At 69.6% G+C, this 55548-nt stretch carries 40 protein-coding genes and 1 pseudogene; 13 read left to right on the top strand and 28 right to left on the bottom strand.

The features are described from left to right. Nucleotides 1-789 precede the first annotated feature (789 nt). The 3 genes from ACFY9V_RS35220 (at nt 790) to ACFY9V_RS35210 (ending at nt 2565) form a co-directional block, all read left to right on the top strand. Nucleotides 790-1284 (top strand): DUF1524 domain-containing protein, encoded by a 495-nt coding sequence (locus ACFY9V_RS35220; RefSeq protein ID WP_391164382.1) that lies wholly within the window; start codon nt 790-792, stop codon nt 1282-1284. A gap of 173 nt (nt 1285-1457) precedes the next feature. Then, nucleotides 1458-1736 carry a hypothetical protein gene (locus ACFY9V_RS35215; RefSeq protein ID WP_391164381.1) on the top strand — a complete coding sequence of 93 codons (279 nt, stop codon included), beginning with the start codon at nt 1458-1460 and terminating at the stop codon, nt 1734-1736. A 142-nt stretch (nt 1737-1878) separates the two neighbouring features. Further along, nucleotides 1879-2565 carry a hypothetical protein gene (locus ACFY9V_RS35210; RefSeq protein ID WP_391052940.1) on the top strand — a complete coding sequence of 229 codons (687 nt, stop codon included), beginning with the start codon at nt 1879-1881 and terminating at the stop codon, nt 2563-2565. Nucleotides 2566-2702: 137 nt separating this feature from the next. Here the strand turns inward: ACFY9V_RS35210 and ACFY9V_RS35205 are convergent, their stop codons facing one another. Next, nucleotides 2703-3662, bottom strand: a complete 960-nt coding sequence (locus ACFY9V_RS35205) for a hypothetical protein (protein ID WP_391052937.1) — start codon at nt 3660-3662, stop codon at nt 2703-2705. Between the two features lie 133 nt (nt 3663-3795). Between ACFY9V_RS35205 and ACFY9V_RS35200 the strand changes: the two genes are divergently transcribed. Continuing rightward, nucleotides 3796-4350, top strand: coding sequence for a hypothetical protein (locus ACFY9V_RS35200; RefSeq protein ID WP_391052934.1), 555 nt, complete (start codon nt 3796-3798; stop codon nt 4348-4350). Nucleotides 4351-4555: 205 nt separating this feature from the next. Here ACFY9V_RS35200 and ACFY9V_RS35195 read toward each other — a convergent pair whose 3' ends face one another. After that, nucleotides 4556-5080, bottom strand: a complete 525-nt coding sequence (locus ACFY9V_RS35195; RefSeq protein ID WP_391052932.1) for a hypothetical protein — start codon at nt 5078-5080, stop codon at nt 4556-4558. Between the two features lie 291 nt (nt 5081-5371). Here ACFY9V_RS35195 and ACFY9V_RS35190 point away from each other — a divergent pair, with 291 nt between their 5' ends. Beyond that, entirely contained in the window at nt 5372-5842 is a 471-nt protein-coding gene (locus tag ACFY9V_RS35190) for a hypothetical protein (protein ID WP_391052929.1), read from the top strand. Nucleotides 5843-5935: 93 nt separating this feature from the next. On the opposite strand, the gene ACFY9V_RS35185 is transcribed toward ACFY9V_RS35190, so the two are convergent. Both ACFY9V_RS35185 and ACFY9V_RS35180 read right to left on the bottom strand, forming a co-directional pair. Next, nucleotides 5936-6361, bottom strand: coding sequence for a hypothetical protein (locus tag ACFY9V_RS35185; protein ID WP_391164380.1), 426 nt, complete (start codon nt 6359-6361; stop codon nt 5936-5938). Between the two features lie 260 nt (nt 6362-6621). Continuing rightward, nucleotides 6622-6801 (bottom strand): hypothetical protein, encoded by a 180-nt coding sequence (locus tag ACFY9V_RS35180; protein ID WP_391164379.1) that lies wholly within the window; start codon nt 6799-6801, stop codon nt 6622-6624. Between the two features lie 356 nt (nt 6802-7157). Between ACFY9V_RS35180 and ACFY9V_RS35175 the strand changes: the two genes are divergently transcribed. From ACFY9V_RS35175 to ACFY9V_RS35165, 3 genes are all read left to right on the top strand, one after another. Then, a complete protein-coding gene (locus ACFY9V_RS35175; RefSeq protein ID WP_391052924.1) occupies nt 7158-7346 on the top strand; it encodes a hypothetical protein in 189 nt (62 codons plus the stop codon). A 466-nt stretch (nt 7347-7812) separates the two neighbouring features. Next, complete coding sequence (locus ACFY9V_RS35170; protein ID WP_391164378.1) at nt 7813-9234, top strand: replication-relaxation family protein; 1422 nt, start codon at nt 7813-7815, stop codon at nt 9232-9234. Between the two features lie 399 nt (nt 9235-9633). Beyond that, the gene (locus ACFY9V_RS35165) at nt 9634-10671 is read left to right on the top strand and encodes a replication-relaxation family protein (protein ID WP_391164377.1); all 1038 of its coding nucleotides are present in this window, start codon (nt 9634-9636) and stop codon (nt 10669-10671) included. A gap of 185 nt (nt 10672-10856) precedes the next feature. Here ACFY9V_RS35165 and ACFY9V_RS35160 read toward each other — a convergent pair whose 3' ends face one another. From ACFY9V_RS35160 to ACFY9V_RS35130, 7 genes are all read right to left on the bottom strand, one after another. Beyond that, nucleotides 10857-11660: a hypothetical protein gene (locus ACFY9V_RS35160; protein WP_391164376.1), complete on the bottom strand. Its 804-nt coding sequence runs from the start codon at nt 11658-11660 to the stop codon at nt 10857-10859. Next, the gene (locus ACFY9V_RS35155; protein ID WP_391164375.1) at nt 11657-12262 is read right to left on the bottom strand and encodes a Helicase associated domain protein; all 606 of its coding nucleotides are present in this window, start codon (nt 12260-12262) and stop codon (nt 11657-11659) included. Before ACFY9V_RS35155 ends, ACFY9V_RS35160 begins: the two co-directional genes overlap by 4 nt. A 463-nt stretch (nt 12263-12725) precedes the next feature. Then, complete coding sequence (locus ACFY9V_RS35150; protein ID WP_391164374.1) at nt 12726-13970, bottom strand: nucleotidyl transferase AbiEii/AbiGii toxin family protein; 1245 nt, start codon at nt 13968-13970, stop codon at nt 12726-12728. A 321-nt stretch (nt 13971-14291) separates the two neighbouring features. Further along, complete coding sequence (locus ACFY9V_RS35145; RefSeq protein ID WP_391164373.1) at nt 14292-15161, bottom strand: nucleotidyltransferase; 870 nt, start codon at nt 15159-15161, stop codon at nt 14292-14294. Between the two features lie 11 nt (nt 15162-15172). Further along, a complete protein-coding gene (locus ACFY9V_RS35140; protein WP_391164372.1) occupies nt 15173-15718 on the bottom strand; it encodes an SLATT domain-containing protein in 546 nt (181 codons plus the stop codon). A 176-nt stretch (nt 15719-15894) separates the two neighbouring features. Further along, nucleotides 15895-17166, bottom strand: a complete 1272-nt coding sequence (locus tag ACFY9V_RS35135) for a hypothetical protein (protein ID WP_391164371.1) — start codon at nt 17164-17166, stop codon at nt 15895-15897. A 102-nt stretch (nt 17167-17268) separates the two neighbouring features. After that, nucleotides 17269-19344, bottom strand: coding sequence for a hypothetical protein (locus tag ACFY9V_RS35130; protein WP_391164370.1), 2076 nt, complete (start codon nt 19342-19344; stop codon nt 17269-17271). Nucleotides 19345-19972: 628 nt separating this feature from the next. Between ACFY9V_RS35130 and ACFY9V_RS35125 the strand changes: the two genes are divergently transcribed. Continuing rightward, complete coding sequence (locus ACFY9V_RS35125; protein ID WP_391164369.1) at nt 19973-20464, top strand: hypothetical protein; 492 nt, start codon at nt 19973-19975, stop codon at nt 20462-20464. Nucleotides 20465-21530: 1066 nt separating this feature from the next. Here ACFY9V_RS35125 and ACFY9V_RS35120 read toward each other — a convergent pair. Then, nucleotides 21531-22673 (bottom strand): hypothetical protein, encoded by a 1143-nt coding sequence (locus ACFY9V_RS35120; protein ID WP_391164368.1) that lies wholly within the window; start codon nt 22671-22673, stop codon nt 21531-21533. A gap of 237 nt (nt 22674-22910) precedes the next feature. On the opposite strand from ACFY9V_RS35120, the gene ACFY9V_RS35115 reads away from it, so the two are divergent. Beyond that, a complete protein-coding gene (locus ACFY9V_RS35115) occupies nt 22911-25316 on the top strand; it encodes a Helicase associated domain protein (RefSeq protein ID WP_391164366.1) in 2406 nt (801 codons plus the stop codon). A gap of 63 nt (nt 25317-25379) precedes the next feature. On the opposite strand, the gene ACFY9V_RS35110 is transcribed toward ACFY9V_RS35115, so the two are convergent. The 12 genes and pseudogenes from ACFY9V_RS35110 to ACFY9V_RS35055 form a co-directional block, all read right to left on the bottom strand. Continuing rightward, the gene (locus tag ACFY9V_RS35110; protein WP_391164365.1) at nt 25380-26426 is read right to left on the bottom strand and encodes an AAA family ATPase; all 1047 of its coding nucleotides are present in this window, start codon (nt 26424-26426) and stop codon (nt 25380-25382) included. 70 nt (nt 26427-26496) lie between these two features. Continuing rightward, nucleotides 26497-28923: an integrase gene (locus ACFY9V_RS35105; RefSeq protein WP_391164364.1), complete on the bottom strand. Its 2427-nt coding sequence runs from the start codon at nt 28921-28923 to the stop codon at nt 26497-26499. Further along, on the bottom strand, nt 28920-29678 hold the full coding sequence (locus ACFY9V_RS35100) for a TnsA-like heteromeric transposase endonuclease subunit (RefSeq protein WP_391164363.1): 759 nt from the start codon (nt 29676-29678) through the stop codon (nt 28920-28922). The genes ACFY9V_RS35105 and ACFY9V_RS35100 overlap by 4 nt, the downstream gene beginning before the upstream one ends. Next, a pseudogene (locus tag ACFY9V_RS35095) lies at nt 29591-30142 on the bottom strand (hypothetical protein); the annotation flags it as partial. The pseudogene ACFY9V_RS35095 and the gene ACFY9V_RS35100, both read right to left, overlap by 88 nt. Before the next feature lie 480 nt (nt 30143-30622). Further along, nucleotides 30623-31864, bottom strand: a complete 1242-nt coding sequence (locus tag ACFY9V_RS35090; RefSeq protein WP_391164362.1) for a TIGR02679 domain-containing protein — start codon at nt 31862-31864, stop codon at nt 30623-30625. Then, nucleotides 31864-36783 carry an SbcC/MukB-like Walker B domain-containing protein gene (locus tag ACFY9V_RS35085; protein WP_391164361.1) on the bottom strand — a complete coding sequence of 1640 codons (4920 nt, stop codon included), beginning with the start codon at nt 36781-36783 and terminating at the stop codon, nt 31864-31866. Before ACFY9V_RS35085 ends, ACFY9V_RS35090 begins: the two co-directional genes overlap by 1 nt. A gap of 89 nt (nt 36784-36872) precedes the next feature. Beyond that, nucleotides 36873-38177 (bottom strand): DUF2398 family protein, encoded by a 1305-nt coding sequence (locus ACFY9V_RS35080; RefSeq protein WP_391164360.1) that lies wholly within the window; start codon nt 38175-38177, stop codon nt 36873-36875. After that, nucleotides 38174-39709, bottom strand: coding sequence for a DUF2397 family protein (locus tag ACFY9V_RS35075; protein WP_391164359.1), 1536 nt, complete (start codon nt 39707-39709; stop codon nt 38174-38176). The genes ACFY9V_RS35080 and ACFY9V_RS35075 overlap by 4 nt, the downstream gene beginning before the upstream one ends. Nucleotides 39710-39882: 173 nt before the next feature. Further along, nucleotides 39883-41229 (bottom strand): AAA domain-containing protein, encoded by a 1347-nt coding sequence (locus ACFY9V_RS35070; RefSeq protein WP_391164358.1) that lies wholly within the window; start codon nt 41227-41229, stop codon nt 39883-39885. Further along, entirely contained in the window at nt 41219-42718 is a 1500-nt protein-coding gene (locus ACFY9V_RS35065; RefSeq protein WP_391164357.1) for a hypothetical protein, read from the bottom strand. Before ACFY9V_RS35065 ends, ACFY9V_RS35070 begins: the two co-directional genes overlap by 11 nt. Then, complete coding sequence (locus tag ACFY9V_RS35060) at nt 42715-43854, bottom strand: hypothetical protein (protein ID WP_391164356.1); 1140 nt, start codon at nt 43852-43854, stop codon at nt 42715-42717. The genes ACFY9V_RS35065 and ACFY9V_RS35060 overlap by 4 nt, the downstream gene beginning before the upstream one ends. A gap of 45 nt (nt 43855-43899) precedes the next feature. Continuing rightward, the gene (locus ACFY9V_RS35055) at nt 43900-44724 is read right to left on the bottom strand and encodes a hypothetical protein (protein WP_391164355.1); all 825 of its coding nucleotides are present in this window, start codon (nt 44722-44724) and stop codon (nt 43900-43902) included. 124 nt (nt 44725-44848) lie between these two features. Between ACFY9V_RS35055 and ACFY9V_RS35050 the strand changes: the two genes are divergently transcribed. Beyond that, nucleotides 44849-46171 carry an exonuclease subunit SbcD gene (locus ACFY9V_RS35050; RefSeq protein WP_391164354.1) on the top strand — a complete coding sequence of 441 codons (1323 nt, stop codon included), beginning with the start codon at nt 44849-44851 and terminating at the stop codon, nt 46169-46171. Continuing rightward, nucleotides 46168-49332 (top strand): AAA family ATPase, encoded by a 3165-nt coding sequence (locus ACFY9V_RS35045; protein ID WP_391164353.1) that lies wholly within the window; start codon nt 46168-46170, stop codon nt 49330-49332. Before ACFY9V_RS35050 ends, ACFY9V_RS35045 begins: the two co-directional genes overlap by 4 nt. 53 nt (nt 49333-49385) lie before the next feature. Here ACFY9V_RS35045 and ACFY9V_RS35040 read toward each other — a convergent pair whose 3' ends face one another. Continuing rightward, nucleotides 49386-50210 carry a Helicase associated domain protein gene (locus ACFY9V_RS35040; RefSeq protein ID WP_391164352.1) on the bottom strand — a complete coding sequence of 275 codons (825 nt, stop codon included), beginning with the start codon at nt 50208-50210 and terminating at the stop codon, nt 49386-49388. A gap of 15 nt (nt 50211-50225) precedes the next feature. Between ACFY9V_RS35040 and ACFY9V_RS35035 the strand changes: the two genes are divergently transcribed. Then, nucleotides 50226-50609, top strand: coding sequence for a hypothetical protein (locus tag ACFY9V_RS35035; RefSeq protein ID WP_391164351.1), 384 nt, complete (start codon nt 50226-50228; stop codon nt 50607-50609). Here ACFY9V_RS35035 and ACFY9V_RS35030 read toward each other — a convergent pair. The 3 genes from ACFY9V_RS35030 to ACFY9V_RS35020 all read right to left on the bottom strand — a co-directional run. Continuing rightward, a complete protein-coding gene (locus ACFY9V_RS35030; RefSeq protein WP_391164350.1) occupies nt 50594-52432 on the bottom strand; it encodes an SIR2 family protein in 1839 nt (612 codons plus the stop codon). The two genes, ACFY9V_RS35035 and ACFY9V_RS35030, sit on opposite strands and share 16 nt — an antisense overlap. A gap of 98 nt (nt 52433-52530) precedes the next feature. Then, nucleotides 52531-54960 carry a Helicase associated domain protein gene (locus ACFY9V_RS35025; RefSeq protein ID WP_391164349.1) on the bottom strand — a complete coding sequence of 810 codons (2430 nt, stop codon included), beginning with the start codon at nt 54958-54960 and terminating at the stop codon, nt 52531-52533. Nucleotides 54961-55357: 397 nt separating this feature from the next. Beyond that, nucleotides 55358-55548: hypothetical protein (locus ACFY9V_RS35020; protein WP_391164348.1), on the bottom strand; the 191-nt coding region annotated here is incomplete at its 5' end.

Genomic DNA, 55548 nt, shown 5'->3' with positions numbered 1-55548 from the left:
TCCCACGCCCCGCCCGCGGCATACGTCCCCGCGAAGAACTTCGCCGTGACCTGCCCGCCCGACGAGCTCGACACCTTCGCCGTCAGCACCGGCTTCATACTGTCCACCAGCGCCACCGCCTGCGTCGGAACATCCGGGGCCGCCGCCACTGCCGGCGCCCCCGACGCGATGACCACCCCCGTGGTCACCACACCAACAACCGCTCCCCAGCGGCCGAACACACATCTACGCACCCGCAGCCCACCCCCATCAGAATCAGCGCTCCGCCGTCCGGCGGCACGCCTGAGACATCCTGAGGCAGGCCACGTACGGAACGTTGCCGTCCGGCAACTGATTGCGGAGCGTGACGTCGGTGGCGTTCGGTCATCTCGGGAACATTCCGGCGGTCTGCCAGTAATCCACGGGGCAACAGGGATCCTGCCGGTGGAGTCCCGGACATCGGGACTCATTGACCCAGGATTGAGCCGAGCAACGAGGAGGAGTGACCTTCCTCATGACATGACCCGCGTCATCCGGGGAAAGAAGCGCAGCCATCGGGGCGCCCCCACGGGCATCGAGTCCTCACCGCAGCCGGGCCGACATCGCGGGGCGGCCGAAAGATCCGTGTTATGGCCGGTACCGTCCTGCCGGCCACGGGCCAGTGGCCGGGCCACAGGTGCGGCTGCGGGTCAGCGCCACGGCGTGGGCGGGCCTGGACCGCGGGCACGGGATCCTGCGCGGGCACCGGGCCCGGCTGCCGCGGCTTCCGTCCCCACGTCCGGCACCGCAGGGGAGACGGTTTCCCTTCCGGTGAGCCAGGCGCTCGCGGCGCTTCCGGTCCGGCCGGAGGACCGGACCGGGTACGAGCGGAGCAAGTTCCGGCACTGGACCGATGCCGACGGCGACGGGTGCTCGACCCGGCAGGAGGTGCTGAAGCGGGACGCGCTCACCGCGCCGGACCAGGGGCCGCGCTGCACGCTGACCGGCGGCGCCTGGTTCAGCCCGTACGACGACACCTACATCGACGACGCCCGCAGCCTCGACATCGACCACCTGGTGCCGCTCGCCGAAGCCTGGGACAGCGGCGCTTCGGCCTGGACGGCCAGGGAAGGCCAGGACTACGCCAACGACCTCGGCGACCCACGGGACCTGGTCGCGGCCTCCGCGAAATCCAACCGGTCCACGGCCGACAGGGACCCGTCGCAGTGGCGGCCGCCGGTTACCGCTGCACCTACGTCACCGACTGGATCGCCGACAAGACCCGGTGGGGCCTGGACATCGACACCGCCGAACAGACCGCCCTGACCAGTACCCTCGCCGACTGCCCCGACACCGTCATCACCGTGACCACCGCCCGGTGACCGCCGGTCTCTGGCCGCTGCCCTGCTTGAGGATTCGGCGGCGGGTCCTCCGGGCGGCGTAGCAGGCCGTGCCCTCCCGGTTCGGCGGTCGTTGGCCCGGCCATGAAAAAGATGATCATGCGCGGGGCGCTGACGGCCGCGGCGGTGGCTTTGGCCGCCACGGCCGGTGCCACTCCCGCCTTCGCGGACAACGACAGCAACTTCGGCAGCGGCGTGAACGCCGCGAACAACTGGAGCTTCACCGCGGCCGCGGTGTGCCTCCAGGAAGTCGCGGTCGTACCGGTGCTGGGCGACCACGTCAGCGACCACGCCGACAACTGCTCGAACGGCAACGTCATCGACCACACCGCGCGAGCCGTGGAAGAAGAGGTGACCAACGACCTGACCGGCCACTGACCGCGTCACCCCGGGACCGGCCGCGACGCCGCCCTGCGCAGCGGCCGGCCGGGCCGGCACATCTGGCAGGGCGCCGCATTGTCGCGCTCGAGGGCAGCGCGGGCCTGCTAGGTGGTGGCGGACCGGGTGAGGCGTGCACCGCGTGGCAGTCACCGCGGTGCAACCGCCGGGACCCGGCCAGAGCAGGAGCGAACGCGACCATCTGCACCGCCTGCTCGAACGGGAACTGTGGATCTTCGGCGAGGCCTACCACCTGATGAGTAGCGAGCGGGGCCTGACCGAGCTGCTGCGCAACCACCTCCGGCTTGAGGGCTTGCCGACCGCCGGGGTAGAGCCGGTCAAACGCTGGGACAGCCGGTCTGGCCGTACTGACCTCCACCTGGCTGTGAAGATGCGGGAGTTCGAACGCATCCGTCATCTCGTGGTCGAGCTCAAGGCGCCGAACGTCACCCTCGGGCGCCCGGAACTCGATCAGCTGGAGGACTACGCGAACGTCGTGCTGAAGAACCCTGCTTTCGCCTCAGAGAGGGCCGAATGGGACTTCCTCCTGGTCGGTACGGACTGGGACGACGTCGTTGAGAACCGGATCAGCGAGGACGCTCGCTCTCTTGGGCGCGTCTTCAATCCGGCTCGGAAGCAGGGGCGGCCCCAGGTACGTGCCTACGTACGTCGCTGGCGCGACGTCATAGACGAAAACCGTGCCCGTCTCGCATTCGTCACGCGCAACCTGGAACACGATCCAACCCTCGAAGAGGGCTTGGGCCACATCCGTGCGCAATACGCGGAACTGCTGCCGTCCGGGCTCCGCGAAGATCCGACCCAGACATGATCGCTGCCACGCCGCGGCGGAAGGCGAACCACCGCACGGTTTCGGGGGAGACCACACACCTCTATCCTTGCTCCGCTCCTACGGCCTGAGCAGGCCGGCGCCGGTGAGGACCGCACCCGGTTACGGTGGTGGGCGGATCAGCCGCCGGTCAGGGCTTGTACGTCGGCTTCCATCTGCTTGCGCCACCTGTGCTGCCGGTTGACGACCGCCACGGTGCGTCGTTGGACGGTGCGGACCGCGTCGCGGGTCTTGGGGTGGCTGTAGTAGCTGCCGAGAGTCTCGGTGGTGTCTCCGAATGCGCCGAGGACTGCGATGGTGGCGGCGGTGATGATGTCGGGGTCGGCGTGCATGGACAGCTGGCCCTCGGGGCTGAGCTCCACGGCCTGCTGCAGCATCCACGAGATGCTGTGGCTGGCGGCGGAGGAGATGCGGTACCAGGCCGGCGGATGAGCGGCGCGCTTGCGGACCGCGTCCACGAGGTTGAGTTCAAGGTTGCAGGTGACGCCGTTCAGCAGCACCCGGTTCGGCCGGCCCTTGTTGTCCAGCCCCAGCGTCGCGCCGGCGCCCGTGACGGTCCGCTCCGCTTGACGCCAGGCCGCTTCTGCCTTCGGCAGCGTGACGTCCGGCTGGAACTCCCTGGATGCGGTCAGGTGCTGCTGGATGCTGCCCAGCCACGCCGCGGCGATGCGGGCCGCCCGGGCCTCACTGGAGACCTCACCCTCGTGCAGGTAGGAGATCCTGACGCATCCCTCCATCACCACACGCGATAGAGAGACCAGCGGCCAGACCGACACCGGCTCGCCCACCAGGGCGCGCTCCATGGCCAGAACGTGGTCGGCGGCGTTTCCCAGCACCACCGACGTGGACCAGGTCCCCCAGGAAAGCAGCCGACGCCGCGCGGCGCGCTGCCGGTGATCGGATGCCGACACCCACCCTTCGTCCACGGCGGCTGTGCTCCCGGCTGGCACGGGATTGGGGAAGCTGCCGGCGAAGTCGAGAAGCGACGTCCTGGCGTGGCGCAGGGTGCGCGCCGACTCGTGGACTATCTCCTTCGGGACTCCCAGCAGCCGTGATGCGGGAACATCGTGCGTAGTCACAGCAGGACCGTAGGCGCCGCGCCGGCGTTCACCAACACGATTCCCGTCGAGCAGTCAGGGCTGTGTGCTTGTACGGGCGGCACCGGACGGATCCCGGTCGCGGTGTCGGTGCAGGTCACTACGCTCGCCGGGCATGACGATGACGCAGCAGGAGCTGGACGATCAGGTCCAGACGTTGGAGTTGATCAACAACGAGATGGCGGCGCGTCTGGCCCGCCAGTCGGACTCGATCGGCAAGGTCGACACCAAGGCGGTCGTGGTCGTCGGCTTCGTGGCCACGGCCGCGCAGTTCCTGGCCGCGCACAAGCCGCAGCCGATCCTGGCCAGCATCGCCTTCGCGGCCTACGCCGTCGCGCTGGTGGCGGGAGTGATGGCGTTCCGCGTTGCCGAGTACAAGGACCTGGAAGCGGACAAGGTCCTTGAGCACAATGTCCGCCATACCAAGGCGCAGGCCCTGGCGCAGCTCGCCGCTACGCGCTCGGGGATCTTCGTTGAAAACCGTGCGCGGCTGAACCGCAAGGGCACGTGCTGGACGGTCAGCCTGTGCGCGGTGGCCGTCGGCCTTGTCCTGTCGACTGTCGCCCTCATGGTCCACACTGGTGACCATGAGCGAAGCACAGAACGAGGGAGCCGGTCAGGCACCGCCGCCGCCTCCGCCACCACCGGCTCAGCAGCAGAGTTTCGCTGACACCTTCGCCAACCCGGCACTCGTCGGCACGGAGAAGAAGAGCGACGACCCGCCCGCGGTCACCCGGGTCGACCGCCCCGGAGAGACCCGGCAAGGCTGAGCGAGCGGCCCTGCTCTTCGATGCTCCCGGTGCCCAGCACCGGGAGCATCTGCATGTCCGCAGCACGCGGCGAAGTGCTTCCCGCCGCCGCACAGGCGGCCTGGATCAGGAGCGTTCGGCGGCGTATTGGCCGCCGATGGTCCACCAGCTGGTGAGGTCCAGGCCCGGCGGGACCGGCTGGCCGAACATGCCGGCTGCGTGGGCGACGGCGTCCATGGTGACGTAGCGGTCGGCGTCGCAGTCCTGCAGGTGGCGGCGGATCCGGTCGTCGTCCCAGCCGAGCATCTGGAAGAAGGCGCCGTTGGTGCCGGCCATCATCTGGGTGTAGGCGTGGGCGTCGGTCATGGCGTAGGAGGACAGGCGGGCCCACTCGCACAGGTTGTGGGGGAGTCGCTGTCCGAGCGCGATCACCTCGTTGAGGTGCTTGATGGCCCAGCGGGCGAGGTCGGCCTGAGCGACCAGCAGCACCGGCGGCACTGCCTGGCCGTCCCACACCGGGGCGGTCGCCGCGCGGGAGGCGCCGCGGGCGGGCGGGAGCTGCTGGCGGACTTGGCGCAGCGCCTGCGCGTGGGAGACCCCGAACGCGTCTTGGTAGCGGCGGGCGTCGTTGTGGCGTGCGTGAGAGGACATGGAGAACCTTCCGGCTCCGGTGCCGCCGCCGTGATCTGCGGCGTGGCCAGGAGGCCACAACGGCGTGCTGCGATGCCGCGGAGCAGCTGGGGCCTACTTCCCGCCTCACGGCGTGCGGGGTGCGTTTCAGCCGGGGCACCGTCGCAGCGCTTCGAGCGGCACCGTCTGCTCAACGAGACCGCCGCGGCGCGGTCACTTCTGGGCGCTGTGTCACGCGGGGTGGTCTGTTGGTGGACGCTGTGTTGCGTCAGGCTGGCTCGGTTCGTTCGACGCGACGAGGGAGGGGACGCCATGGCGTACCGGGACTGGACCTACCACGGCTTGCAGTTCGGGCCGGAGAAGCAGCGCAATCAGCCTGACGAAGCGTGGGAACCGGGGCGGATCTGGGTGGAGGAACCGGAGTTCGGCCCCACGGAACGGCAGGACGTCACTGTGCTGCGGGAGCTGGAGTCCGGCCCGTACGGCGACTTCGCGTGGGGTTACAACGGCAACGGGACCAGCCGGGCCGCCGCCGCGATCCTCGCGGACGCCCTGGAACTGGGGGACCCGGTCAAGGCCGGCATCTCCGTCGACGACGGCCTGGAGGACGACGTCCTGATCCGACTGCGCGAAGCGTTCTGCGACGAAGTCCTCTCCCAGGACTGCGCGGAGTGGCGGCTGCGCCGTGTTGTGGTCCTGCGGTGGGCGCGGTCCTGGTACGGCCAGGCTGCCATCACAGCCCTGCCGGACGGTCTCCAGCTCCCGGCCCTGGACGACGACTGACAGCACCCGCAGCTACGCGGCCCTGCGCAGCGGGCGGTCCGGGCGGCACAGCGGGCAGGGTGCGGCGTCGTCGCGCTCGAGAACGGCGCGGGCCTACTCGGTGCTGGCGGGGCGGGTGAGGTCGCGGGCGGCGCGGCAGTCGCCGCGGTGCACGATGCGGGCCGGGCCGACGTCGCCGGTGAAGTACACCTTCTCCTCGACCTTCCAGGCCGGGGTGATCCCGGGCCGCTCGGTCGGCACTTGGTCGTAGGGCTGGCCGTCGATCGGCTGGCACAGGGATGCCGGGGCGCGGAAGTCGACCGGCGCGGGCAAGACCAGGAGCCGGCCCCGCTCGCTGCCCTGGCTGGGCAGGTGGATCTGCAGGGCGTACCACCAGCCGTCCGGCTCCCTGATCCGGGACTTCACCACGGCGAACAGGTGTTGCCCGTCGGGGAGGGTCACGTCGACCAGCGGGCCGTCGGCCTGCGGCAGCGCAGCCGGCTGCCCCACGCCGTGCTCCTGGTCCTGGTCGTCGCTCACTCCTCCAACCTAGTTCGATTCCCCGTTCGATTCCACGGTGGAACGGTGCGTTCCCCCGGACCCGCCGCGCGTTCCACGGACATCACTACCGCAGGTCACAGCCCCGGAACGCTGGAAAGCGGCGACCCGGGCGTGCGGGTGAGCGACCCCTCCGGCTGCTCACCCGCACGCCCTTGGGCTGCGCGAATCGGTCGGGAACGGTGGGGAACGGTGGGTATGGGCGGGGAATTGGGCAATAAGGGCGTGATGGAACAGTGCGGCTACCGGCGGGCGCTCGGCCGCCGGCGGGAGCGGCGGCTGCGCTGGAGTTCCCGCAGGGCCGTGCGGATCTGGGGTGCGGTCGGCGCCGGGCGGCCGCGTGCGGCCAGGTCGACCAGCAGGTTGTCCACCAGCCGCGTCAGGTGGTCGATGTGGTGGCTGGTCCGGGGGCTGCGCCTCATGGCCGTCTCCTTCGGTCGGGTACGCGGGGCCGGTTGCTGCCCCGCCCGTAGGCCACCCGCGACAGAAGCCGGCGTTTCCCGGCGTCAATGAACAAAATTGAGGCGTGTGTGACGGGTGTGACGTCCGGATAGGGGCCGCGCCACGGAGCCCATGCGGCACTGGCCCCTTGACCACCCCCTTGACCACGCCGGGCCGTGGTCGGCCGCGCCCCTCTGCGAACTGGGACGTAAGGGTGTGGAACGTCGCGGGAGGGCCAGGAACGGGCAATTGGTGTGGTCAAGGGGGTGGACAAGGTGAAAACGGGCGTCGTGGAACGCTGTTCCTCGCGCCGAGTCGGCGGGCTACTGTCCTTCGCATGGCACACACGAACTGGTCAGTGGAGTACCCGGTCGACCCAGCGGCCTCGCTCACGGGCCCCATCCCCGTCGGCGCCAAGCTGCTCAGCAGTCTTACGGCCGCGCTGAGCGAGGCTCCCCTCGATCAGTGGGCGTTCGAGATCGACGGCGAGCCGGTCGACGGCTACCAGACTTCCAGGAGCGCCTGACCGCGGCGACAGACGTCCGCGCGGGGCAGTACGTGGCTCGCGCTGGCGGGGTCATCGTCCAGTCCACTTGATGAGCGGCGTAACGGGGCTGGTCGGGCTGGTGGGCGAAATTCCTCAAGGACTACTGTCACACGGGAAGATCGTTTCGGGCCTGTAGCAGGTGATGGCGGAGTTCTGTCCGCCCCGCACCTGGAAGGCGTCCTTGATGGACCTGACCGATCCGACCCGCCCGCGCAGCGCGACCGCCGGGCCCCCGGTCACTGCGAGCCCCGCAGCCGGCCACACGCCGGGCCCTGTGGCAAGCCACGGACCCCTCCCGCCGACGGCGGGCATCGTTCCTGCTCACACCCCTTGTCCGCCCGTTCCGCAGGACTGCGACACCTCTTCTCCCGCCCTTGAACGCTCGGAGAAGGAGGGGTTCTCCTCTTCGGGGCCTGCCCGGGGGGCGGCGGGGCGCGGCCGACGGGTGGCGCGGGCGGGCGCCGAGATCCGCGGCGAGGTGCTGGTGACGCTGGCCCGGCTGCGGCTGGCCGAACCCGAGCAGCTGCGTGCGCTGCTCCTGGACCACCAGGAGGGCACCGACTACGTGCGCCGCGCCCTGCGGAACCTCGCCGCGGAGAAGCCGCCGTTGGTGGGCCGGGTGCAGCGGGCACAGCAGTCGTACTGGTTCTGCACGACCGCCGGTCTCGCGGAAGCAGCCGCCTCCGGGCTGCTGCCCGCGTTCAACGGTTCCGCCGGCGGCCGCACGACGGGGAGGAAGGCGGCGGCGAAGACGGGCTTGCGCGAGCACGGCCTGGCCCTGGTCGACACCGCCTTGGCCTTCCACCGCTCCGGCGCCGCCGACGCGGGCGACTGGCAGCTGGAGGCCGCGCACCCGACCCCGGCCGGCCCGCTCATCCCCGACGCCGTGGTGCTGCTCGCCACGGGAGCGTTCGCGTTCGTGGAGCTGGACCGCGGCACGATGTCGTACGCGCGGGTGCTGGCGAAGCTGGACCGCTACGCCGCCTACCGCACCGCGCCGCCGTCGGGGCGGGGGAACGCCGCGAGGGCGCCGCGCTCGCACTGGCAGGAGCACTACGCCGGGCCGTACCTCGAGCAGGACTTCCCGCGGCTGCTGGTGGTGTTCGCCCCGGCGTCGCGCCGCGCGGCGCCGCCCACCCGGGAGGCGGAGTTCCTGGCCCGCGCAGCCGGCCGGCAACCGGTCCGGCACCGTCGCCTGGTGGTGGCCACCACCACGACAGCTCGGCTGGCCGCGCACGGCCCGACCGCGGCGGTGTGGCGGGTCGCCGGCGCCGTGGAAGGCGGTTGGAGCCTGGACCGGCTCCCGGCCCCCAGTGATCCGATGAGCGGATCTCCCCTCTTACCCCGTACGCACCCCCGGTCGGGTGGTTTCGCCGCTTCGCGCTCTGACGCTGGCGGGCGGCGCGTACGGTCTCCGGCTATGGGCGACGACATCGAGCTGACCGACGATGAGCACCTGCGGGCGCTGGCCGCGCTGGAGGCCGTCGTCGGCAACAACGACACCGGCCTGGCGGTCCTGGCTGCGAGCGGGGCGGGGGAGAAGGCGCTTCCGAAGCTGCTGGCCGCGTACGGGAAGCACACGCTGGAGCGGATCCTGGTCGCCGCGTTCGGCATCACCTCCGAGACCGGCCCCGGTGAGACGGGCCCGCGGCTGGCGGAGCTCAACGCCGACCCGCAGGCCCGCCTGGCCTTCCTCCTGGCCGAAGCCCTGCGTCAGCAGGCGGTGCTGGCCGGCGACGACCTGGCCACCGCCAAGCACATCGGGATGTCGATCCTGGGGGCGGTCCACGCCTTCACCGACGCCGACAACGACGATGCCCTGACCCTGCTGCGCGCTCTGCGCAACGAGGTCCTGCGCCCCGGCTGACCGGCCGGGCCGGTTCGACACGGCTCCTGCCGGTGCCCCTTCCGGGACCACTGCCACGCCTCCTACCGGCCAACCTGGCACCGGTCAGGGCGTTTGCGCAGGTCAGGCCGCAAGTAGTGATGTCACTGGAAGCCTCGACATCCCCTCTTGCCCTCCACCCCCTGCTGCACCCGATGAAAAGGAGACGGGTGCGGCTGGGTGGTGGGCGAGGCGCGAGGGGCTAACGGGCGGTTTCGTGTGCCTCCGGCGGCCCTGGCGGGGCGCAGGCCGCCGCTGTGTGCGTCGGCCGGGAAGCGGAGCAGCAGGGCGCTGCGGGCCCATCAGGCGGGCGCTGACGCTGCTTTGACGGTGGGCCGGGCGAGACTGGACTGCCTGATCACCGCAAGCGGGGAGGCAGGCGTGAGCCAGACACAGGAGCATGGGCAGACCGAGGCCGAACAGCCGGGGAAGCCGAAACCGAAGCGGGTGCTGTACCCGTACGGGTCGGCGTCACCGGAGCGGGACGACACGATCACCGTGCTCGGGGCGCTGAAGGTCGCCACCGCCACACAGATCATGCGACTGGTCCGCCCGCACCTGACCGACAACAAGTCGATCCGCAACGCGCTGCTGGACTTGGCCAAGCACGGCCTGGTGGTCTCCGAGGGCAACACCGCCGGACCCCGGGGCCGGATCGGCGCCCCGGGCCGGACGGGGCCGGCGGCGCAGAAACTGTGGCGGCTGACGGCGGCCGGCCTGGACTACGCCGACCAGATCCTCGAGGAAGGCGTCGACGGCGGCCTGGCCCGCGGGGTGGCCCGGGGCGGCGCGAAGCACGCGATGGCCGTGAACGAGACCGTCACCGCGTTCGTCCGCGGCGGCACGCTTCCCGGCGCGGCCGCGGGCATCTGCGGCATCGGGGCGTTCCGCACCGAGACGCACCTGCCGATCGCGTCGGGCAGCAAGGCGGCGGTGCGGGTCGACGCCGTGCTGCGCGCCCCGGCGGCCGGGGTGCCGGTGCTGATGATCGAGGTCGACCGGGGCACGGAGTCACCCGAGCGGGTCGCGGAGAAACTCGCCCGCTACGACCAGTACTTCGCCCGCCCGGTCTACGACGGGAAGCGGCACAACGCCATGATCGGGGAGGTGGAGAAGCTGCACTGGCGCACGCTCTTCCCGCCCACCGGCCGCCCGGGCACGCCGCCGGTGGCCCTTGTTTTCACCGGGGCCGGCCGCACCGCGCTGGCGGGCCGCATGAACCGCGTCCTGAATCTGACGGCTGAGCACTGGCAGCACAGCTTCCTCGACTTCCACACCGGGCCCGGCAGCGTGCCGCTGCTGCTGGCGATGCTGGACGACCTCACCGCCCACGGCCCGAAGGGCCCGGTCTGGCACAGGGCCGGCGGCCACATGCCGCTGCGCGGCCTGGTCCAGGCGCTGGACGACACCCGGGAGTGAATCTCACCCTTGGGACAGCGAATCTCTCACCGATGACAGCGGGCCCGCCCGTGGCTGCCTGGTGTCAGCAGAGCCGGGCCGGGTTGGCCACCTCGTGTCAGCGGGACAGCCACGGCGGCACACACAGGCCGGGCCGGGGCTCCCTGCTCGGAGTCCCGGCCCGGCCGCGCTGCTGCGTGTGGTGGTCACCGGGTGGGGCGGCGGACACCCCAGACGTAGGCGAGGTCGTCCAGCAGGACGTCCTCCAGCTCGCCCTCCCACAGCCCGTACAGCAGCAGCCGCGCGGTCTCCATCCGTTCGCAGACCACGAGCGTTTCGGGCTGGCCGACCAGGGCGTAGCGGCCGTGTGCGGCGGGCGCGCTGCCGGGCCCGTGGGTGCGGAGCAGCTTCTCCAGGCGCTCGCGGTGCCGGTGGGCGAACGCCTCCAGGCGCTGTACGTAGCCGTCGTGTTCTTCCTCGCGTACCGCGGACAACGCGACGGTCAGGATCTCGCTGGACGCCTCGGTGGTGAAGAACTGGTCCGGGGTGGTCAGGGCCCACGTGCACCGCAGCGCCGCCGCCAAGACCTCCGCCGGGTCCAGAGCCGACCCAGCCGGGGCCGCGGGCGGTGCAGCCGGCTGCGGCACCCGCCCGGCTGGCTCCCGGAGGTGGGCGCGCAGTTCGGCGCTGGACGCGGCCCGGCCGCGCTGAGCGGCAGCGTCGTCGGCGATGCGCAGCAGATAGCTCGACACCGCCCGCACACCGGCGAACCAGCCGTCCTCGAACGGCTGCTGCGACCCGTGCAGTGCACTGCTCTCCGACACCCAGGTGTGCGCCCCGGCAACCGCCCCGGCCTCCAGCCGCGAGACCAGCACGTCCGCTTCCGCCGCCGGCACCCCGGCTGCGGCCAGCACCTCGAACAGCCGCAGCCGCGCGTTCACCGCCTCGCCCTGGTGCCGACTGATCCGGGCCAGCTCTTCCCCGTACGCGTCGTGCTGCGTGCCCGTCACGCTTCCTCCTTGGCCCAGCGCATCCCCAGCTCGGTCAGCTCCTGGCGGCGCTGCTCGCTCAGCTTGTCGGCCCGGCGCCTGGCGTTGTCCACGAACATGCCGAGTTTGTGTTCGACACCGTCCACCATTTCGACGTGTTTCCGGGGCACCTGAAGGTGCCCCTCGCGGCCGTGGAACTGCCGGGCGGCCCGAACGTTCGCCGCCCACTTGTCCGCCTGCGTACGGGCCGCTGGCGGCCTCTCGTCAGGGTCTGCCGGGCCGATGCCGAGCATCATCTCCAGCATCCACTGCTGCGCGGGCAGCAGCGCGTCCCAGCCCAGGCGCTGCGCCTGGACCCACGCTCCCAGGTCCTCGCCCTGCACCGTGGCCTCGCCCGGCCCCGGCAGCGCGGCGCCAGCCTCGATGACGCCCCTGCACAGCTTGTAGCAACGCTGCCAGGCCACCGGCCAGGCCGGGCACCACGACGGGTCGATGGCCTCCAGCGCGTCCCGGCGCTCCTCGGTCAGCGCGCCCGTGGTGGAGCCGACCGGCAGCCCCTGCTCGCGCCGCGCCTCGATCTCCGCGAGCCTGCGCCCCGCCGTCCTCAAATTCTTGGCCCACACCCCTGTCGATCTTCTGTCTAGTTACGACATGCCTGGCGCTCTGACCTCGTCTGTTTGGAGTTCAGGTATTAAAACTGGCATGCCGTCTACCTCGAATGGTTTGGTCTCCTTGGTGTGGACGGGCGATGCGATTGGTCTCTGAGCTGCAGTGCTGTGATTACACAGAGGATGTCGTAACTGTAGAGATAGTCTCTTGGGAGATGCGGCGGGGCGGCAGTCTGCGAATGGTCTCGAATGGGCATGCAGTCAGCGAGGTGGTGGGCTGTGCGTCGGCGGTCGTCGCTGCACCGCCCCGCCCCTGCCCGCGCTCCGCCCGTGTCTGGTTTGGCGGCCCTGTTGGTTGCTCACCAGCGGTCGAAGATGATCACAGTCACGACGCAGTCCATACATGATCGATCTGCTTGCCCCGTTCGGCTACGGGAGGCCCGCGTGGTGCGGCTACTGAGGGGAGATGGGTACTGGTCTAACGCCGCTGTCCAGGCCGCCGGAAGAGCGATCTGCTTGTCTGGCGGATGCCGCGCTCGGGTCCGAAGCCGATGCGGTCGCTGAACTCGCCGGCCTTTGCAAGCTCGACCTCGTACCGCGGTTCGAAGTGCTCGTCAGTGACGGTCAGGTCAGTGATTTTGTGGTGGAACAGGGACTTGGTGCCGGGGCCGGACCGGCGCCCGCCGGTGCGGTCCCACACGTACAGGTACTCCTGGCCGACCCCGTCGTCTCGGCGCTTGAAGCGCAGCGCATACGGTTCGACCAGTCGCTGGTGCCCGTCGTACGTCAGGCGCATCAGTCTGTGCTCGGCGCCTGCTTCCATGATCGGCGTGCGCAGGTTTGCCGGGTAGAAGGCCCCTTGGCCATGCTCACTCATGTGGAAGTCGGCAAAGAGCAGGCTCAGTTCGGTTTTCCAGCGGGCCACTGTCCCGGTGAACTCCGGGAGGCTGTCCCGAGCGCAGGCGATGGTGGTGTCCCACAGATGGCGCATGCCGTCGAAGGGGATCTCGGTGAGCAAGTTGAGGGCTGCGGCCGGGCTGGGGCCGAAGATGGTCTTGCGGAGGAACGTGTTGATCACGCTGCGCTTGTCGACCTGGATGTCCTTGTTGATGAAGGTCGAGTAGGCGATGTCGAAGAAGTCACGGATGGAACGGCGTTGCAGGAGGCACTTCAGTTTGTCGGCGAGTGCTTCTTCCAGGCTGACCACCGTGAGGTCTGAAGCGCAGGCGGCGTGGTCGCTGTAGGGGTGGATGAGCGTGCGTGACTGCGGTGGCAACTGGAGGCGGGTGAACTCGGTGACGTCCAGGTGTAGGCTCACCGGCACATTGCTGCTCTTGCCGTAGAAGTCAGTGAAGAACAGCTCGAATGTATGGACCGTCTGGGCTTGGTTGATCCTCTCCCGGCTGGTCTCCTCGGCGCGGTCGAGGTGGAACTGGACTCCCGTTCTGGCCTGTGCCATCCGGCTGATGTCGTTCAGGGTGTCGAGGAAATCATTGGGATCGATACGGTCGGGGAAAGCGAAGTCGAGGTCCTCGGAGAAGCGTGTGTCGCCGAAGTACCCTTTCCGTAGAGCGTTACCGCCCTTGAGGATGAGGCGGTCGCCCAGTGGGCTCTCACCGTAGAGGCCGGCGAGGAGCCAGCCGAAGAGGTAGTCACGCTGCACATGGGACGGGTCAACGCCGAGCTCGGCGCTCTTCTCGTCGATCTCCTCGCGGCTGATCACGCAGTCTCCTGGTTGCCACGTAGGGCGCAAGCCCCTAAACGGTCCAGCAGTCACATTATGACGCCGTTGCGGAAGGTACCGGGCATCAATCGGTTGCAGCTGCAGCTGCAGCGATGGCGGGCAGGCATACGGCCGCTCTGCAGCTGGTCGGGGGAAGTCCCGGCTGGAACCGGGCGGCTTCCCACCGGGGCCGAGATGGCTGCGCTGGCGCGTCGCTGGCGGCCGAAGCGTCAGCAAGCGAGAGGCAGCAACGAGCCCGCGGCTGTCATTGGCAGATGAGATGACCATTGGGGCCATCCGCGTTGAGATCCCAGGGCTTGGTCAACGGCGGGGAAATCGGTGCGCGAAAAGGAGATCGAGGTAGGCGAACGCGGTGGCGTGATCGCCGTTCCTGTAGGCGTCGAGCGCCCTTCTCGCGCGGCCAGCCCCAGTGCTGAGCTTTGACAGCGCGTCCCGGCGGGTCGCCTCGCTGGAACACGCAGCGAAACGGTTTGCCTTGCCCTTGGGGTCGTTCATGTCGGCAAGGCGGTGGCCGTCGAGCTTCTCGAGCAGCCGGCAGATGTCCCAGACAGGGAGGAAGCTGGGCTCGGACGCCAGGTGCTGGGCCGCGCGCATCTCCAGGTAGAAGGACGAAACCGGCACACCGTTGTAGTACTTCCATGCCTTGGCCAAGCGAGCAAGACTCTTGGCGCCGGCGGCGACTGCGGGCTGTTGGTTGACCTCGCTGACGTAGTCCAGATGCGCGGTGGGGGCGGAGTCCATCCAGCCAGCGGTGGCTCCGGGAATGTCGTAGACCGAGGTGTCGCCGCCGCGCAAGGTGAGGAAGCCAGGAAGGACTTCCCAAGTCTCCGCGCCCGCGGCGAATCTGACCTGGACAGTAGGCCGCCGGATGACGACCGGGGTAGCGGGGAAACTCAGCTGCAGGGCTGACTTCACCCAGCCCAGAGCTGTATCAGAACTGGCCGGGCGAGGGGCCTTCACGCTGACCAGAAGGTCCACGTCGCAGTGCCCACGCACTCCTGTCCCGTGGGTGAACGACCCCGTCTCCCTGAACAGCAGGATACCGAACGATGCAGATCGCAGCGAAGCCTCCACACCGCGCCGGTGGCGCGCCTTGGCCTCGCGTTCGGTTTGTGTGGGTGTCAGCTGCCGCAAGAAGAGGTCAAATCCCTGGGTCACCGTCAGTGCCATCGTTCTGCTCTCTACCGTGCGCCAGACTGGGCGTCAGGTTCGTCGACGGCGTAGGTCTGCCCGCCGCCTTCCACGTTCGCTTTTCCCCGCTGGTATGCGCGCCGGCTAGGAGGCTCGGCCGTCTTGTTCTGCTCGCCACGACGTGCAGTGAGTTCGGCAAGCGCAGCCCGGGCTTCGTCTATTGACCAGGAAGACAGATCGATCTCACGGGCCTGACGGGCGGCAGTTTGGATCTCCAGGTAGGCGTTGGCTGCAGCCGCGGCCTGGTTCATGCGGTGCGAGGCGTTGATGGTAGTCAAGATGGCCCCTAGGCCGGCTGCAACGAGGGCAACGCACCCGGCGGCCACACGCCCAGCGGCTGTCACCAGGGCGGTAGCACCAGCGACAGCAGCCAGGCCACTGGCTGGGACACCTAGCCAGAGATTGATCACGCGCCAGCGCTTGGCCTGTTCGAACTGTGACTGTGCGCTGTATTTCGCACTCTCCTCCAGCCGCTCCAACTCAACTGATATGGACTGGCGGCGTTCGACGTCGGCTGGCTGTGTAGTCTCCGGCATGGAGCCACGCTAGCGGTGAGCACCGACAACGTGGAGCACCATACTGTTCGACCCACGAGGGTCACGGACGGCCCCTACAACAGCGACGCCGCGGCGTGGGCCTTCAGGCAGGCCGCCAGCCTGGGCTGACCGAGATCCCAATGGCGGATTGGGCCAGGGAGTTCTGCGCCATGGCGCTATCCGAATCCAAGCGGCGGGACGAATCGGTACGGCTCCCAGCAGTTCAGGCGCCATTGGCCGGGCAGAAGCGACGAGACCGGCTCCCCATCGTCGTCCTCGTACAGCCATCGAATCGCCGTCCGCAGAGGTTCGTCCTCGGGCTTGCCAGCCAGGCGCAGTTCGATCTCGACCAGGCAGGAGGCCGGCGCGACGTGATCGACGGCCAGGACGGCGAAGTCCGTCAGCACATGGTCGGCGTACTGCATCCGCACCTCGCGGGGCATAGCAGCACCGTGCGTGCCCTGGAGGGGCTGCGAGATCCACTGCGCCATACGCCCGTAGTTGCGCTGCGTCCAGGCGGTCAGGAACTGCCCGGTCGCCGAGGCGGGGGCCTCCTGGGCGAAGCCTGCGTCGTCCTTGCTGACGCGACGCGGATTCCACGCGTCGTTGGCCTGCTGGTGCCTGCTCAATTCGGACAGCGATCGCCACAGCTGTTTCCAGGTCGGTCGCGGCGGTGGCGGGGTCTTCTCCTTGATCGTTGCGTTGGCCCAGTCGACGACTGCGAACAGTCGGTTCCAGGCCTTGGTGGCCACCACGACGTTGTCGTAATTGAGCAGGCTGCCGTGGACGATGCCATTGCGGTAGAGCTCGTAGACGGGCTCCTCGTTGGTGGCGCTCTTTCCCTTGGTGAACGTCTTGTGCGCGTTGGCCAGACCCATGTGGTGCCCGACGACGCTGTCCCAAGCGTGGAGATCCTCGGCCTGCCGGGCATGCAGGCCCCGGCGTACGGTCTCGAACTCGTTGACGAAGCCGTCCATGACGCTCAACAGCAGGTGGATGCAGCTGTAGTAGCGCCCAGCAGCGTAGTCCTCATGGGCCTTGAGGATCAGGTGCCGACGCTTGCGCAGGGCTGGCAATTTGTTGATCACGTGGAGGCGAAGAGCGAGCGCGTCGTAGTCGGTGTACAGGGCGATGAACGCCTCCTCGGCGGCCTCTGGCCCATCACCGGATGCAAGGAGCTCCTCGACGTCATCGACGGGGAGATTCTCGTGGAAGATCCAGTTCTTGGGCCCCAGGACCCGGTAGAAGTCGTCCACCGTGTCGCACAGCCGTTGCAGTTGGCGCTCGATGGCCGCAAGGTTCGGGCGCTGGTCACGGGGGAGCAGGAACCGAAGCACCCGCGCCTGACCCAGTTGCTGACGCAACTGGCGAACCGATGGCAGATCCTGGGCCGACGCGTAGCCTGCGGGACCACCCGAACTGGCCGTATCTGTCCTCTCACTCTCCATTGCGTTAAGTTAGGCACCCCTACGGCGAAGCGCGACCGGTTTGCCGCCTGCGCCGAGCCCTTGTACGTGAGCCTGTAGCTCAGTGCACGTCCTGTCGTAGACTCATTCTGAGGCGATCTGAGTGCGCCCGACGCCGCTCAGAATATCTGCCGCGTAGTGCAGCCACAGGTCACTGGTGATACGACCGCGTACTCCCAACGGATGCTCGTTCTGTGTTGCCCACGCCTTAACGGGTGTCTCGTGCAGGAGGCCGTCTGAGCCCAGGTGCTCTTGGTAGCCTGCGCGAGCCATACGGAACGAGGCCACAAGCCTGCCGGGCGTGCGGCCGGTTCTACCGATCGCGATCCCCTGCTCTTTGGCCCAGGTCCGCACCTCTTGAGTTTCCGCGGGGGTGATCACAAGACGAGGGTTACGCCTGGCCTCGGCAGCGCGGCAACCGCAACTGGTGGTGGTGCCGTAGGAGACCTGGCTTTGGACTGCGGTGCAAGAGTTGCCGCACCGGCATTGGTAGTCGCGGACGATCTCGCTCGGCTTGTCTGGGTTGCGGTAGGGCTCTCCGTTCGGTGTGAGCCAGCTGTCTGCGCTGGGGACGCTCGCGGTTAGTGCACGAGGGCTTCGTTCCTTCTTCGGCCGTGGTCGACGCGGGGGGCGTATTTCGCCCCATACAGCGACGATGTACGCCTCGGCCTGGTGCTGCCCGGTTGGCACTCCGCCGCTGCGATAGTCCTTAAGGCCGGGGCAGGAGCCGGGAAAGCGTTCCTGTAGCAGTGCAGCAACAGCGCAAGCCTGCTCGTGGGGACTGCTTCCCTCGGCCAAAGCCACCGTCAGGGCGTGTTCGCCCTCTACGGGCTTAAGATCGCCGATGCGGACGTGGACCAGCGCATTCGTCAGTCCTGCGGCGGCCAGAACCGCGCTCTTCTCGCCTTCTTCGCGGCGGTTGTGTCTCGAGCGCAGCTGACTGCTGTGGTGGTAGGCGCCGTCGTACTCGACGCCGATGATGCCGCCGGCCTCGGGCAGGCGCAGCAGTATGTCCACCTCGACGTCCCGGTAGCGCCAGTGGACAGGCTTGTGGGCCTCGGGTATCGATAGGCGGTGCGAGGCGAAGTCCGTGACAGCTGCGTCCAATCGGGGATCTCGCGGTGTGGGTTGCACGAGGTCGAAGAGTCCGGCGAGTTCAGCGGCCAGTCTCACCTGCTGCTTGGAGACTCCCGATGTTGAGCAATCTCGGCAGTCGGAGCCCTGGACCCGGTTCAGGACTGTCGCTTCCCACTTGTGGTCGTGACGACAACGCCAGGGCACGGTCGCATACGTGGGCCTCTCACCGTGGCGGGCTCCGCGTGCGTTGTGCTGGGAAGTCGACATCTGTCTCGCGTCCAGGCAAGGGTCATCGAGTTCGTCCGCGAGTTCGGGGAACCACGTCCAGAGGCTGTTCGTGTCGTCGATGCAGTAGCCGGCGCAGACCAGGCAGCTGTCTTGCTGCAGTGCTCGGCTCTTGATCACCGCTTTGAAGTGATGCTCAACCTTGTGCCACTGCCCTGTCTCCGGGTCCACCGCCCACGTTCGGCACTGCCACGGAACGCTCACCTGTGAGCCGTAGGCCAGATCCTCGGCTGAGGATGGTCCCTGATACTGGGCAGCTAGCGTGGGTAGGTCGCTGAGCCGCGTTAGTTTCCGACACGCTGGGCAGCCCGAACCTGACGGGACGCGGTCCTTGGGCCAGGCTGCCCAGGGTGTGTGCTCGTCGGGGAACAGAGGGCACTGCCACCGGTAGGGACTCAGCACCCCTTTGGTCTGGGCGGTGGCAAGGACCTCCCTGGGACTGTGAGGGTTACTTGGATCCCACTGGCCAGCAATCTCGGGCACGTCGGCAACCGTGGTTCTGCCTCTACCGCCAGCGCGATTGTGCCATCGTGCCTTCACAGCAGCCTTGTGCGCGTTCCAGTAGGCGTTCGCCTCTGTCTGGCGCTCCCGAGCGTGCTTCAGCTCCAGCATGACGCGGCTGCTGCGCTCGGCGTTGACCTGTTTCCAGTACTCGCGCATCTGCTGCAGCATCCGCCGTCGGTCTTGGCGGCTGCCACTTCCTGGCGTCAGCGCCGGTGGCTCTTCCGGCCATGACGCCGATTGCGACGTGTCTGAGGTGAAGCCGAGATGCGCGTGAGCGCTGATTGCTGTGGGCACGGCGGCAATGTATGGCGAGCTACTGACAACCAGGCCCGGGCCGGGGCCGGCGGGCAGCCTTCGTGACAGCACGCACAACCCGCCCTCAAGATGAGAAGACGCCTCGAACGCGAGATCGCGAAGGCGGGGGCGGGGCGTGCGGGGCAGCGCGTTGGTGCCGGATCGTCCTGTCGGCCATCCAGGGGCAGTCTCCGATCTTGGAGGCCGCCCTGTGAGGCGGTTGATCTTCCCCGCATGGGTATTGACCAGGCAACTTGCCGAGGTGGGGAGGGCCCGGTAGCTTGCTGAGATTAACACTTGACACAAGCAAGGTTTGAAGGGAGGGTGGGGTGGGGTGACATCTCGGATGGATGTGCTCCTGGCAGCGCTGGACCGGCAGGGATTCAAGAGTCGGCAGAGTCTGCAGGGGTCCTGGTTCTTTACTCGGAACGGTGACACCACTGTGGTCCGCGAGCCGCAGACACCACGAGAGTGGATCGATCTGCTGTACGTGCTTCGGAGCGCAGGGTTGATCTACCCGGAAGAGGACTAGTCGGGTGTGGGTGGGGGCCAGAAGGCCGGGCCCCCTCCCGCCGTCCATCCGTTGGCATTGCTCGATACGCCAGATTGAGCAGGAGAGGAGAAGGACATGACAAAGGAGTGGCGGGCGTCGGTGACCGCAGTGGATATCGATGCTCTCCTGGACGAACAGTTCGAGGTGTTGCTGCAGTCTTTGCGCGCTGTCATCAGGCATGAAGCCGAGCGTCAGCAGCTTCATATGGTGTTGCGCTTGCAGGCCCCTTGCCTGGCTGAGGCTACAGAGACCGCCTTGAGCACGGTCACCGAGAGTCTCCGAACTGCACTGGGGAGCTATCCGCAACTGATTGACTTGCGCGTGGTCGAGTCTGAACAGGCGGATGCCGAGCGAGACCACCCCAAAGAAATGGAACTCATGGGATACACGGAAGCCGCTGCAGAGCTAGGCGTCAGCCGACAGAGGGTAGCTCAGTTGGACGGTAGCAACCCAGACTTCCCCCGCCCGATTGGGCGCATGGGGGCAGGTCCGGTCTTCACCGCCGACTCCATTCGATCCTTTGCTCAGCGGTGGGACCGCAGCCCAGGCAGGCGAAAGGCGGCCTAGGCAGCGTTTCGAGTGCGCAGGACCTCGCTGGCTCCTGGCCTTCATCAGCCAGCGAGGTCCTGCCCCTCGGGCGCTTCTAAAACGGAGGAGGCGACTGAGTGCTACTCCCCGTAGTGATCCAAGTGGTCGTTGAGCTCGACAGCTGATCGATCGGGTACCCCTTGCGGGCGTCATAATCGAGCGACGGGTAGCCGATGCGCACATAAGCCGGGGTCTGCACCAGCGGCCCCGGGAGGTACTTAGCGAGCGTTTGGCCTATGCGGCATTGCCTACATCCTCCCGCCTTCGGCGTGCAGGAAGTCGCGGAGGGCGCGTCGCAGGGTTGGTAGGGGGGCGGTGGCGCCGGCGCGGTTCAGGGAGTCGGTGACGGTCCAGGTGATGAGGTGTCCTAGGCGGGAGAGGTACAGCCCGACCTGGCCGATTCTGTATTGGTTGTCGTAGTCGAGTAGGAGGTAGCCGGCGGCGCGCAGCCTCGTTGGCGATTGATTTGTTGAACGCCACGTTCAGGCCGCGCTTCTTCGTGGACTGGCCCATCAGCGCCAGCACGGTGGTCTTGCCGGTTCCGGCGCCGGCCGTCAAGGCCAGTTCACGGTCGGATGCGAACGTCTCGCGGGCATTGTGCTGCTCATCCGTGGGCATCAAAGCGGAACATCCCCATCCTGAAAATGACTGTGCTGCCGCGCCGGACAGACGTGGTGGCAACCAGGACTGCGGTGCACGCGGGCGCGCGGCGTGTCAGGGTCTTGAAAGCGGAGAGCGCCGTCAGTGGCGATGCAGCGCGATGGGTGACGCCGGACGTATTCGAACGTGCTGTCGTGAGTTCCTGGGAATCCGGTCGTGCGTGATGTCTAGCGCCGTGAGCTGGCTGGTGAAGCAGGGCACAGTGGCACCGTAGGACACAGCACTGACAGTCCAGTTCCCGAGCGGTCGCTAACGACGAGCCAGGCAGGGGCAGTTGGGACGAACCAGGCTGGTCTCGCCCGGTGAAGCACGGGGTGCCCCCCCTGATCGAGCGGCGTATGCCAGGCAGGCACTCCTCCCGGAGGAGGGGGTAACGGCTCTCGGCTCATGCGCGGCCGTCCACGGTCCAGCCTCCCAGAGCCGGCTGGAGTTCGTTGGTGAGCAGTTCGCCGAGCTGCCACTTCAGGCAGGAGCGTTTACCCAATGGGGCATGGAGAACGTGAGTCCCGTCTGCCACCGGCAGACGCCGGAAACGACCGCGTGCCGGCCGCTCCACCGGCAGCGGTGTATTTTGCCGCCGCGGTGTCAGCGGTGGGTGGCGATCAGCCCGTCGTTCCACCGGGTCCAGCCCAGGTTCGTCCGGGATGCCCCAACGGTCCATGAGAGATGCGACTCTGGCTAGCCATCGGTGGTGATCATTGAGCGTGAGGGTGCCCCGTAGCCGCCGCCGCTCACGGGTGGCGAGCGCCTGGGCGAGGCTGACGGCCTCGGGGTAGAACACCAGCGGCGCCACCCGCAATCCGTCGCGGCCGGCCCGCCCCAGTACGAGCTGACGCTCCCGCCACACGGGCGCATTCAGTGCGCGGATGTTCCACCAGAGCGAGACGATCGCGTAGGCATCGGCGAACAGCGCGCGACCACCGGCACCCAGCCGCCGCTCGAACAGCAGCCGCTGCTGGTGGGCGTAGACGACCTCGGGCAGTCTGCGAAGTGGGATGGCAGCTGTCCCGGGTTCGCGGCGATTGTCGAGCCAGCGTTGGTGCACCGCGCAGACCTGCCAGGGCGCGTCGCTGGCCAGGTAGGCCAGCAAACCGGTGCCCTTTACGTGGGCGCACATCTCACACATCCGCATCAGGAAGCAATCGCGGTCGTCCCAGGGCCAGTCCCACACCGGGCCGCTCTCATCGGGCAGCAGGCGGTGCGGGCGCAGGTTCGGCAGGGCGAACTGCAACTCGGTGACCTGCCGGCCGGACATGACAGCCAGGCGCTCCAACGCCTCGGCATTCACGTACCCGTCGCCGTAGCAGGGGTCGCTCGGGCAGCCGTCCTTGCGGACCGACGTCCCGAACATGGCCCAGAACTCCTGGTCAGGGATGCCGTTGGCGTTCGCCAACCGCCGGGTGTAGGAGCCGGTCGATTCCCCGCCGATGAACCGCACCGACAGCGCCAGCTGTCGCGCCGGCCGCCAGACCTTGGCCCGGCGCGACGGGGCCGAACGGGTTCTGCCGGAGCGCGCAGCCGCCACCATCTACCAACTCCTCTCACCACACTCGGTCCGGGCTGCAGGCCCCACCGCGGTAGGGCTCGCGTGACCAACGGCTCCCATCTATCTACGGCCTCACGGCTCCGAACGCGCAGGGTTCCCCTCCTCGTCACTGACAGAAACGGATCTTTGGCTGAAAGTGATCGACGGGCTCATTGAGACACGTGATCTGCCAGGTACAGTCCCGCGCGCGATCCGACAAAAGGGTCACCGGGAGGGGAAATGGAGTTACGTGCGCACCAGATCGCCGCGATTGCCGCTATCGAAGTGGCTGCGGCGGCCGGCGAGCGGCGCATGACGGTGGTGTGCGCATGCGGCACGGGCAAGACCTTGATAGCCATCAAAGCAGCGCAGTCCCTCGCGGAAGAGGGCTCGGTCCTTGTGCTCATGCCGACGATAGACCTGGTTACGCAAACCATCCGACGCTGGCGTGAGGCCGGCCGTGCGGGGCGTGCGCTGGGCGTGTGCTCCCTTAAGCAGGCCGACACGGGGTTGTCCACCGAGCAAGTGGTGATGACCCGCAACCCGCGCAAGATCGCGCGCTCTGCCAGAGCAGATGGCCCGTTCACCGTTTTTGCCACCTACGCCTCGCTCGACCGTATCCGAGATGCCCGCGAGTCGTTTGGCCTGCCGCCCTGGGACCTGGTCGTCGTTGACGAAGCCCACCGCACATGCTCTGCGTTCGGCGACGGCTGGGGCACCATCCACGACGACGGGACGATCCCGGCGAAGATCCGTCTGTACATGACCGCTACGCCCAGGATTTGGGGGAGCCCGGCTGTTCAGGACCCGTCGCTGCCGTTCATGGAGCGGATCCCACTGGCCACCATGGACCGCCGCGAAATATTCGGGCCGACGGTGTACGAACTGGGCATGGCCGAAGCCATCGAGATCGGCATCCTGGCCGACTACCAGGTCGTGCTGCCCATCGTCGACGACAGTGACCTGCACAGCATCCTGGCAGCCCGCGCCCCCGGCGTCACCGCCCACCTAAATGGACTACGCAACGCCGCCATCCAGGTTGCTGTCCTGCGTGCGATCAGCGAACACCGCCTGCGCCGCGTCCTCGTGTTCCACAACCGCATCGACGTTGCCGAAAGATTCGCCGCGACCCTCCGGCAGACCGCCGAAGAAGTCGGCACCCCCCTGCGCCGCGAGAAGTTGTGGTCACGAGCCATCCACAGCAAACAATCGAGCGAGAAGCGGCGTGACCTGCTGGAAGACTTCGCCAACCCCCACCGGTCCTGCGCCGTCCTATCCAACGTCCGGGTCCTCAACGAGGGCGTCGACATGCCCGACGTCGATGCCGTGGTCTTCAGCGATCCCCGCTACAGCCTCATCGATGCGATCCAAGCCATCGGCCGCGGACTGCGCCAGCCCCCCGGCGCACGCAAGAAGACCACATTGGTCATCCCTGTCTACCTCCACCGCGGTGCCGAGGCCACCGACCTGCTCAAGAACACGTCGTTCGCGACGCTACTCACCTTGCTGCAGGCGATGCGCGCCCACGACGAGTCGTTCATGGACCGCATCGCCCTACCCAGCCTCACGCGCGGCAGCAGCGTCCTGTCACACCACATGCTCTACGCCCAGCCCGAGCGGGCTGCCCAACTCGCCAGGGCACTCGGTCTGGAGATCACCGTCCCCGCGATCGGCACGTGGGAGGAGGCCCTGGCCGCCGCCACCGCCTACAGCACCCGGTTCGGACACCTAAACGTTCCTCCCGACTACATCGACGACGAGTCCTTCTCCCTGGGTCTCTGCCTGAGCAATCTTCGTCTGCGCTACCTGCTGGGTCGCCTGGCCGACGAGCAGCAACAGGCGCTGAACGCGCTCGGCATGCGGTGGACCGCCGACCCAGGACTGTTCGAGACCATGCTCGAACAAGCCCGAGCCTGGGCCACGGAGCACGGCCACCTTCTCATTCCTGAAACGGAGGAGGTCGGCGGCCACAAACTGGGTAGGTGGATGGCCTTGCAACGCAGAAAGGCTGAGGACGGCCGGCTACCCGCAGCACTTCAGCAGACGCTGGAGGCCCTCGACCCGTACTGGAACCCGCCCTGGCCCCGGATATGGCAGCGCAAATACCTGCGTGCCAAGGCCATGTCACCGGGCCCGGAAGCCTGGCGGCCCGAAGCGGGCCGCGCCCCGTACATCCGCGGCGACGGCATGATCGGGGAGTGGGTCTACCGCCAGGAGAGCGACTTCTTCCGGCTGCCCCACCAAGAGCAGCGCGACCTGCTGCGCGCCATCGGGATCGGCCCGCGGCCCGACGGCCAGGAATACGGGGGTACCAAATACGCCCCCGCGCGGCGCCCCTCCGCCGTTCAGACCAGCGAGCTCGAGAGCCCACAGAATAAGCACGCCGAGACAAAAACACCCATCGACCATGCCCTTGAAGATGCCGCGGCGTTCCTGAAGCGTGAAGGGCATCTCGACGTCCCACCCCGCCACATCGAGCAGCGCCAGTCGGCCGCCCACCGGCCCTCGCGGATCCCCCTGGCCTGGTGGATCCAGCGCTTCCGTACCGAGCCGCACACGCTCAACGCAGAGCAGCGTCGCGCCTGGGAGACGATCCTGAAAAAGGCGAAGCGTAGCGAACCTCCTGAACCGCCACCTGCCGCGTAGTGGCACCACCCCACCAGGGGCCATACACGGGTGAGCGGGCGAACTTCCGGTCCTAGCGGCCAACTACAGCTGCACCACCCGGCCAAGCTGCACCTCGTCCAGCAGTTCTTCGGTGATGCGCTCCTCACCGCTGAGGATCGCGTACTGCGCCGCCTGGCAGATGAGATGGGAGAGCGTCCGCATGTAACCGTGGCTGCGCTTGTGCAGGTAGGGCGACAGTTTCGTCAGGTCCTTCCGCTCATGCTGGAACAGCCGCAGGTTCTGGTCGAACCGGTCGACGATTGTCACGAATGTCCTGGTATCGTCCTCGCTGAAGCCGATCCTGCTGGTCCGCAGCTTCAGACTGTCGCTCCACGGCACTTCTCCGTCCTCGGGCGGGGTGTCGGTGTCGCGGAGCTGCGCGTCGACGATGACGTGCGCGTTGCGCCCGCACCAGACCACTGTGGCGCCGGTCTCCTCGCTGATGACGTCCAGGTACTGAAATGCCTGCTCGGCCTCGACGCGGCTGCGCAGCCGTTCGACGCCGTCGACCAGAACCAGCAGGGTGCGCGCATTGCGCATCGCGCGGATAACCGACTCTGTTGGATCCCCGCTCTCACGCTCCTGACCCATAAAGCGGGCAAACGCGCCGGCCCAGTTGCGTACATGGCCGCGCCCCGGCGGCGGAACAGTCAAGGCGACCACTGGGATCCGGTTCTCGTCCGGCCCGTATAACCGCATCAGCCGTCGATGCCAGTGCACGGCGATCGCGTCCATCAGCGTGGACTTGCCCGTGCCACGCGGCCCGTCAATAACGATCATGACCTTGCCTCCGACGCGCTGCCGGTTTGCTCTGACGACCTCGGCAACCGCCAAAATCCCGGCATTGACAGCAGGCGTGATCACCGTGTGCATGTTCGCGCTATACAGCAGCCGCTGGTCGTTGTCGGCGACCTTGGTACCCGGTGGGGCGCAGTCCGCCAGATCCGGGATGGTCTGGCGCAGCTCGGCTCGTGCCCGCCAGGTGTGGCTGTCCTCTGGCCACATCGGCACCGGCGGTGTCAGGAGCATCTGCGCCGGCACCGTGGGGTTGCTGAGTGCCTGCAACTCCTTGCGCGTCAGGTCCGCCATCCTCGATTGCTCCCTCGGGTAGATGCGTACGGGATCCCAGCAGCCTGCGGCTGTTGGGATACGCCGCCGGTCACAGGAAATCCGGGTCGTCGTCAGCGTCGTCCTGCTGCTGATCGAGCTCCTCGATGATCCGCCGGTACCGGGCATCGAGATCCTCATCTGCTGCGGGAACATCTACTGCACCGGGCTGCGGTGCCTTCTGATCTTGCAGAGCAGCGTCCGGAGGCCGGGGCGGCTGCGCCCAGTCGACGTTCACCGCCGCGGAGGTGCGCCAGTAGAAGCCGACGTCGTCCAGTTCCAGCAGGTCGTCGTCTGGCAAGACTGCTTCGCCGGCGGCCAGCAGCTCCTCCACGTCCAGGCCGGCGTACGGGTCGAACTGCGGGACGGGCGCGGGGGCGGGGTGTGGGCGGTACCCATCGGGCACCGTCACCGGCCCGGAGCGGTCCGGGCCCCGTGCGGCGCGCTCCAGCAGATCGGCCAGCGCGTGCCCGATCGCCTCGTCGTTGCCGATGTCACCGCCGCGCTCGAGATGCTGGGAGACGGCGATGTCCCACAGGAACTGCGTGAACGGCACCTCGACCAGCCGCTGGTGCACCCACGGAGCCTCAACGAATTTGTTGGTGTGGTGATCGCGCAGCCACACCCGCGACAGGTCGTTGGGGGAGTACCGCAGCTCCCAGCCGTTGTGCTTCTTGCCCTGCAGCCCCGAGGGCTTCCTGCGGTACGGATTGAGTCCCTGCTCGGGATCGCGGGAAGGGTGGTCGTAGGTGCGGTTCTTGAAGCGGATGCCCTGCTCGCTCACCCCCACCCACGCGGTGGGCAGCAGCCGCAGGTAGTCGTCCTCGGTCAGCGGGATCGGCACGTAGCCCTCGGCTGCGACGCACGCCGCGTACATCTGGTTCGGCGTCAGCTCGGGCATGTAGGCGTCGAAGGGATCGACGAGCTCGGGGTGCGGTTTGTTCTGCCACTCCAATGCGATCCACTGCTGCAGCAGGTCGTCGAGCTCGGCCAGCGTCCACAGCTGCTTGCCGTCCACGCTCGTCCGCATCCGCATCGGCCGGTTGCCGGTGTAGGAGTTCACGTACTGGCTGAACCCCGACTTGATCGACAAGAACGCCCGCTCGACGATGGCCTTGTCCGAGCCGACGCCCTTGCGCGCGGTGCGCAGCGAGATCCCCAGGTATGCACACGCGTCGCGGAACGTCCTGCCCGCGAATACCTTGCCGTGGTCGATCACCACCAGATCCGGGATGATCACCGGCCGCGCCGCGGCGTGCGCGAACCGCGGATCGACCGCCACGAGCTCCTCATAGGGCAGGTCGGAGAACGAGGCGTGCACGGCCTGGTCGAACCCCGGCCGCATCGCAGCCGGCACCAGCGCCTGCGCCAGGACCTCGCAGGCGTCCACGGCCTTGGTCGCCCGCCCCTTGCGCCGCCGGCCGCGGACCAGACCCCCGCCGGAAGCCTTGCCGGGTTCCTTCCGCTGCTGCGGCTGCTTGGGCCGCAGCACTGCGGCGACGATGCTGCGGGTCGCCACACACACCGCGCCCGTCAGCTCCACCCGCGCCGGCCGCCCGTCATCGCCCAGCACCCACACGTCCAGGTCGGTCGAGTCGATCTGTACCAGCTCGCCGGGCATCGTGGCCGTCGTCACCGAGTACGGCGGCACCGCCCCGCCACCTGTCCGCAGCCGCCTGCCCCGGCCACTGGAGCCGGACAGGTCACGGGCATCGACCCCCAGCCGCTGCAGCAGCTTGTACAGCGTCGGCTCGGCCGGGACCTTCACACCATGCCCGTGTGTGGCCCGCACCAGCCGGCGCAGCTGCTTGAACATCTTCCGGGCATCACTAGGCGTATCCAGATGCTGCTGCTGGCGCTGCACCAGCGCCATCAGCGCGTCGACCACCCGCGGGTCGGTCAGCCCGAACTGGCGCCGCGCCTTGGTGCTGCGACCGTCCACCAACGACAAAGCAGTGCGCTGCTTGCAGTACTTCAACCGCTTGGCCTGCACGGTCTGCCAGGACACCGACCAGCCCAGCACCGCCCTGAGTTCGGCGGCCTTCGCCTGGTACCGCTCGATGAGCGTGGTGGTCGCCGGGTCGAATGCGGGCCTGGGCACCGACCCGGGCGGCGCCCCCAGCACAAGGCCGGTGTCCACCTCGACAACCGCCTGCTCCCAGCGCCGTGCCGCTTCCGCCGCGTCTTGCGGAATGCCTTCCATCATCGCGAAGTCCGGCAGCTCGCCGTTCGCCAGCGCACGCCCGTCGGCGTCGAGCACCGCGAAGTCCTCGGCTGCGGCCAGCACCGTCAACAGCACTGTCACCACCGGCGCAACCTCGCCCGTCGTGGGCGCCGCCAGAACGACCTTCATGCCGTCAAGATCGGTGACGACATACTGCCCGCTGCGCCACCGCACCCGGTCCCCGCGCAGCAACGCCCCGCGCGGCGCGGTGCGCACCTTCACCGACGCCCGCCCATCGATCGCGGCCCTGATCACCGGCCCTCCACCGCCAGCGGAACCCGCACCGCGTCCGGCTCATCCTCACCCAGCGGACCGATCAGCGAATCCGGCCCCAGCGGGGCACTCCAGTCCACCCCCAGCCGCCGGTGCCACAGCATGTGATGCAGCCGCGGCAACGCCAGCATCCGGGGCACTCCGCAGGCCTCCACACCGTCCATCAGCGGCCGCGGCACCGCAAAAGCACCAGCCAGCGCCGCCTCGACGTGCCCGTCACCGAACCTCGGATGCCTGCGCCGCGCCACCCACCGTAGATTCGCCAATGCCACCGCCCCCGGAAGCCGCGGGACAGCCAGATACCATCCCGCGTGCGCACACGCCTCACGCAGCACCGCAAGCTGCCGCTCGAACCTGTCACCCGGTCCCGTCTGCTGCGGGCACAGCACCGCCACCGTCGCCTGGGACGCGGTGCGCACGAAGAAGTCCGGCACCAGCCGCCGTTCCCGGCCGCCCTCGCGCCACACCAGCTGCGCCGACCATGCACTGAACTCCACCACGCCCGGATGAAAATCCAGCAGCATCGCCGTCGCCAGCCGGTCCAACGACCGGCACCCCACATGCTTCCTTGTCGTCACCGCCCACCACCACGTGACGATGCTGCGCTGCGAGGCATGACGCGACGGCGCCCAGACCTCACCGCGCTCCGTCAACGGCACCCCCGCCAGTCGTTCGACCGGCGCGGTGCGCCGCATCTCGTGCCGGTCTTGATGCACGACCTGTAACTCCCGTGCCACCACGGCCCCTCGAATCGTCCGCTGCGCTCATGCAGAGTGCAGACCGCAAGACCAGATCTCCTATCATCACCGTCCTCTCCCACCCAGCGCTGTCGGCGTTTTCCGGACGGCTTCGCGCAGCGCCCTTCTGCCCGGTTACGGAGGCGGCCCGAAACCGATGAGCGTGCACCCGGCCCGAGCGGTAGCAGCCCCCCGCAGCCCAGGACGCAAGGTTGCAGGACACAGACCCGATGCATGCGGCACAGGCCCCACCGGATCACGATGCTGTTATCGCCGGGAAGGCATGTCCGCAGTGGCGGTCTCGGACCTGCGAACCCGATACCAACCGGCGCGCGCACCCGCCTCGAACGCTCCTGCACGACGCCAGCAAAGGGGGCGGGCCAGCGCGTCCGCTCTGGCCACAAGGCATCTGCCAGGTTGGCCTCATCGAGGACCGCGCCGGTCAGATTGGCGTCACGCAGATCGGCGTGCCGCGTCTGTCAAACGATCGGCCCTGTCTCACATCCGGTGGTGACTGAGTGTCATGGCTGCAAGAGGGTCACGGCGTAGCCAACCTCGCAGCTCAAAGGCAACTCATCAGGACGCTGGAGCCGAGTTCCGGCGATGACCATCGAGAACCTCCAGGCGCAGCCGATTGCGGCCTGACCTGCAACTATTACTCATCGCTCCCAAGCTCGCCCTGTGCTACCCCCGGATGTGAGACAGAGCCGCTCGTTTGACAGACCCGGCCCCGGCTGCACTGCCTCCCCAGCCGGCCCGGGCCTCGCGCGGTGCCGCCCGTACGGTCCTGGCTCTAGACGATCGGTCCCATCTCGTCGCACCGGGACCAGTGGATCGGATCCCTCTCGTGCCCCGGGGATGAGAACCCATGCCCCGCATCGTGATCGCCTGCGTCGACCGCAGCGCGTGCGCCCCCGGCCCCGGAGGGCAACGGCACGCCCTGGTCACCGGTGGTCGTGCGGTAGCAGTCGCTCCAGGACGGCGTCGTGCTCCTGAAATACCGTGTGTCCCGCGTCTCGCAGCACGTCTCCGAGCCGCAGGTCCAGCCCCTCGGTCGGCAGCGGGCCCAACGGTACGGCGCAGGGGCGGTGGGCGGCGTCGTGGACTGTGGCCAGGTCCATGGCGATGATCTCGGCACCGTAGGTGCGGGCGACGGTGTGGGCGATGGCGAAGCCGGGTCCGTCGAGGTCGCCCGCGTAGCGCAGCGCCACGCCCTGGTCCAGAGCCAGTTGCAGCAGTGCGTGATCCACGGCGCGCAGCTGGCCGCTGGTGCACGCGAGCGGGGCGGTGTGCCCGCGCACGAGCGCGGCCTCGAGGACGGAGGGGTTCTCCACCACGGTCAGCACCTGGCCCGGGTCCAGGTGCGGGGGAGTGCGGGTCAGGTCGAGCAGGTGCAGCGCCACCGGGACCGCCGCCTCGCGCAGGCGCCGGTCCACCGGGCCGTCGCCCACCGCGGCGACACGGTGCAGCAGCACTGTGGCGGTGAGCCGGTCGGCCACCACGCCTACGTGCTCGAGCAGGGCGCGGATCCGGTCAGGTCGGGTGGGTTCCTCCACACCGGCGAGTTCGGCTGCGAGGGTGACCAGCCGGGCGCCCGCCACCGTGTCCAGGTCGAAGAAGTGCGGGTCGCCCGCGGTGTCGTGGGCGAGCTTGGGAAGCGAGACCGGCGGGTTGGCCGGCAACTGGTCCGCCACTGCGGCCAGGGCGTCCACCAGGCGCCGGACCTCGTGCTGCGCGCCCTGGCTGATCTGGCTGATCCCGGCGGCACGCATGCGCGCCAGCACCGCCGGAAACCGGTACAGGCGCGTGGCAGCGTACTGCCACACGTCCTCGCGCATCGCGGCAGAGTTCGCCCGTTCATGGGACCGGTTGACCACCGTTCTTCCCACTGCCTGCTCGACCAGCTGCACCAGGTCCGAGGGCTCCAGCGACAGCGCCTGGAGCAGCGCCCGTACCGGCACCACCGTCCCGGTGGCGGTCACCGTCACCGCGCTGGTGCCGCGCCGAACCTGCTGCGCGCTGTCCAGCCACGACCGCAGCGCCGCGACCGCGGCTGCCCCCAGCCCGGGCACGCGTACGCTCGCCAGCGAGGCAGGGACCGTCCCGCCGCAGAGCCGGTCGTGGACCGCCTCCCACAGCGGGGCGAGCTCCGCATCGGCCGCGACCCACTGCCACGAGCCGCCCATCAGTCGACCGTTCCTTCGCCGCAGCCCAAGTCGAGGTCCAAGGTGAGGGGCTGGGCCTCCCCGTGGCCCTGCCACAGCCACGGCACCGTCACCCGTTGCTGCCCGCTGGCGACGACCTGGTGGATCACCACCCGCCCCGCTTCCTTCTTGATCACCGGAGTCATCGACGGCGCCGTGGCCAGGACGTCGAACTCCCAACGCCGCAGCAAGCCCAGCATCTGACGCAGATTCGCATCGTCGAACGCCGCGTCGAGCTCATCGATCGACAAGAGCCTGGGCCCGCGGTAGTCCCCGCTGTACATCGACCACGCGGCGGCCAGCAGCGGCAGCATTGTGGCCAGGCGCCGCTCCCCCGTCGACAAAGTCTCCAGCGGGTTCGCGCCGCGGGGCTTGACCTCCTTGAAGTGGTCGCCATTTCCGTCGCCGAACGAGGCGTGGGTCACCGAGATCTTCCACTCGTGCCAGGCACGGTAGTCGAACGTGTGGGCGACACGGTCGGCCCAGGTGTCCCCGATGGACTCCTCCATCCGCTGCCGCAGAACGTCGTACATACGCTCGAACATCTCGTCTGAGGGCGGACTCTTGACCAGCTCCACCATCGCCTGCGCGTCCGCGTCGCCGCGTACCGCCCACTCAACCTTCACCCCCACTTGAGCGACCCCCGTGCGTACCCCCTGTAGCGTGGTGGTGATCTGCCGGACCAGCTGCTGCGCCAGATCCTGGCGGACCTGCACGTCGCGCTGCAGCTGGGCGAACATGCTGGTCTTGATGGCCTTCTTGATGTCGGCACGCAGGTCCTGCTCCAGCTGGGTGGCGGCAGCGCGCAATGCCTCCACCGCGGTGCGCAGGTCCTGGCCACGGGCTGCGGCAGGATCGGCGACCTCACAGCGCTGCCACGCGGTCCCGGAGACGTTGGTGAGGATGATCTGCCGGTTGAACTTGGCGAGCGTCCCATTGGCGGTGCGTGCGGTGCCCTCCAGGTGTTTGAGCGCGCCGTCACGCACGTGGGTTGCTGTCGCGAGGCGGTCTGCCCCCACCGCCGCCGTGCCCGCGTTGCTGGCGCGGTCGGTCAGCAGATGGCGGGCCCAGGCGAGGCCGGCGGTCAGGTGCGCCGGACGGCCCTGCGGTCCGGTGGGGATGTCCTCGCCCACCACGGCCAGGCCCTCTTCCACGAGCCGGCCCAACTGCGCGAGGCAGGAGTCACGGTGCTGCTCGGCAGCCCGCCGCAGCGGCGCGACCTCATCGAGCCGTGCCTGGGCGGACGCCGCGTCAGCGGTGGCCTGCTCCTTAGCCCGCTGCAAAGTCGCCGAGCGTTCCCGGGCACGCTCCAGCGCCCCGGTGACCTCCGCCAGCGAGGCACGCAACTGCTCGTACTGGGCCCCGTACACTCGCCGCATCTCCTCCACGGCCGACTTCTCCCGCTCGGCTGCCAGCGCGTCCCGCTCCGCCTGCGCAACGGCCTGATCCGTCAGGCCCTGCAGCCGACCAGCAGCGTCCGCATCGTGCCGCGCCCTGCGCACGAGATCGACCACCCGCGCACCGGCACCACGCCACGCCTCGACCTGCCGCTGCATCACCGTGCAGTCCTCGCGATGGGCGTCCACCGTTTTGGGATCCGTGGGCAGCATCGCGCCGCCTCCTGCGTCGGCGGCACGGTGCAGGGCCCGCAGCGTCTGCCGCACGGCATCGCCGGCACAGCGGTGACCCTCGCGGTGATCGGCGACACGACCGATGGCCTGCTCCAGGCGTCCGGCCGCGTCGTCCTCACGCTGCTGGGCCGAGACGACCTGCTCCAGGGACGGGAAAGAGGCCGCCTCGGAATCGGCCCGCTGCTGAGCCGCTTTCGCGTCCTCCCACGCACCACGGCTGGCGGTCGCGGCCTCGACCCGCTCGCACTTGGCGTCATCAGCGCGCCGCAGCGCTGTCTGTGCCGCCGCGGCGACCTGCTCGGCGTGCCGCACCTCCTGGACCTGCAGCTCCAGGGCGGCACGGCGCCGCGCCGCCCCCTGGTCGAGAGCCTGCACCGCCTGCGCCAATTGGAGCTCGGCAAAGCGCACGTCCCTCGTGTACTGCTGCTGTGCCTCCTGCACAGCGCCGAGGAGACCCTGCCACGTCCCACGGGCCTGCTCCCATGCCGCAGGAGAGGGGAAGCGGTCACGCTCCGCAGCAGCAGCGGTCACCTGGGCGCGGCAATCCACCGTCACCTGGCGCAGGTCGCGCAACACCCGCTGCGCGTCGTCGAGTTGCCGCTCCAGATCGGCCACCTGCTGCAGCCGGGCGCGTTCGCGGGCGCTTTGCCCGATGAACCGGGCACGGTACCCGGCGGGCGCGACTGCGGTCGCCACCGTGAAGGTGACCTGGTCACTGACCGAGGGGTCCACGGCGACGGAACACAGCAACTGCTCGATCACCTCGGCGGGGACCTGGCCCCGTGTGTCGGGCCGCAGTGCGTCGGCCAGGCTCGCACCCGGTGCCGGGGCCGCTCCCGGGTGCAAAGTGACGTCCCCGGCCACCGTCAACCCGTCCGCACGGACCAGCGCGTCCAACAGGCCGCTGACCAGCAGGGCCCCCTCGAGCCGGTCCCTGGCGTCGTCGGCCACGCCGTCGGCGAAGTCCAGCAGCGCCCACAGCGGGGTGCCGTCCTGCGGCTGCCGACTGCGCCACCACGGCGCCGTCGGCACCGGTGCCGCCTGCCGGGCCTGCGCCAGCTGCTGCTCCAACGCGTAGACCGACTCCTGCGCCCTCGTGGCGGCCTGGTCGGCACTGTCCACCGCACGCTGCAACTGCTGCGCCGCTGCCGCGTGGGCGCGTTCGAGGGCCACATGGACGCGCGCCACCGCCTGCACGGCGCCGTCGGCGCTGCCCTTCTCGGCGGGCTCCGCCACCGTGGTGACGTCGATCAACTGGGTTTCGCGCCGCCACACGCCGATCAGGCCTCGCCACTGCTCCCACGTCGCGGCCACAGCTGTTTCACCCTCTTCGGCTGCCTGTCGGGCATTGGCGACGAGAGTGTCCGCCTGCTCCTGTCGCCGCATGAGGGTCTGCCGGTGCTGTTCGCGGGCCAGTTCCTCGGCCGCCTCCTGCTCCTGATCGTCCTGCTGCGCGGCGTGCAGCGCCTGCGCGGCTTCGTGTGCGGCACGCTCGTCCCTTTCCTCCTGCGCACGTGCCGCCTGCCAGGCGCTGGTCGCCTGCTCGGCCACGGCGAGGTCCGCGGCTGCCTGCCGCTGCCGGCCCGCGGTGTCGATCCTGGCCCGGGCCTCTCCCACCGCCTGCGCCAGTGCCGCCGTCAGCTCCCCGGGGACAAGGCGTTCCCCCTCGCCCCGATCATCGCGCACCAGCAGATCGACGGAAGGCCCGCGCAACTCCACGGAGTCATCCGCCCAGAGCTGGACGTCCTGCAGCAGCGAGTCCTCGCACGCTGCCCTCGTCTCGGCCGCCCGCTCCGCAGCGCCGCGATCCGTGTCCTCATCGTCCTCGGCCACGCGCAGGTCTTTGGCCGCGGCCACTTCCACCGCCTGCGCCGCAGCGTGGTCCTTGAGCGCGGTCTCCACCTTTCGCACCTGAGCGCTCCTCATCTCCGCCCAGGCCAGAGGCGCCGCGCACACCTCATCGAGCGGTGCCTCGCCTGCCGCCTCGCCCTCGCCCCGGCACAGGCGCCCGTCGAGGAGCAGAAGCCCTTCCAGCGCGGCATCGGCACCCAGCCGGCCGCCCACCAGCCGCAAAGGCCCGGACACCGCAGACAGGGCGCTGCAAGCGGATGCGACGCTGCGCGCCGACTCCCCGGCGCGCTCATGAGCCTTGGCGGCCTCACGGCCGAGGTCGACGCTGCTCGCGGCCGCGTTGCGCGCGGTCGCCTCCAGCTCCAGCGCCCGCTGCTCACGCTGCGGCAGGACAGCCCCGGCATGGCCGCGCAACTCCTCCTGCACGGCCTCCTTGCGTCCCTCGAGTCCCTCGATCTCAGCCCGCGTGTCGGCCAGCTGACTCTCGGCCTCCTTGCGCTGCGCAGCGGCGTGCTGCGCCTCCTCGCCCGCCCGGCGCTCGCGTCGGGTCTGATCGTCGAAGCCGGTGTTGGCGGCGATCAGCGCCGCTGCCTCGACCACCGCCACCGCCTCCACGTAGCGGTAGTAGGAGCGTTCTGCGTCCGTCAGCAGTTTCTCCTCCGCCCGGGCACGATCCAACTGGTCCTCGAGCTCGGAGATCCGCTCCATCGCCTGGGCGATGACCGTCAGCCGCTCACCGTCCAGCGCCGGCAGGGCGCTGGACAGCAGCCGGCCCATCTCCGCGGCGGAGATTGCCTCAGCCGTGCGCACGCTCCGCAGGCTGCGCAACACCCCCACCAGTGCGTCGAACTGCACGTCGTCCAGGGGTGCGAACAGCTCCTCACGTACCGTGCGACGGTAGTCCTGCTCATCGCCGACGACGCGAAGGTGCTCCGACAGCCGCGCCCGGTTCGAGGCCGCCGAGGTCCCGGACGAGGTGAACGCCTGCCCCTCGCACGCCTCCAACTGCGCCGCGAGATCGCCGATGCGCACCGGCTCGCGTTCCGTCTGCAGCCGCAGCTGCCGCCCGACGCGCCCGCGTGCGATGAAGAACACCCGGTGCACCGTCTTGCCGACCGCCCGCAGCCACAGACCGGTCGTCACGTACTCGACGGTCCCGCCTTCTGAGCGGCGCCCGTACTCCAGCCACCACACACCCGTGCGGTCCCGGTCCTCGTCCCAGTCGGTGTGCCTGCTCAGCAGCGTCCCCGCTGCCTTCCCCGACACCGACAGGGCCGTCTGCGACACGTCCGCGTCCAGCAGAACCGTCACCAGCATCGACGCCGACAGGGACTTGCCCGACCCGTTCGGCCCCGCCAGCGTTAGCCACCCGTCGGCGAACAGCAGCTCCTCCTCGGCCCAGGCCCAGGAGTTGACCACACCCGCCCGCGTGGGCTGCCACCTGCCCTCCGCGACAGGCACCCCCAGCCCCGCGGCTTCGCTCCCGGCGCCCCCATGCCCAGTGATCCTCATGCGTCCCCCTCATCCGGTTCGATGCCGTCGCCGTTCGCCGCACCGTGCTGCGGCTCCTTCGCCGTGCGGGCGGCGTGCGTCACCCGCACCCGCCACAGGTGCACCCCGGGCGTGGGCCGCCACTGCTCCTCGCCCTCCCCGGCGACCGGTGTCAGCAGGCGCACCGCCACCAGCTCCTCGATCGCCGCCCGCGCCAGCGCGGGAAGCTGCATCCGGTGCCCCGCAGCCCAGTTGGGAACCGTCTCACGCACCGTCTCCAGCAGGTTCACCACGTCCTCGACCCGCAGCGGGTCCCGTGCCGCGTGCTGCTCGGCCAGATACGCCAGCAGCGCCAGCGCAGCCTGGCGCTCCATCCGCCGTCCGGTGGGGAAGTCCAGTGCACTGCCGAGCCCGGTGGGATCGGTGACCTCCCACCAGTCCCGCCGCACCGTCACCCCAAGGCCCAGGTTCGCCAGCAGCGCCAGCCCCCGCTCGCGACCGGCCAGCGTGTGCAGGTACGCCGTCCCCGGCGTCACCTCGTCGAAGGGATCCACTGCGGGGTCGTCCACCAGCCGCCGCAGTGCCTGCAGGCGCCGCTCCTCCACCGGCGCGCCCTGCTCGGGCTCCACCGGCACCGGTTCCAGCAGGGAAGCGGCCGACAGCGCGGTAGCGTGCTCCGTCGCAGGAAGGCGATCCAGGCCCAGCAGGGCGGGCGAGAGCGAGGAGAACCGTGCCGCCAGCCGGTCCCGCGAAGCGGTCACCACCATGTCGGCGTCCTCGTCGACCACGACCCGCTCCACGTCGGCGTCCGTCTCCAGCGAGCCCTCGGCCGCGAGCACCTGCAGCGCGTCCACCAGGTTCTGCCGGTGATACCTGGCCTGCTGCTTCGACACCCCCTCGCCCGCCACCCACGACACCTGCGGCAGCGTGCCCGTAGCCGCCTCCTCCGCGCAGACCTGCGCGAGCGCCTGCATCAGCTCGCGCACACTCATCCGCGGCCGGCGCCACAACTGCTCACACACCAGGCACACCAGCACCAGTGCCTCCTGCGACAGCAGGACCCGCCGCCCCCGCTCGCGCGCAAGCGAAGGTCCCCGGTCCCCGGGGACGTCCGCGCGGCGCTTGTGCACCCGGACCAGCTGCGCCACCTCCAGCACCTCGCACGTCCAGCCCAGCTCCGAGCGGAACAGCGCTGCGAGCGCCGCCTGCCCCTTGACCGCGGTCCGGTACAGCTCCGGCTCCGACTCCGGGCGAAGACGCCCCCGGTCCACCAGCACCCGCGCCGCCTCGCGCAGATCCGCCTCCAGCACTTCGCCGCTCATGCCACCCCCCGCACCGTCGCCCCGTGCCGCTGCTCGCTCGCTTCCACACAGATCCTCAGGTCAGGACCGGTCAGCACGCCCTCGGCCAGTGCAACCCGCACCTGACGCCCCGCCACTCCCGGCCGCACCCGCACCACCACGTTGGCTCCCTCGGCCACCGCGGCACCGCAGCCCGCTTCCTGGTCGAACTCCTGCAGCGCCGTCTCCACCGCCCGCAGCAGGATCGTCACCGCGTCCGCCGGCAGCCCGGCGAAGTGATCGAGGCATACCTCGCCAGGGGTCACCAGCAGGCCGGCGAACCGCCGCCTGCGCAGGGCCTCCTCGCGCGCCGCTGCCAGCGCGCTCTCGCGGTCGGCGGTGGTGTCGGCCACCTTCCGGGGCCTGCCGCTGGGCCTGCCCACCCGTTCGTGTTCCCGCAGCGTCACCTCCACGCGGCGCACCGCGGTGCCCGCGGCGGCCACCGTCGCGTGGGCCACGTCCTCCTCGGCCGGACCGATCTGGGCGTGCCATGCGGGCCAGTCGCCGAACGCGGCCCCGTACACCCGGCGCGCCTGCCGCTCATCGCTCTGCCGGTGCAGACTGCGGGCAAGGGAACGGAAATCGGCCCCCAGGTCCGCGCCCCGCCGGCGGGCCGCGTAGCGGCGGTCGATCGCGATCAGCAGCGTGTGGACGGCGCCGGTCGCCGAAGCGATCAGCCGGTACACGGTCCCCTCGGGGGTGAACCAGGCCTCCAGGTCGGCCAGACGCCGCAGCCGCTCGTCCACCCAGCGCTGCTGCTCCGCGGCATCCACCAGGCCTGCGTGCACGGCCGCCGTCTCGACGACGGCCCCGTGTCCCACCTCGCGCAGTGTCGTGAGCGCGTCTTCTACCCGGCGCAGCGCTCGCCCGTACTCGCGGGGGAACTGCCGCAGTGCCTCCAGCACCCGGTCCCGGTTCCTGCCGAACACGTCGTCGTCGGTGACATCGGACTGGACCATCTGAGCCAGCGCACCGTAGAAGTCCGCCGTCACCCGCTGCAGCTCGTCGATGCGCGTGCGGATGTCGTCCAGATCGCCCGTCAGCAGTCCCGGATCGGACTTGAAGTTCTCCACTAGCCGGCGGACAGTGTTCTCCACGCCGTCCAGCAGCCGGGTCGGCAGCTGTAGTGCACGGCGGGCGTCCAGCACGGCTGCCCGCACCGCGGCGACGACCGCCCGCCCCCGAAGTGTCAGCGCCCACGACTCCTGTCGCGATATGACGCCGCGGTAGTTGCGCACCGGGGCCGCGTAGTCCCGGAACGGCTTGGCCAGCTCCCACCTGGCCACCTGTTCGAGCAGTGCCAGCAACTGCTCCTCGGTCAGCGGATCGTGGAAGCCCACGGCGCGCATCTGCTCCAGGATCTGTGCCGGCGTCCACATCGGGCCGCGCGTGGAGAGCTCCTCCAGCGCTGCCAGTAGGGACGTGTAGCGCTCCCGTACCAGGTCCTCCGGCAGAGCGAACACCGTCCAGTCACTGGACAGGACACTGCGCCACCACTGTCGTGCCGGATCCATGCCACCCCCTCGTTTCGATGCCATTCCGTGCGTGCACACGCCCCCTAAGAGATGGCGCCCCTCAGGTAGATCCCCCCGCCCGGGAGATGGCTGCCGGTTCCCGAGGGGCGCGAAGGAGACCCCGAGGAGGCAGCCACCCGCCTCCTGAGCCCCCCGCTCGGCTCACCCCGTGTTCATGCGGCGATCCGGTGCTGGGCGAGTTTGGCCAGGACGACCTGGTTGGCCTCCCACCCGTCGGGGAACTTCGCCGGCACCGACAGGTGCACGGGGTCGGTGGAGGGATGGGTGTCCAGGAGGTCGGTGATCCCTTCGCGGGCCACGACGATGCAGGCCTGCCGGTGCCTGGAGGCGAGCACGCACAGCCGTCCCGCCTCCAGGTGGAAGGCGGTGGCGTCGCGGCGCCCGGACACCGGGTGGACGACGATGACGACCTCGAACTCGCGGCCCTGCAACCGGTTGGCGGTGTCCACCGCCACGCGCGCGGCCTGGGGGCCGCCAGAGCGGGCGAGCACGGTGCGCACCAGGTCCGCCTGGTCGCGGTGGGCGACGCCGACCGCGATGTCCTCGGCCTGTAGCGGCCGGCCGCCGGGGTGGCGTTCGCAGGCTGCCACCGCGCCGCGGTGCAGCAGCCGGGCGGCGATGTCCGCGGCGGCCTGCAGCGTCTCGCCGTCGGTGCGCGGCACGTGACGGCGCGGCAGTTCGTGCAGCGCCCAGCCGGTGGTGAACGCCATCGCGAGGGTCTCGTCGACGCAGGTGTTCCCGAACCCGGCGGTGGCGAACTGAAGGGAGCGTGCGCCCTGCGCGGTGCCGGCGCTGAAGCCGGTGAACGGGTAGAACGCCTGGGAGACAGTGGGAGCGGCGGACGCGGGCAGGCGCCAGGACACCGGCAGCCGGTGTACCGGGGTGCCCGGATTGTGTTCGAGCATGACGGTGACGCCGTTCTGCGTGGGGTCGTGCGGCAGCCCGATCCAGCGCTCCGTGTCGACCATGGTGAACGGGTCCAGCTGGCCCGGATCGCCCACGAACAGGCCTCGCTCGAAACGCGGGTTGATCTGCAGCAGCATGTCCGAGCGCATCTGGTAGGACTCGTCCAGGATCGCCCAGCCGAAAGTGGCGTCACGTACGGTGGCCCACTTGGCGGCCGTGCCGACGATGACCTGGCAGCCGCGCAGATCGGCCAGGGTGCGCCCGATGGCGGCGTTCGCCAGGCCCGAAAGCGCCGGTGTCGGCGTGTAGGTGCTGCTGCTGAGCCGACCGACCGTCATGCCCGGGTGGGTTGAGGCGATGCGCTCGATCAGGTCGTCGACCTGGTTGTTGGTCTGGGCGACGATGATTGGGTGCTCACCGTGGTCGGCGAGCTCGTGGGCGGCCCTGACCACGAGGGTGCTCTTGCCGGCGCCGGGAGGCGAGTCGACGACGACGGCCCGATGCCCGGGGTCGGCGAGGTCGGCGAGGATCCCCGCGGTGGCGGCCGCGGCTTCGGCGGCCGCCCCCCGTGTTGTGGAGTCGTCAGTCGTCATGTCCCCAACCCTCTGCCGCGTCGTCCTGGGAAGTGGTGCTCTCCTGGTCGGGCCCGGCGCCGTGGTGCGTCCACGCGGTGCCTTCGTCCGCGGGCCACTGCGGGCTCGGCCGCCAGCCCGGGTCGGGCAGGTAGGCCAGACGCTGCCCCAGGACCGGCACGCTTCCGGCCTGGGGGATGCGGGCGCGGCCCATGCCACCGGTGACCTCCACCACGATCAGCGTCGCCTCGCCCTCGGGCTGCACGGAGACGATCTGCGCCTTGTGGCCGGCGGGCATGTCGGGACTGATCAGCCGGGTGCCGGGCGTCAGCCGCACGGGGTCCTCGGTGCGCACGGCAACCAGCGGCCGCGGGAGGCGCCGGTTGCCGGCACCGATCTGGACCCGGCCCGGTTCGGCCTGCGTGACCGGCCCCGCGAACGCTTCCCCGACGCTGCGCCGGTCGGCCAGTACGAACGGGTCGTCGAACGCCTTGTCGGCCTCGAAGCTCTCCAACGCCCGCTCCAACCGGCTCAGCCGCCGTGCCGCGCCGATCGCGGTGTCCCGCTTACGCTGGGGCAGCGCGGCACCGGAGTCCTGGTAGTCGCAGAAGCGGGTGAAGGCAAAGCAGTCGTCCTCGAAGCGCCGGGCGGCGCGGGGCGCCTGGGGCACCGAGCGCAGCAATGCGACGGCGTCCCACACTATGCGCCAGGTCGGGTGGACCTGTTCCGCCACCAGTTCCCGCAGCTCCTGTTCGGCGGCGGCCAGCGCCTGCTCGTCCTCAGCGGTGTCGAAGCGCTTGATTGCCGGAGCCAGTTCGCGGTTGTCGAACTGGGGCGAGGTCGCCGGTCCGGCCGGTGGGCACACGTCCGGGTTCTCCGCGTCGGCCATGGCCTGCTCGACGCCGACCCCCGGCGGCGGGGCTATCCAGGCCATGAGGGAGGCGAGGTTCTGGTCCTCCAGGGAGCTCTGTCCGGTGGCCCAGTGCTCGGCGAGCAGGCCGGTGACGGGCAGCAGCACCGAGGTCCCGGCCTGCTCGGCCTGCTCGACCAGGAATGTGAGCCACCTGCCGAACTCGGGCACGACCTGCGGGACGGCGTAGGGACCCGACGTCGAACGGAACCGGCACATGCGCCCCAGATCGGCGAGCGCCTTGATGCCGCCGGGGTTGGGGAGGAGGATCTGCGGCGCGTCGGTGTACCGCGACTTGGCTCCTTCGCCGCGGCGGTCCTGGCGGAAGGAGTCGATGTACTGCGTCACGATCTGCCCCAGGCCGGCGGCGAACGCGAAGCGGTGGTCCCGGTTGCGCGGCTGGGGTACGACCAGCAGCGTGGGGCTGCGCCGGGAGGTGCCCGCGATCGCGGCCAGGGGCGCGCCGGCCTCCCCGGCCATCGTCAGCGGGACGATCACCAGCGGCCGGTCCGACAGGCGCCGGTGGCGGAACGCGGTCAGGGGAACCGCCTCCATCGCCTCCATTGCCTCCGCGCGCGCCAGCGCCGAGAGCATGCTCATATCGACCCTCCATCGGTGCCGGTCAGTTCGGCCCGCAGTTGCGCGGCATGGCGCAGCGCGACGGCCATCTCGCTCTGGTCGGGCCCGGGCGTCAGCTGGCCGCGCGCCAGGCCCAGCACCATGGTCGTGGTGTCGATGCCGCCGAACTGCTCGCGTACGGCCGCGCCGAGCACGTCCAGCGACGCCCCGGTGCGGGCTCGCGAGCGGCAGTAGAAGGCCATCTCGCAGTGGTTCAGGCAGTCCGGGCGGTACGTCGCGTCGACCTCGTCCAGTGCAGCCACGAGCTCGGCGGGAGGCCGCTGCGGCCGCGTGCCGTCGAGGTCCAGGTCGAAGGTGAGGCCTTCGGGGAGCAGCGCGGCCAGGTCGCCGACCCGCTCAAGACGCGACAGTTGCCGGGTCAGGGTGGCGACCTGCTTGCGGGCGTCGACGAAGGCCGCGGTCGGGCGGTTGGTGAAGTCCTTCGGCGCGACCAGGACGACGTCGTCGGACACGGCCTGCGGGCCGATGCCCGCGCGTGCGAGCAGGTCGCGCAGCGCGATGATGTACGCGCAGGCCTGCGTGGTCGCCGAGCGCACCTGCGCGGGGTCCGCCTGACCGTCGATGATGGGGAAGCTCTTGATCTCCACGACGTGGAAGCGGTCGCCGGCGCGAAAGGCCACCAGGTCCGGCTCCAGGTACGCGTCGTGCCCGGCGACCTGCAGGCGCAGCATCGGGTGGTCGTACAGGGTGGGGGCTTCCTCGCCCCGGGCGGCGGCCACCATCAGCTCGCGGGTGTACTGGTAGCGGGACTCGGGTCGGCCGTCGCCGCCGTAGTCGTTGAGGTCCGCGTAGCCGACCTCGGGAAGCGTCAGGCCCAGGGTCTCGCGCAGGAGGCGCAGCAGTTCCGCGCCGCCGTCCTCCTTGACCAGCGCCTCGAACACGTTGCCCCGGGCCAGGGCGAAGGACGACTGGCCGAAGGCGGACGGGTAGCCGGCGTGCTCGGCGATGGCGGCCTTGTCGGCGCCGGAGGCGTCCAGCAGGGCGCGCAGTGTGCAGCGTGGGTTGTTCTCCAGGGCGGCCAGCGCCCGGGCGGTGTAGGCCCGGCGCGGCGCGGGGCCGCGCAGTACAGCCAGGCGGTCGTCGACAGGTGCTCTCACGGTCTGGGGGTCCTTGCGGGAAGGGTAACCACGGAGGTGTGGCCGTCAGGCGCGTGCCCGCAGGCGGATGACGCCCTGCGGGGGGGCGCCGAAAAGGAGTTCGCCGTCGTTCAGCTTCTTGCGGGCGCGTCGTGCCGCCGTGGCCCGGGTGGCGCGGTCGGCCTCCTGGTGCACGTTCAGCTCGCTGTGGGCGGCATCGATCACACGCTGGGGGTCCGGTGAGCTCGCCCGGCCTACTGTGGCAACGGGCGCGGCGTCGGGGATGTTCATCGCGAAGCGCCACAGCAGCCGCAGCGCCGCCGCGCTCGGCGGGCTCTGCGAGGCGTGCACCGTCTCGGCGACGCGCATCGCGCTGCGCAGGAAGTTCACGCGTGGCGACAGCGGGCCGACGAGGCGCTGCTCCGGATCCCAGGTGCTGATCGTGATCAGTGCCCGCACCGGCGTCAGCAGGTCGTACGCGAGCGCCGGGCACAGGTAGTACGGCCGGGCACCGGGGCTGGAGCGGTACGAGCGCTCCTCGTCTCGGCGCAGGCTGGAGAGCTTGGACGCGGACAGCTCGCCCGGGAAGAAGGCCTCGTGCACCCCGACGATCAGCTTGGGCGCCGCCGGGGTCTGCAGCAGCGTCAGGGCCCGGTGGACGTGCTCACGCGCCGGCAGGCTCGCCCCCCGGGCCGCGGGCCCCGCAGTAGGGGCGACAGGCGGCTCGGCTGACTCGTCGGTCTCGACGAGGGTGTCCCAGGCCCGCTCCGCGCGGCGCAACTGGCCACGCAGCTCGCCGGCGCGCTCGGTGTCACCGGCGGCGGAAGCGTCGCGGATCGCGCGGCGCAGGGCGCTGATGCTCTTCTCCAGGGCGTCCAGAGGATCACTCATGCCGCCGACCATACCAGACTTCCATTCTCTTCCAGATTTTTCCAGAGTACCGGTGTATGGTCAGTGGCTCCGAAGCCTCCGGCATCCGCGCCGAGACCGCAGACCGTTTCCCTTGGAGAGCCCCGTGACGGGACGCGTATTCCACACCTCCGACTGGCACCTGGGGCGCCAGATCGGCCGCTTCCGCCGCGATGGCGAAGTCGACGCCGTCCTGGACGAGATCACCGCCATAGCCGCCGACTTCGCCCCCGACCTGATCGTCCACAGCGGCGACCTGTTCGACAGCTCCCGCCCCGGCCTGGACGACCTGCGCCGCGCCGCGCACGCCCTGCGACGCCTCGCAGAGATCGCCCCCGTGGTCGTGGTCGCCGGCAACCACGACACCCGCAACGTCCTGGCATTCGTGGAGTTCGTCCTCAACGACATGGGCACCCGCGACACCGCCGACATCCGGGTGCGCTTCGCGGCCGACGCCCGCCCCGAAGGCCTCCTGATGGCCGACTACCCCACCCGGGACGGGGAACTGACACTGCGTATCGGCGCCCTGCCCTACCTGCACCCCAACCGCTTCACCTACGACTTCGCCGACCCGCACCTGCTGACCGCGACGTACGCCCAGCGGATGCGCGCCGTCCAGGCCGACGTCCACCACCGGCTGACCGCCGGCCGCGGCGCCCGCGACGTCCTGATCTTCGCCGCCCACCTGTTCGTCGAAGGCGCCACCCCCTCCCACTCGGAACGGCAGATCTCTATCGCCTCCGACTACGCGATCACTCCCGCCGACATGCCCGACGTCGCCTACGGCGCCCTCGGCCACATCCACAAGCCCCAGGCCGTCGACCGCGCCGGATTCCCCGCCCGCTACGCCGGCAGCCCCCTGCAGATGGACTTCGGCGAGAGCGGAGACACCAAGAGCGTGGTCCTGGTCGAGGTCGGCCCCGGCTCAGCGCCCCGCACCGAACTGGTGCCGCTGACCGCCGGCCGCCGCCTGGTGCGCCTCGAAGGCACCTTGGACGAGATCGAGCAGCGTGCCGCCCGCGTCGGGGACGCCTGGGTGAAGGCAGTGGTCAACGTCGACACCTTCACCCCGGGCCTGGCGGACATCCTCGCCCGGATGCTCCCGCAGGCCACCCTCGTCGACATCGACGAGCGCCGCACCGGAGCAGGCGACCGTGTCTTGGACCGGCAGACCTCCCGCAGGGAACTGCCTGCCATCGAGGACCTGCTGCGCGACTACCTGTCCGGCCGCGGCACCTCCGGTCCGGCGCGGGACCGCGTCATGAAGGCCTTCGCCCACCTCCAGGCCGAACCCGACCTCGACGACCCCGCACCGTGCTGCGAGGAGACCCTGCTGACCGCAGTCATCGCCGGCACGCCCGTGACCGCCGTCGACCCCTCGCGCCTGCTCATCGGCACGGACACCACCGCAATGGAGGCGAAGCGATGAAGCCGCTGACACTCGACCTCACCGGATTCCGCAGCTACCCCACGCGGACCACCATCGACTTCACCGGCAGGAGCCTGGTCGCCGCCCTGGGCGACACCGGCGCCGGCAAGAGCAGTCTGCTCGACGCCATCACGTTCGCACTGTTCCGCAAGAGCTCCTGGGACGCCAGGGAACCGCGCCAGCTCATCGCCGACGGCGCCCAGGCCATGAGCGTCGAGCTCACCTTCCTGCACGGCGGGCAGCGCTGGCAGGTGCACCGCACCATGCATGCCAGCAACCCGAACGCGGGACGCCACCATCTGGCCAACCTGGACACCGGCGAGCAGGTCGACAGCGCCACCGCCGTCGATGCCCGCGTCAAGGCGGTGCTGCAGATGGGCTATGACACCTTCCTGCGCGTGGGCCTGCTCCCACAGGGCAGGTTCGACCAGCTCTTGACCGCGCCACCCAAGGAGCGCAGCGAACGCCTGCGTGAACTGTTCGGAGCCGAGTCGCTGGAGTCGGTGCAGCAGCTGGCCGCCCGCCACGCCCAGACCCTCAACGGACTGCTGATCCAAGCGAGGGCCAAACGCGACCCCATGCCGCAGGACCCGGCTCAGGCCGCAGCCGAAGCCGCCGAGGCCGCCGATGCGGCAGCCGCCCGCGCCGAGTATCTGAACGCCGCAGTCGAGCACATCACCGGGCTACAGGAAGAGGTGACGGCAGCACGCGAGACGGCAGCGCAGGCGAACACGGTCGCCCAAGACCTGTCCGAGCACACCGTGGCCAACGCCGACGCCGTGCTGGACTCGCTCGAGCCCCTCGCCGCAGACATCGCCAAGCGCTGCGACGCAACCCAGCGCAGCATCGACCAGGCCGACACCGACGAACGCGCCCTCGCCGAGGAGATCAACGCGGCCGACGCGGCAGGGGAGAGCCGCGACGCCCTCGCCAAGGCCGCCACGACCCTGAGCACCCTCGCGGCCGACGCCCACGGGCATCGCAGCGAACGCGACCGGCTCACCGCGCTCACCGACCAGCTCGCAAACGAGGACGCTGCCCTCACCGCCGCCGAGGCCGATCTCACGGCGCGCACCGCGCACAGCGAGCCGCTGGCAGCGCAGGCACGCGCGGCCGCGCAGAGCAGCCGCGAGATCCGCGACCACGCGGCTGCCGCACGCACCCTTCTGACCGCAGCCCTCACGGCAGCACAGCACACCGCCGACACCGCCGCCGCCCACGCCGCCGCCCAGCACAAGGCCCACAACGCCCGGGCCGACGAAGGCCGCCGGGAGGAGGACGAGCAGCGCGCGAACGCGGACCACGACGCCGCCCGAACCCAACTGGAGACCCTTCAGCGACACGACCAGGCCGCTGCCGTCGCCGCCGACCTCCACCCCGGCAGCGACTGCCCCGTCTGCCACCAGGAACTTCCCCCCGACTTCGAACCAGCAGCAGCCGACGTCACCGCGCTGACCGCAGCCAGAACCCGTCTGAAGGAGGCCGAAACCGCCCGCGACACCGCCCGCCGCCGGCTCGCCCAAGCGAACGGCGCGTTGCAGGTCGCCGAGCAGGCCGTGCTCGACCGCGCCGAGGAGCACCAGGACGCCCAACACAAGGAGCACAGCGCCGCCATCACCGCGGCACACAGCTTCCAGGATCTCGCGACGCGGACCAACGACGCCTTCGATGCCGCAGCGGCAACGGCCACCCTGACCGCACTCACCACTGCGATCCGCTCCGCCACCCCCCACAGCGACCAGACGACCGCACCGATCACCGGCGCGATCACCGTCTGCGAGCAGGCAGCCGAAGCAAAGGCCGAGAACCTGCACACCGAACAGCTCCGACAGGCCGCAGCCCTGGAAGCGGACCGCAAGACCCTAGACGGGAACCGCACATCCCACCAGCGCAGCACCACAGAACTGAAGACAGCCCTCGAGCGTCACACCCGCGCCCTCGCCAGAACCGTCGCCGACGCCCGCGCCCTGCCCGCCCGCTTCCGGGCGACGCTGCCTGACGAGACGATCACGGTGACCGCCGACCAGGCCGCCGCCGCGGCGGCGGCCGTGGACGCCCGACGCACCGAACTCCAGGAGCTGACCGACCGCAGGGAAGCAGCACGCGAGGAGAAGATCGGGCTCCTGGCCGACCAGCGCGCCCTCGAAAACGAGCACCGCACCACGGTGGAACGCCCGCTGAACGACCTGCGCGGCCATCTGGACGCCTGGGCCGGGGCAGCCGGCCGCGCCATCGCACACCTTGACGCATCCGCCCACCACCAGGTCCCCAAGACCCCCACCGGCGCCGGGATCACCGAGATCCGCCAGTACACCGCCGACCTCGGGACCACCGCATCAGCCCTGGCCGGGACGCTGACCGAGCGCACCAACAAGGCCCGGACCAGGGCGGAAGCAGCAGCCACGGACCTGCGCCGGCACGCTGCCACCCTCACCGACGTCGACAGATTCGACCCCGCAGCGGACCTGACCAACTCTCAGGCGGTCCACCCCCTTGTTGCCGCGGCCGCCCGCGCTGCCCAGGAGGAACAGGACCAGCGCGACAAGCAGCTGCAGGCGCAGGATCTGATCCAGCCGGCCGCCGACCTGGACTACGCCATCGCCGCAGCCACCGCCCGCCACGAGGCACTGGAAGTCCTGCGCAGGGAACTGGTCGACGCCAAGTTTCTGGGCCACCTCACCATGCTGCGCACGCAGGCGCTGCTCGGCGTCGCCAGCGACATGCTCGGACAGATGTCGGACGGTCAGTTCGGCTTCGCGGAGAGCTTCGACATCGTTAGCCGCAGCTCCGGCGTCGTCCACCACCCGAACCGGCTCTCGGGCGGCGAGAAGTTCCTGGCCTCCCTGGCCTTGGCCCTGGCGCTGGCCGAGTTGCACTCACGCAGCGGCCCCGCTCTCGGATCGCTCTTCCTCGACGAGGGCTTCGCCGCCCTGGACACCACCGCTCTCGACGCGGCCCTGGACGTCCTGCGCACCCAGGCTGGCGGAGACCGCCTGGTCGTGGTGATCAGCCACCTGCATGCCGTCGCCGAAGCCGTCGACGACGTGCTGTGGGTGGAACGCACCAGCTCCGGCTCCAGCGCCCGCTGGCTCACCGCAGCCGAACGCGACGATCTGGTACAGGCCGACCTGGCAAGCGGCCTCCAAACCCTCGCACCGTAGACCCCTGGAGTGCCGTGCCTGCTCCGCTCATGAAGCCCAACTCGCGCCGTACCTCACCACCCCGCCCTCGCGTCCCTGACTTCGCCCCGGACCATCGCCACAGAAGACGGACCTTGCCGATGACCGTCAGATCCAGTCGACGCCCAGTCGACGCCCAGCGCGGCGAGGGAGGCGAGCTGGTCGGCGGTGAGTTTGCTGCGACGCTGCTTGGTGTTGGAGATCCATACGCCAAGCCGGATGATGACCGGTTCCGCCTCGCCGTCGACCGTGATCGGTTCTCCGTGTCCCCGCGGTACCGGCCTGTTCGCGCCTTCCCGCCCGACCCACTGGGTGAGGGCTGCAAGGCCACGCTGGAACGCCTGCTGCGCCCTGCTCGTCCCTTTCGCCGTGCTTCCGGCTGCCTGGGCTGGAGACGGGGACGCGGGGGGTTGCATGCCGAGGGCGGTCAGCCGTTCCTGCTGTTCAGTGGACAGATGCGCCCATGTGTTCGGGTGCCGCATCCGCTCCAGCCACAGTCCGAGGTCGTCGCCGTCGAACTGCACGCCGGGCTCGATGAGCGACAGAACACCCTCGCCTTCGGTGTCGGCTAGGTCGGCGAGCACCTTGTAGTGGCGTTGCCAGTCGAGCGGCCAGGGGCAGTTCCAGTCCGGGTCGATCTTCGTGAGCTGCGCGGCGCGGACGGCGGCCCGCTCCGGGTCCTTGCCGAGTCCGTTCTTGGTTCCCTTCCGGCGGAGGTTGGCGATGTGCTGTCCGATGGGCACCATCGCATCGCCTTCGCCCCAGACCGCGTCCTGACGGGGCGCGAGGTGCCCAGAAGCCCGCCGGTACGACCGCAGCGCGGCTAGCTTGGCCTCCCACGCCTCCTGGCCGAACCCCACCCACACCGGACCCCGATGAACCCCAACGGGAACCCCGCCCCTCTCGTCCAGGCCCGCGCCCGCATCAGCGCCGACAAGCGCCAGCGAGCCCTGGAACGCGGCCACCAACCCGTCACCCCCACCGCCGTCGCCCGCACCGCCGGCGTCTCCACCTGGCTCACCTACACCGACGCCATCCGCCCCAACATCCAAGCCGCCCAGACCCGGCAAGCCACCCAACCGGTCCCCCCGCCCAGCCCCACCTCCGCCACCGGCCTGCGCGCTGAACTCGAGCTCGCCCGCAAAGAAATCACCCAGCTGCGACGCGAACGCGATCAGGCCCGCACCGCCGTGCGCCACCAGCTCGGACGCCAACTTGACGCCCTGATCTGCCGGCTGGTTGGTCAGAATCCGCGGTGATTGCGTGCCCGCCACTCGACGAGCCGGGCGTGGGCTGCCTTCGCGCGCTCTACGTCGCCGTGGAATGCACCCGCTTGCAGGAGGGGCCAGGCAGCGGTCAGTTCCGTCCCGATCGTGTTCGCAAGGCCGCTGTCGTGTCCCCAGTTTTCTCCGGTGAGGAATTCTCCTGCCCAGGGGTCGCGGCGGTGTTCCACGTCGTCGTCCATGGAGATCATGGAGGCGAGGAATTCGAAGCGGTTGCATGCGGCCTTGTACGCGGCGTCGTCCGGTTCGAGTGAGCGCAGCGGTTCCCGTGCTTCCTGCCGCAGGAAGTGGCTTTGCGGGTAGAGCCAGCGGTTCCCGGGCGCTGGCGGGCACACGTCGCGCAGGTCCCCGGGGAGCACTCGCCAGGGGTGAAGGTAAACGGCCGGAGGCTGGGGCTCAGTACGCCCGAACAGTGTCGTCCAGGTGGGTTTGGCCATGACAGTGGTGATGAACTCCTCGCGCCCGGCGATGACTGCCGCCACCCCCATGGTCCAGGTCGCCAGCAGAGCGGGGTAGTGCCGCAGGGCTTCGAGCTGGTCGTTGAACGAGCCGGAGAAGCTGCTGCGGATGCGAACCAGGCGCTCGACTGTACGGAGCCACAGGCTGTCGTAGGTGCCGTCGTCGTGGTAGATCCCGGTGGCCAGGAGGTGGAGGAGCGTGTCGGTGTCGGCTCGGTACCGGTGGACGCTGTCGGCGTACGAGGTGTTGGCGAGCGGGTAGTTCTCCGGGGCGGTACGGCCCAGGAGCTGCGCCGCGGTCTGGCCGACCAGGTCGGACAGATCGATGCGGCGTATGGGGTCTGGAAGGGCCCGCTTGAGGCGGGCGACTGCGATGTCGCGGGTGATCGGCGCGTCGGCGAGGCGGTCCAGCGCCTCAAGGCGCTGGACCAGGTCGGGGAAGAGCTCGTCCGCGCTCAGCCGAGGAATCAAGGCCGCCTGATGCTGAGCGGTGATACGAGCGGCCGCGGCGCCCAGGTCGCCGTAGTGCGACCAGAAGAGGGGGTAGCGCCGTGACCGTGTGCCTTCGACAGCCTTCACCAGAGCGTGGTCCCAGTCCGCGGACCACCCGCAGACCAGCAGGCCGTACTCGTCCAGAACACGGTCGAGGAGCTGTTGCTGCTCTGGAGGGTAGGAGGAGAGTTCATCGACGGTGTTGCGGGAGTCCAGGTCGAGGTAGTCGCCGTGCAGCTTGATGACGGTCGCGCGGCTGTGCACGAGCGGTGTCGCGCCGGCGAACTGCCTGGGCTGGTGAATGACCTGGGGCGAGATCCCGACGTCCTCCAGGGCACGCTCGGTGAGTTTGTCGAAGTTCGTGGTCACGATGACCCGCACGCTGCCGCGCAGCACCAGCTGCGCGATCGCCTTGTGGGCTGCGCCGGGTACTTTCCGCCTCGTATCCCGGTCCTCTTCGTCGGCCTCGAAGTACTGGGCAAGAAGCGCCTGCCGGCCGCTTGCGGTCGGGGCCAGGGTACCGAGCAGGTCGGAGTATCCCAGGGGGCCGTTGCCATGTTTGGCCCACCAGGCCTCCGGATCACTGGCGGCCGCAGCGCCCGCGTTGGGATCATCGGGGTCCAAAGCCGTGGCAGCCCGACGCACGAGGTCCTGGACGATGCCCCACCCGGTCTTGATGGCGGCGCCGGTCGAGACACCGGACCCGAGCAGCAGCGCGTAGACGCCCGGGCTGGAGTGCATGCTCGTGGCGAGCGCGACCAGAGGTGACAGGGCGCGTCCGGCAGGCGTGACGAGCGGGCCCGAGGGCGGAACGGAACCCGAGAGCGGGGGTGCGGGGTCAGCAGCCATGATGCTTCTCCATGCGGAACGGCGATAGGGAGCAGCGAACAGCTGACGACACGTCAACCCGTGCTCGGGAAGCAACTATAGTCATTCTGACGATAAACTCATGCCCAGTCGACCCCAAGCACTGCGAGCTGCGCGAGCTGGTCCGCGCTCAGTCGCGCACGTCGGCTCTTCGTGTTCGACAACCAGACACCCAGGCGAATCGGGGCACCCTCGCCCACAGCGCCATCGGCCCTCCCACCCTCGACCTCGTCAATCAAGACCTCGACGTGCTGCCGAGGGACTGTCAGGCGACCTTCACGGGCCTTGTACTGCCGCAGAGCAGCAACACCCCGCTCGAACGCCCCCGCGGCGCCCACAGGGCCCTTGGGTGCCTTGGCGGGGGCATCCTCGGCCAGCGGCTGCACGCCGATGCCGGTCAGCTTGTCGCGCTGCTGGTCGGTGAGCTTGGCCCAGACCACGGTCTGGCGCTGCTTGGCCAGCCATCGGCCGATGTCGTCGCCGTCGATCGTGGTGCCCGGCTCGATCGCCTCGACCGGTACCTGGGCCTGGCGGAGTTGGGCGAGGCCGGCGAAGTGCCGCTGCCATTCCAGCGGCCACTCGGGGTTCCAGTCCGGGTCGATCTCCGCCAGCGCCGCCGCCCGTTCCGGGTGGTCCCCGAGCACCCCCGGCCGCCTGAGATTGGACAGCCACTGCCCTACCGGCCGGTCCAGGGCTGTGGCCGACCGCGGGGCCGCCAGCGTTCCGTGGGCCTCGAACCAGGCCCTCGCGGCTGCGAGGTTCTCCTGGAACGCGCTGTCGGCTGCGTTCCACACCATGCCCAGGCCTTCCAGGCGCTTGGCCCGCCGGCCGTCCATGGTGCCCGCGCCGTAGGCGCGCCTCTGCTCGGCGATCCATTGCCCCAGCGGGTACGGGCCTTCCTTGTGGTCGTAGGGCACCCGCAGATGTGACTCTCGGTCACGGAACCGGCGGGCCGCCGCGTACCCCTTGGCCCAGTCCTGCCGCTCGGTGTCGATCACGTTGAAGGAGACCCATTCCGCGACCACCACCGGGTCACGCGGGGCCGCGAACCGCAGCAGCAGACGCGATTCCTCCTCATCCTCGGGTGCTGCACCGATGTTCTGGGAGGGGTTCACGTCGCGTTTCTGCTCCTCCTGCGGCACGGCCAGCAATTCCACGGCCTCTTCGTCGTGCGCGCGGAGACCCTGCAAAACCTGGACCAACGGCCGGTAACTGCCGGAGGTGAACATGTCTTCCGGGCGTTCTCCAGCCTCCAGGAAAACCGGCACAATCAAAGACGCCAGTTTCCCCTCCCCGGGCTTTTGCCTCAGCGCCCGGCCGATTGCCTGCACGATATCGTGCGGAGCACCCTTGGGATCCAAAATGGCAACGCTATCCACACTTCTGATGTCGACGCCCTCACCCAAGACACGGCAGTTACACAAGATCGCCAGCCCGAGCCGGGTGGCGAACTCACCCAGCACCGACCGCCGCCGCTCCGGCACATGATCACCCATCAGCCAGTCAGCCCAGATGTGCGCGGGGTACTTCTCCGGGCTGTCCGCGTGCAGCTTCGCCGCAACCCGGGGCAGCCCCTCCGCGAACGCGTTCGCCTCTATCGTCCGGTGATGAAACGTAATCATCGACCGCAACTTGTGCTCCACAGCCGTACGCAACACCCCAGCCTGAAGCGCCGCCAGGCGCTGGCCGCGCAGCTCCTCCTCCTTCGCCTCCGGGCCGCGCAGCCGCTCCGGCGTCACCACCGGGTCCGTCAACTCCATGACGATGATCTGATACCGCGCCAAAAGCCCCCGGGACACCGCCTGCGCCAAGGTCAGGCGATACAGAACAGGACCGAAAATTTTCGGATCATCCATCGAGGCCGCCATCTCCTCCGGCAGCGCATCCCGGACCCCCTCGCGCACCTCCCACGAGGCGGGGCGCTCCTGCCAGATCCGCGGCGTCGCCGTCATGTACAACCGCCGCGCCGACGGGATGACACTCTGCAAATGGACGTCGGCCCACGCCTTCCCGAGTGAACCCGACGTGCGGTGCGCCTCATCGACCACCGTGAGGTCCATCGGGTCCATCCGCACGCCGTACACACCCTCGAACGCCTCCGCGAGGACCCCCAGCGACGCGTAGGTGCCGAACACCACCACCTGGCCAGCCCCGTGCCACAACGCCAGCTGCGGCGCGCTCGTGGTGGCACGCACCTTCATCGACCACAGCTCCGGGTCCTCCTGGAGCGAGCACACCGCAACCGCCGGCCCAGCGTGCCCGGCCGCCTTCCACGCCCGCACCGTCTGCGTCAGCAAATCCAGCGTCGGCACCAAAACCAGAATCCGACCGGCCCCGGCAATCCGCTTAGCCGCGGTGGCGGCAATAATCGTCTTCCCGGTCCCGCACGCCGCGATACACTGCCCACGCAGACCATTCGAAGGAATCCCACTCGGCGGGATATCGAGCCCGCGCACGATAGCGGCGACGGCCTCTTTCTGATGGTCACGCAGTTTCAGTTTCTCCGGCATTTTCCCGTGCTCCTAATCTGGGAATCAAATTGCACAGAAGGGGACTCTCCCCGGCGGGGGTATGGGCCGGGCGGTGCTGCTCTCTGGACCCAGATTCTACACAGTGCATCACTAGCCGCACTACCCCGTGCGCACGGTTCGTCAGCACGGGTGACAGTTGGCGGATTCTGCACGCGCGATGCGCGTTGGCGTGTATGCTGGTGCGTGATGGGTGTTGCTGCAGATGGTCCAGGTGACAGTCCATCAGGGGGGAGGTGGTTTCGGGTGGAGCGTAGCGGAGCTCGTTCTCTGCGGTGGGGCGGGCCTCGAATCGGTGGGTGGATGACGTTCGGTCACCGGGGGTAGTGGCGGGAACTTCCAGGGATTACCCGGACCCGCGCGTGATGCACCTCCCCCTCTAGCCAGCTTGCTTTTCGGTTTTCCCGCTTGCGGGAAAACCCGGCAATTCGCGCGGAGCGTGAATTGTTTTTATGCCCGTTGAAGCGAAGCGGAAACGGGCATAATTCCCGCGAAGCGGTAATTCGCACCGCGCGAAGCGCGGTGCATTCACTATTGCCTCGCGCAGCGAGGCATAACCCGCTCCGCGGG

It is taken from the genome of Streptomyces sp. NPDC008317 (assembly GCF_042955955.1).
Classification (GTDB): domain Bacteria; phylum Actinomycetota; class Actinomycetes; order Streptomycetales; family Streptomycetaceae; genus Actinacidiphila.
The sequence above is the reverse complement of the archived record's forward strand: the minus strand, read 5'-3'. Positions and strand labels throughout refer to the sequence as shown.

Coding starts and splice junctions, on each gene's coding strand:
- ACFY9V_RS35215 (WP_391164381.1), top strand. CDS start 1,458: ATGCGCGGGGCGCTGACGGCCGCGGCGGTGGCTTTGGCCGCCACGGCC.
- ACFY9V_RS35200 (WP_391052934.1), top strand. CDS start 3,796: ATGACGATGACGCAGCAGGAGCTGGACGATCAGGTCCAGACGTTGGAG.
- ACFY9V_RS35195 (WP_391052932.1), bottom strand. CDS start 5,080: ATGTCCTCTCACGCACGCCACAACGACGCCCGCCGCTACCAAGACGCG.
- ACFY9V_RS35190 (WP_391052929.1), top strand. CDS start 5,372: ATGGCGTACCGGGACTGGACCTACCACGGCTTGCAGTTCGGGCCGGAG.
- ACFY9V_RS35180 (WP_391164379.1), bottom strand. CDS start 6,801: ATGAGGCGCAGCCCCCGGACCAGCCACCACATCGACCACCTGACGCGG.
- ACFY9V_RS35175 (WP_391052924.1), top strand. CDS start 7,158: ATGGCACACACGAACTGGTCAGTGGAGTACCCGGTCGACCCAGCGGCC.
- ACFY9V_RS35145 (WP_391164373.1), bottom strand. CDS start 15,161: ATGGCACTGACGGTGACCCAGGGATTTGACCTCTTCTTGCGGCAGCTG.
- ACFY9V_RS35140 (WP_391164372.1), bottom strand. CDS start 15,718: ATGCCGGAGACTACACAGCCAGCCGACGTCGAACGCCGCCAGTCCATA.
- ACFY9V_RS35135 (WP_391164371.1), bottom strand. CDS start 17,166: ATGGAGAGTGAGAGGACAGATACGGCCAGTTCGGGTGGTCCCGCAGGC.
- ACFY9V_RS35125 (WP_391164369.1), top strand. CDS start 19,973: ATGACAAAGGAGTGGCGGGCGTCGGTGACCGCAGTGGATATCGATGCT.
- ACFY9V_RS35120 (WP_391164368.1), bottom strand. CDS start 22,673: ATGGTGGCGGCTGCGCGCTCCGGCAGAACCCGTTCGGCCCCGTCGCGC.
- ACFY9V_RS35115 (WP_391164366.1), top strand. CDS start 22,911: ATGGAGTTACGTGCGCACCAGATCGCCGCGATTGCCGCTATCGAAGTG.
- ACFY9V_RS35110 (WP_391164365.1), bottom strand. CDS start 26,426: ATGGCGGACCTGACGCGCAAGGAGTTGCAGGCACTCAGCAACCCCACG.
- ACFY9V_RS35090 (WP_391164362.1), bottom strand. CDS start 31,864: ATGGGCGGCTCGTGGCAGTGGGTCGCGGCCGATGCGGAGCTCGCCCCG.
- ACFY9V_RS35080 (WP_391164360.1), bottom strand. CDS start 38,177: ATGAGCGGCGAAGTGCTGGAGGCGGATCTGCGCGAGGCGGCGCGGGTG.
- ACFY9V_RS35075 (WP_391164359.1), bottom strand. CDS start 39,709: ATGGATCCGGCACGACAGTGGTGGCGCAGTGTCCTGTCCAGTGACTGG.
- ACFY9V_RS35070 (WP_391164358.1), bottom strand. CDS start 41,229: ATGACGACTGACGACTCCACAACACGGGGGGCGGCCGCCGAAGCCGCG.
- ACFY9V_RS35065 (WP_391164357.1), bottom strand. CDS start 42,718: ATGAGCATGCTCTCGGCGCTGGCGCGCGCGGAGGCAATGGAGGCGATG.
- ACFY9V_RS35055 (WP_391164355.1), bottom strand. CDS start 44,724: ATGAGTGATCCTCTGGACGCCCTGGAGAAGAGCATCAGCGCCCTGCGC.
- ACFY9V_RS35045 (WP_391164353.1), top strand. CDS start 46,168: ATGAAGCCGCTGACACTCGACCTCACCGGATTCCGCAGCTACCCCACG.
- ACFY9V_RS35035 (WP_391164351.1), top strand. CDS start 50,226: ATGAACCCCAACGGGAACCCCGCCCCTCTCGTCCAGGCCCGCGCCCGC.
- ACFY9V_RS35030 (WP_391164350.1), bottom strand. CDS start 52,432: ATGGCTGCTGACCCCGCACCCCCGCTCTCGGGTTCCGTTCCGCCCTCG.
- ACFY9V_RS35025 (WP_391164349.1), bottom strand. CDS start 54,960: ATGCCGGAGAAACTGAAACTGCGTGACCATCAGAAAGAGGCCGTCGCC.